Genomic DNA, 57,205 nt, shown 5'->3' on the forward strand with positions numbered 1-57,205 from the left:
CCCGGGGATCCGGGGTCCCGGGGATCCGGGGTCCCGGGGATCCGGGGTCCCGGGGATCCGGGGTCCCGGGGATCCGGGGTCCCGGGGATCCGGGGTCCCGGGGATCCGGGGATCCGGGGATCCGGGGATCCGGGGATCCGGGGTCCCGGGGATCCGGGGTCCCGGGGATCCGGGGATCCGGGGATCCGGGGATCCGGGGTCCCGGGGATCCGGGGATCCGGGGATCCGGGGATCCGGGGATCCGGGGATCCGGGGATCCGGGGATCCGGGGGGGTCCGCTGGACGCTCAGTCCAGCGGGGCCCACCACTCCAGTCGCGTCCCGCCCTCGGGGGGCGTGCCGAGGTCGAGGTCGCCGCCCAGTCCCCGGGCCCGTTCGGTCAGATTGCGCAGTCCGCTGCGGCGGCCCTTCGCGGGGATGCCGACGCCGTCGTCGGTGACGGCCAGGCGGACCTGGCCGGAGCCCGCCACGAGGGCCACGTCGGCGCGGCTCGCGCGGGCGTGGCGGGCGATGTTGGTGAGCGCCTCGGAGAGCACCGCCACCACATGGTCGGCGGTCTCCCGGGGGACGTCCGTGTCGACCAGGCCCTCCATCCGGACGCTGGGCGCGAAGCCCAGGACGGGCACGGCCTCGCCGACCACCCGTACCGCGCGGGCCCGCAGCCCGCCGCCCGTACCGCCCTCACGGGCGCGCAGCCCGAAGATGGTGGAGCGGATGATCTTGATGGTCTCGTCCAGGTCGTCCACCGCCCGCGCCACCCGCTCGGCCGCCTCCGGGTGCTCGATGAACCGGCCCGCGCTCTGGAGGGTCATCCCGGTGGCGAACAGCCGCTGGATCGCCAGGTCGTGCAGGTCGCGGGCGATCCGGTCGCGGTCCTTGAGCACCGCCACCTCCTCGGCGTCCCGGCGCCGTTCGGCCAGCTCCATCGCGACGGCGGCCTGCGCGGCGAAGCCCTGGAGGGGTTCGATCTCGGTGGTGGTGAAGACCGTACGGCCCGACTCGCGCAGCAGGAGCAGGACGCCCCGGACGCCGTCCTCGCCGGTGCCGACCGGGACCGCGACCGCCGGGCCGAGCCCCGCCGAGCGCAGCGACGCGGCGGCGATCCGGTCGTCGCTGGCGACGTCCGCGCTGGTCACCGGGGTGACCGTGGTGAACGCCGCGCCGATCAGACCCGTGTCGGAGGGCAGCACCAGTCCGCGTACGGTGTCCGCCTCGGGGCCGAGGGCGAGTTCCACGCCGAGCGCGTCGGTGTCCTCCATCGGCATCGCGACCACCGCGAGGGCGGCGCCCATGATGTCCCGGGCCCGCCCGGCGATCAGCCGCAGCACCTCGCCGCGCTCGGCGCCCGACATCAGGCTGTGGGTGATCTCGGCGGTGGCCCGCAGCCAGCGTTCGCGCAGCCGGGACTCCTCGTACAGCCGGGCGTTGTCGATGGCGACCCCGGCCGCGACGGCGAGGGTGGCGGTCACCGAGACGTCCTCGTCGTCGAACTGCGCGCCGCCCCGCTTCTCGGTCAGATACAGATTGCCGAACACCTGGTCGCGGACCCGGATGGGGACCCCGAGGAAGGTGTTCATCGGCGGGTGGTTGGGCGGGAAGCCGTACGACGCGGGGTGGGCGGAGAGCTTGTCAAGGCGCAGCGGCTCGGGGTTGCGGATCAGTTCGCCGAGGATGCCGTGGCCCTCGGGGTAGTGGCCGATCCGGGCGATCTCGTCCTCGCTGACGCCGACGGTGTGGAACGCGGACAGGCTGCGCCCGTCGGGGCCGATCACCCCGAGCGCCGCGTACTCGGCGTCCACCAGGGCGGCGGCGGCCTCGACGATGCTGCGCAGGGCCTGTTCCAGGTCGAGTTCGCGGCCGACCGAGAGGACCGCCTCCAGCAGGCTGTGCACCCGGTCCCGGGTGCCGCGGGCGGCGTCGATCCGGGCCTGGAGCTCCTCCAGCAGTTCGTCCAGCCGCAGCTGCGGCAGGCGTACCCGCGCTTCCCAGGGCTCGTCGGGGCTTGCCACCTGCGTCTCTCCTCCGGGGGGGCTGTGGGGATGTGTCGGTGCACGCCCACCGTACCCACGGGCCGGGCCGCGGGCCGCTCCTTGGGCCGGTCGGCCCTGGGGCGGGGAAGGTCAGCACCTCCCCGCGGGCCCGTCCCGGGTCCGACCCTGGAACCGCGCCGTGGCCGTGGACCGACCGGTGCGCGCAGCCGACCCGAGGAGCACGTCATGGCCCGAATGGTCAGAATGGTCCGATACACGGAGGACGTTCCCGGAGCCCACCAGGACCCGGCGGTGACCGCCGGGCCGCGTCGCCGGGTGGACATCCCGGCGGAGGAGGCGCTGCGGCTGCTGGGCGGGGTGTCGCTGGGCCGGATCGTGTTCACCCGGCACGCGCTGCCGACGATCCGCCCGGTCAACCATGTCCTGGACGGCGGTGACATCGTGCTGCGCACCCATGACGGGGCCGCCCTCACCTCGCACGCCCAGGGGGCCGACGTACCGGGGGTGGTCGTCGCCTACGAGGCCGACGCCCTCGACGCGGACACGCACCTCGGCTGGAGCGTGGTCGTCACCGGTTACGCCCGGCTGGTCACGGACCCCGCCGAGGTCGCCCGGTACCACGCCCTGATCCATCCGTGGGTGGACGAGGAGATGTCCCAGACGGTCCGTATCCACCCGGACCTGGTGACGGGGGTACGGCTGGTGGCGGGCCCGAAGCCGTAGGCGGGCGGGGGTCAGGTGCCCGACGGGACGAGGACGACCGGGCAGCGGGCGTGGTGCAGCAGCGTGTGGGCGACGGGGCCGGTCCGTCCGGCGCGGGTGGTGGCGACGGCCACGGCGGTGCCGCGGGTCGCGTCCACCAGCGCGTGAGCGGCGACGCGCGGTCGCGCGGTGTGGTGCAGCACCCGCAGCCGGGCGGTACGGCGCTCGGCCTCGCACAGCGCGTACACGGCGGCGTCGGCGTCGGTGTCCCGCTCCAGCGCGAGCAGCACGTCCCGGCGCCGGTCGCGCGGCGGCGCCCCGCGCACCACCATCAGCGGACCTCGCGCCCGGGCCACCAGCCGTGGGCCGACCGCGCCGCACACGAACCCGGCGAGCGTGCCCCGCCCGCGCGAGCCGATCACGGTGAGCGCGGCGGCGGCGCTCTCCCGGGCCAGCACCCCCACCGGGTCGCCCTCGGCGGCCCCGACCTCCAGGGCCACCCCGGGGCAGCGGGCCCGCAGCCGCGACACGGCGTGCGCGAGCACCGGCCCGGCCTCGTCCCGGTCCGCCACGGCGTACACCACCCGCAGGGCGCTCCCCCAGCGCACGGATTCCTCGGCGGCCCGGTCCAGCGCCCGCACGGAGCCGAGCGACCCGTCCACCCCGACCACGATCCGCCCCGCCATGGCGCGCCCCTTCCCCTCACCGGGCGGGAACCCGGCGCTCCGGGCCCCCCGCGCCCGATGCTCGCGCCGCCGGCCCCCTCCGGGGCACCCCCGGAAAGCCCCCTCCCGCCCACCCGACCGGCCCTTCGCACCGGGGCCGTCCGGCCCCTTCCTCTTCCTCTTCCTCAGACGCTGATCCGCCGCCCCGTGATGACCGCCGGGTCCACGCTGATCCACAGCCTCCGGTCGCCGCCCGCCCAGGGCTCGGTGTAGGCGCCCGCGTCGAGGCGGGTGATCTCGGCGGGGTCGGTCACCTCGCGGGCGTCGCCGCGCACCAGGACGCTCCAGCCGCGGCTGAAGGCGTCGTCGATCCGGTCGACCTCGAAGGCGACGCGGTGGCCTGCGGCGAGCGCGGGGGTGGTGCCGGGGGCGGTGCGGTAGACGACGGCGCCGTCTACGACGCTGTAGTTGACCGGGACGACCACCGGGCCGCCGTCGGTGGGCAGGGCGATCCGGCCGACGCCGTGGCTGCCGAGCAGGGTGCGGCTCTCGTCCTCGCCGAGGTCGCTGAAGTCCGCGCCCCGGACCGCCTCCTCCAGACCGGGGGGCAGGTCGGCGGTGCCGCCGGTGAGGTCGGGGACGGTGGTCTCCAGGGCGGCGGCGAGACCGAGCAGGGTGCCGCGGTCGGGGGCGGAGCCGGGGTGTTCCTCCAGGTAGCGGACGTAGCTCGGGGCCATTCCGGCGCGGTCGGCCACCTCGTCGCGGGTCAGGCCGAGGTCGGCGCGGCGGGCGGCGAGGCGGCGGCCCAGGTCGCCCAGAGGACGTTCGTTCCTCTCGGGTGCGGCCATGGTCGTCACGCTCCTTCAGACCGACGGGTCGTTTTTCGCCCTGTTTATGGGCGTACGTCCATAGTGACCGAGGACACCCCGAACCGCCTGGGCCCCTTCCGCCGGGTGCGGGTGGGTGGGCGTTGTTCGCGCAGTTCCCCGCGCCCCTGTGGGGTCGATGTCGGGTGCGGGTGAGTGGGCAGTGATCGCGCAGTTCCCCGCGCCCCCAGAAACCCACGGCCGAGTGCGGGCGCGTGGGGGGGTCGCGCAGTTCCCCGCGCCCCTGGGGAGGGTGGGGGTGTCTGTGCGATGCCTGGTGCGGGTGGGTGGTCGCTTTTTGCGCAGTTCCCCGCGCCCCTAAAAACCCGGGCCCGCCGTCTCCCCCAGGGGCGCGGGGAACTGCGCGAGAACCCACCACGACCCGCACCCGACATCGCCCCCCTAGGGGCGCGGGGAACTGCGCGAAAAGCGACCACGACCCGCACCCAGCAGCGGGTTTTCAGGGGCGCGGGGAACTGCGCGAGGAGCGACCACTCGCGCGCACCCGACGTCGCACGGACACCCCCACTTCCAGCCCCCAGGCACCCGCACCCGGCATCCCACAGACACCCCCCACCACCCCGCAGACACGACCACCGGTACCGCAAAGGGGACCATCCGGCCCTTCCGTGGACGCGCCCGGGTCGGTTTGATCGCTGTATGTCCAAGAACCCCAGGAGGCCCACACCCCCACCCCCGGTCCGTACCGTGGGAGGGACCACGATCGTCGCCCTCTACGGCGAGATCGACCTGGTCACCGCACCACCCCTCGCCGCCCGCCTCGACGCCCTGGCGTCCGCCCCGCACCCGGACCTGGTCCTCGACCTGCGACTGGTGTCGTTCATCGACTGCGCCGGACTGGCCGTCCTGTGCCGCGCGCGGAACACCGTGCGCGCCCGGCAGGGCAGGCTGCGGCTGATCGCCGGAGGCCGGGGCTTTCTGCGGGTGCTGCGCGCCGCCCAGCTCGGCGGGGTCTTCGAGATCCAGCCGGAGCTGCCCGGGGAGCTGACCCGCGCCCCCGTCACCGGGGCCGGGGTGCGCCGAACGGCGTGAGAACGTACCGTGACGTCCTGGTGTCGCCCCAGGACGGGACGGCACCCGGTGAGGTCAAGGGGAGCGGAGGCACCGTGGGCGGCGGGAAGAAGCAGCCGAAGAAGTCGAGGAAGGTGCCCCGCGCGGCATACGAAGCGGAGCTGCTGCGGCTCCAGACCGAGCTGGTCAAGCTCCAGGAGTGGGTCCGGGCCACCGGCGCACGCGTGGTCGTGGTCTTCGAGGGCCGGGACGCGGCCGGCAAGGGCGGCACCATCAAGCGGGTCGCCGAGCATCTCAACCCCCGGGTCGCCCGGATCGCCGCGCTGCCCAAGCCGACCGAGCGCGAGCGCACCCAGTGGTACTTCCAGCGGTACGTGGAGCATCTCCCGGCCGCCGGGGAGATCGTGCTGTTCGACCGGTCCTGGTACAACCGGGCCGGCGTCGAGCATGTGATGGGCTTCTGCACCAAGGAGGAGTACCAGCTCTTCCTGCGCCAGTGCCCGATCTTCGAGCGGATGCTGGTCGAGGACGGCATCCTGCTGCGCAAGTACTGGTTCTCGGTCAGCGACACCGAGCAGCAGGAGCGGTTCCGCAAGCGCCTTGAGGACCCCCTGCGGCGCTGGAAGCTCTCCCCCATGGACCTGGAGTCCCTCACCCGCTGGGAGGCGTACTCCCGGGCCAAGGACGAGATGCTGGTGCACACCGACATCACCGAGGCGCCCTGGTACGTGGTGGAGAGCGACGACAAGCGCCGGGCGCGGCTGAACATGATCGCCCATCTGCTGGACTCGGTGCCGTACCACGAGGTGCCGCCGCCGGTCCTGGAGCTGCCCGAGCGCCCGCCGTCCACCGGGTACGAGCGCCCGCCGCGCGATCTCCAGACCTACGTCCCCGACCACGCGGCGCGCCTCATGTGACCGCCCCCAGGCCGTCAGCCCCGCTCGGGGACCACGACCACCGGACAGGGCGCGTGGTGCAGCACCCGATGCGCCACCCGGCCCAGCTGGAGCCCGAAGCTCCTCGGCCGCCGCCGGGCGCCGACCACCACGAGATCGGCGTCCCGCGCGGCCTCCACCAGCACGGTGCGGGCCGCGCCCTCGACCGTCCGGCGCCGCACATCGAGCCGGGACACGTCCCCGGGCAGCTCCTTGAGCGCCGTCTCCACCGCCTCGTCCAGCTCCCGCGCCGCCCGCTCCGCGCGGTGCCGGGCTGACTCCCCGGCCAGCGCCGCCGGGCTCGGGCTGCCCTGCGCGGGCGCCCGCCAGGCCCGTACGGCGTCCAGGACCGCGCCGCGCCGCAGTGCCTCCGCGGCGGCGAAGCGCAGCGCCTCGGGGGACTCCGCGCCCGCGCCGACCACGATCCGCCCGTACGTCCGCTCCCCGGGCGCGTCCCGCACGACCAGCACCGGGCAGTGCGCGTGACCGGCCACGGTCAGGCTGACCGAGCCGAGCAGCGCCTCCGACAGCCCGCTGCGGCCCCGGCTGCCGGTGACCAGCAGCGCGGCGTCGCGGCTCGCGCGCACCAGCGCGTACTCGGGCTCCTCGGGCACGGTCTCCGTCACCACCCGCAGGTCGGGGTGGTCGTGCCGGGCCCGGTGCGCGGCGGACTCCACGATGTCCCGGGCCAGCACGTCATCCGCGGACGTACCGAGGCCGTCGGCGAGGGCGGAGCCCTCGTAGCGTTCCCAGAGCGAGGCGTAGACCACCCGCAGCTCCGTGCCCAGCAGGGCGGCCTCCTCGGCGGCCCGGTCCAGCGCGCGCAGCGCGGGCTCGGAGCCGTCCACACCGACCACCACGGGCAGTTCCATGCCGTTCACCGTCCTCATTCTCGTCACCGGCCTTCGGTCAGGTCGAACACGATCCGGGCCCGGACGTCACCATGCAGCACGTCCTCGATCGAGCGGTTGACCGAGTCGAGCGGGCGGGTCTCGCTGATCACCCGGGTCCGGCCGTCGGCGTGCAGCCGGAACACCTCGGCGAGGTCCTGCCGGGTGCCGACGATGGAGCCGATGACACTGGTGCCGTTGAGCACGGTGTCGAAGATCGGGACCTCGATCGTGCCGTGCGCGGGCAGCGCGACCATGACCAGTTTGCCGCCGCGCCGCAGCCCGGCGTTGACGGCGGCGAACGCCGACTCGTTCACCGCGAGGGCGATGGCCGCGTGGGCGCCGCCGTGCCGCTTCAGCACCTGGGCCACATCGTCCTTGCGGGCGTCGATCAGCAGGTCGGCGCCCAGTTCGGCGGCGAGTTCCAGCTTGTCGTCGGTGACGTCGATCGCGGCGACCCGGGCCCCGGCGATCTTCGCGTACTGCACGGCCAGATGCCCGAGCCCGCCGACCCCGGACACCGCGACCAGCTGCGTCGGCCGCACCCCGGCGACCTTCAGCGCCTTGTACGTGGTGACGCCCGCGCAGGTCAGCGGGGCGGCGTCGAGCGCGCTCACCCCGTCGGGCACGGGCTGGGCGAAGTCCGCCCAGGCGAGCATCTGCTCGGCGTAGCCGCCGTCGCAGCCGTAGCCGGTGTTGATCTGCCGCTCGCACAGGGTCTCCCAGCCGGAGAGGCAGTGCTCGCAGCGTCCGCAGGCCCAGCCGAGCCAGGGCACCGCGACCCGGTCGCCGACGGCCAGATGGGTGACGCCGTCGCCGAGTTCCTCGACCCGGCCGACGCCCTCGTGGCCGGGGACGAACGGCGGGCTGGGCTTGACCGGCCAGTCGCCGTGCGCGGCGTGGATGTCGGTGTGGCACAGCCCGGACGCCTCGACCCGGACCCGGACCTGTCCCGGGCCGGGCACCGGGTCCGGCCGGTCCTCGATCACCAGCGGCTCTCCGAACGCGCGTACGACCGCTGCTCTCATGGTGGTGCTCCTTGCGTGGTGGTTCGTCCGGCCGGGGGCCGGGGGTCAGTCGTGCGGGACCACGGCCACGGGGGCGGTGGAGTGGTGCAGGACGGTGTGGGTCACCGGGCCGATCCGGGTGCCGAGCGGACCGCGCCGGACCCGGCGGCCGACGACGACCAGGGACGCACGGTGCGAGGCGTCGACCAGATGGTCGCCCGGAGTGCCGTACAGGGCCTCCGCGACCACCTCCACCTGCGGATACCTCTCCCGCCAGGGGCTCAGCAGCCCGGCCAGCCCCTCGGCCGCCTCCTGGGCCAGGGAGCCGTGGAAGGCGGGGTCGAGGGCGACCGCGTACGCGGTGTAAGGGGCCGGGTTCCAGCCGTGCACCACCCGCAGGGCGGTGCCGCGCCGGGCGGCGGCGGAGAAGGCGAAGCCGATGGTCGCCGGGTCGGGGCTCGCGGTGTCCAGGCCGAGGACGACGGGCCGGTACGGGGTCGCCGCCGACGAGATGCCTGCCGGGTCGTCCTCGTGCTCGTCGGCGGCCTGCTGTCCGGCCCGGACCAGGACCACCGGGCGGCGGGCCCGCGCCACCACGGCATGGCCGACCGAGCCGACCATGAAGCCGCCGACGCCGCTCAGCCCCCGGGAGCCGAGGACCAGCAGGGCCGCGCCGTCGGCGGCGCCGGTGAGGGCCTCGGCGGGACGGCCGGAGAGCAGTTCGACGGTGATGTCCAGCCCGGGGTGGCGCAGCCGCAGGCCCTCGGCGGCCTCGCGGGGCACGCGCTCGCTCCAGTGCCGCTGGGTCTCGACGCCGAGCGGCGGGTTCTTCATGAACGGCTCGGGGATCGGCTCCCACACGTGCGTCAGCCGCAGCGGCACACCGAGCGCCAGCGCCTCCCGCGCCGCCCACTCGGCGGCGGCCCGGCTCTCCCGCGACCCGTCAAGCCCGACGACCACGGGACGGTCCGCGGGGGCGGGGGCGGGGATGGGGGCGGAGACGGGGTCGGGGGCGGATACGAACGCGGGGTCCGTGTCCGGGGCGGGCGCGACGGACGCGACGGGCGCGGCCGGGTCGGCGGGGCGGGACACGGGGTCCGCTTCCGGGTCCGTTTCCGGGTCCGCTTCCGGCGCCGCTCCCGGACCTACTCCTGGCTCCGCTCCCGGCGCCACGCGCGGCTCCGCTCCCGGCGCCACGCGCGGCTCTACTCCCGGCTCTACTCCCGGCTCTGCTCCCGGCACCGCTCCCGGCTCCGCTCTCGGGTCCACGGGATTCCACCTCCTGGGGTCTCGCTGTCTCCAGCGTGGGGTCTGCGGGGGCGGCCCGCGAGGGGCCGGGAGGTCCATGCCGGGGGCCGCCCGGCCCAGGGCCGAGGGGCCGGTCAGCGCAGCCAGGGCACGTCACGGACCACCGGGAGCCGGGCCCAGAGGGTGCCGAGGCCCAGCGTGGCGCCCGACGGGAACACCGCGAGGGCGATCAGGACGACGGCGTAGACCAGGTGGTAGTCGACGAACGGGTTGGCCGACATGCTCGCCGTGCCGTCGGAGAGATGCCGGGCGGGGGGCCACTCGGCGACCCACATCAGCGCCATCAGCACCGTGCCCGCCAGCGCGGCGAGCCGCAGCGCCACCCCGGCGACCAGGGCCACGCCGATGCCCAGCAGGCCCAGCAGGAACAGCCAGTCCGCCCAGGCGGCCCCGGCCCAGGCGTGGAACGCCGACTCCATCGGGCCGACGGCGACCCCGCCGAGGAACCCGGCGGTCGGGGAGCCGCCGTCCAGCCAGCCCCGGCCGGAGCCGGTGGCGTAGCCAAGACCGAAGGTCTTGTCGAGGAACGCCCACAGGAAGACGAAGCCGGTGGACAGGCGCAGCGCGGCGAGGACGTACCCCTCGGCGGAGCGCGGACGGTCCGGCGCGGTGGCCGGACGGAGGTCGGGACGGGGGCTGTGGTGCGGACGCTGGTGCACGGCCATGACGGTGTCCCTTCGGGAGGGCTGCGGGGTGGTCCCCGGCCCGACGCCCTCACTGTCGTGCGCCGCGCCGGGGGCCGCCGGATGCCGGACGGGCCCGGCACCGGAGCCGGACGGCCCGCCCCGACCCGGTCCGGACGGCCCCGCCGCCGGGCCGGCCGGCCCCTGTGCGACGGCCCCGGCGCGGCCCACGCTGAAGGCGCGTGACCTGGGGGAGGGCCCCTCCCCCGCCGACCTCCGGGAGGCACTCATGACCGCCACCACCGCCACGCCCAGCATCCTGCGCGCCCTCGGGACCGAGCACCGGCAGCGGCTCATGGGCGCCGCCCGTGAGGTGTCGTTCCCGCAGGGCACCCGGCTCTTCGAGGAGGGCGGACACGCCGACCGCTTCTGGCTGATCCGGACCGGCACCGTCGAACTCGATCTGCATGTGCCCGGCCGCCGGGCCGCCGTGATCGAGACCCTGCGCCACAACGAACTGGTCGGCTGGTCCTGGCTGTTCACCCCGCATGTGTGGCAGCTGGGCGCGGAGGCCACCACACCGGTACGGGCCTACGAGTTCGACGCCATCGCCGTCCGCGCGCTGTGCGACGAGGACCCCGCGCTGGGCCGGGCGGTGGCCCACTGGGTCGGGGACGTCCTGGCCCACCGGCTGCACGCGGCCCGCACCCGCCTGCTGGACCTGTACGGACCGTACGGCGCCGACCACCGCTCCTGACCCCGGGGACCCGGAAGGGGCCGAATGGGGCCGGTCGGCCCTGGTGCGTCCGGCCCCGGCGCGCGATCATCGGCAGTGAGCCGCGGGACCGCCCGTGGTGCGGTCGGGTCCTGAGGAGCCCGCAGCCCGCAGCCGACCGCGAGTGCCACACGAGGGGTCGTCATGTCCGACACACGCACCTTCACCGAGCAGGACCCGATCCGGGTCTTCCTGCTGGACGACCACGAGGTCGTACGGCGTGGTCTGACCGATCTGCTCGACGCCGAACCGGACATCTCGGTGGTCGGCGACGCCGACAGTGTGGCCCACGCCCTGGTCCGGGGCCCGGCGCTGCGCCCCCATGTGGCGGTCCTCGACGTACGGCTGCCGGACGGCGACGGCATCACCGTGTGCCGGGAGCTGCGCAGCCAGATGCCGGAGCTGGCGTGTCTGATGCTGACGTCGTTCGACGACGAGGACGCCCTGCTGGACGCGATCATGGCCGGTGCCTCCGGCTATGTGCTCAAGCAGATCAAGGGGTCGGACCTGGTCTCGGCGGTGCGGACGGTCGCCTCCGGGCAGTCGATGCTGGACCCGGCGACCACGGCCCGGCTGATGCGTTCGCTGCGCGCCGACCCGGCCGAGAGCCCGGCGCTCGCCCCGGAGCTGGCCGGGCTCTCGCCGCGCGAGCGGGACATCCTGGCGCTGATCGGCGACGGGCTGACCAACCGGGAGATCGGCAAGAAGCTGTATCTCTCCGAGAAGACCATCAAGAACCACATCTCCCGTCTCCTGGCCAAGCTGGGCGTCCAGCGCCGGGTGCAGGCGGCGGTCCTCGCGTCCCAGCTCGACCCCCCGGAGACGGGCGAGCGCCCGGCGCGCTGAGCGGGGCTAGGCCCTATCCGGCGGCGGGCGGGCCGAGGTGTGCGGGTAGTTCCTGGTGGCCGTTGCTGAGCATGGAGCCGAGGGGGCGCAGCTCGGCGGCGGGGACGGCGAGGCGGACGTCGGGGTAGCGGCCGAAGAGCCCGTCGAGCACCGCGGCGACCTCCATCCGGGCCAGCGGGGCGCCGAGGCAGAAGTGCACGCCGTGGCCGAAGGCCATGTGCTCCTTGTTGGGCCGGGTGACGTCGAAGGTGTCGGCGTCGGGGCCGTGCCAGTCGGGGTGGCGGTTGGCGGCTCCGTAGGCGGGCAGCACGGCCTCGCCGCGGCGGATGGTCCGGCCGTCGGGCAGCGGTATGTCGCGGACGGCGAAGCGCAGCGGCAGCAGGCGCAGGGCCGGGGTGAGCCGCAGGGTCTCCTCGACGACGTCGGGCCAGTCCGCGCCGCCGTCGCGGACCCGGTCCAGGGCGCCGGGCTGGCTGAGCAGGGCGACGATGGCCTCGTCGATGACGTTGACGGTGGTCTCGTAGCCCGCGCTGATCATCAGGATGAGGGTGTCGCGCAGCTCCAGGTCGGTGAAGCGGCTGCCGGTCTCCTCGTCGTGGGTCGAGATCAGCAGCGAGGTCATGTCCGGTCCGGGCGCGGCGCGCTTGGCGGCGACGATCCGGTCGGCGAGGGCGAAGAGCCGCTCGTTGTTGGCGGCGGACTGCTCCTGGGTGAGGGTGGTGTCGAAGATGCCGTCGACGACCTGGCGGAACAGCCGGCTCTCGTCGTCGGGGACGCCGAGGAGATGGCTGATCACGGCGATGGGCACCGGGTAGGCGAGCCGTTCGCGCAGATCGACGGGGCCGTCACCGGCGGTCCTGGCGAGGTCGTCGATCAGCTCGGTGACGATCCCGGTGACGACGGGGGCGAGGTCCGCTATCCGGCGGGCGCTGAACGCGGGCGCGATCATACGGCGCAGCCTGCGGTGGTCGCCGCCGTACGCGGTGAACATGTTCTTGACGGCTATCCACAGGGCGAGGGGCCAGGTGGCGACGGTCCGTTCGTAGTCCGGCATGTGCGCCCGGCCGTCCTTGGAGATGTCCGGGCTGGTGAGCAGTTGCTTGAGCAGGGCGGGGTCGGAGACCGACCAGGCCGTCACGCCGAGGATGTCGACGGGGGTGGCCGCGCCGCCGGTGCGCAGGGTGCGGTACTCGGTCTGCCAGTCGGTGCCGTGGGGGTCCAGGACGAGGGGAGGACGCTCGGACATGGGGGGCTCCTGGGTCGCTGGCCGGCCTGCGGGGGCCGGCGTGTCGGACGGACCGGAAACGACTGAGAAGGACTCTTCCCAAGGGCCCATCGGCGCAATGGCCGCCCGCGCCACGCACGCCCGTTCGGACCGAAACCGCACCCCTACGGGCGGCTCCCGCGCGGTCCGACCACGCGGCGGCCGTACGGCTCCCGCCCCGCCCGGGGCGCGCTTACCGACAGGTCAGGACGGGTGCCCGACGGGGTGTCCGCCGGTGCGCGCGGCGCTTTTGGCCGTCCGGCGCGGGTGCGGCGGGCGCGGGGCCGGGCGCCGGGGGACGGCGTGAAGCGGGCGCTCCGCACCGGGGCCCGCGCCGCGCGGTCGGTCCCCCGTGCGCCGGGGTGGGCCCGGATCAGCCGCCGAACGCGGCGGCGTGCTCACGCACCCAGTCGGCGAAGGCACGGGCCGGGCGGCCGGTGAGCCGCCGCACGGTGGGCAGGACGGTCCGCCCGGCCTCGGGCGGGTCGGTGCGCATGGCGAGGAAGAAGCCGATGTCGCTGTCCCCGAAGCCCTGGCCGCGCCAGCGGGCGACCATCTCGTCCTCGCTCAGCGCCACGAACCGGATGTCCCGGCCGAGCACTTCGGCGAGCACGGCGGTGCGTTCGGGCGCGGTCAGCGCCTCGGGCCCGGTCAGCCAGTACTCGGCGCCGTCATGGCTCTCCCGGTCGGTGAGCACGGCCGCGGCGACATCGGCGATGTCGGCCTCGTGCACCAGGGAGCTGGGCATCCCGGGGAAGCCGTCGCGGACCACGCCCTCGCTGCGGACCGACGGCGCCCACTCCAGGGTGTTGGACATGAACTCCACCGGCGCCAGCGCGGTGACCTCCAGCGGGCTCGCGGCGAGCGCCTCGTCGAGCGGGGTCTTCTCGGCGCCGCCCTTGAGCACGGTCACCCGGCGCACCCCGGCGGCGACGGCCGCGGCGACGATGCCGGGGGCGTTGTCGAGGGGGGCGTAGCCGTCGCCGAAGCTGATCAGATGGGCGGCGCCGACCCCGGCGAAGGCGGCGGGGAGGGTGGCGGTGACACCGAGGTTCCCGGCGGCCACCTCGACGCCCGGGGGCAGCTCGGCGGTCGCGGGGTCCCGGGTCAGGGCCCGTACCGGGTGCCCGGTGGCGAGCAGCCGGGCGACGAGATGGCGGCCCACGGTGCCGGTGGCGCCGGTGACGAGAACGGTCTTGGAGTGGGTCATGGAGTGGGTCATGGAGTGGCTCCTTGGTCGACTGCCCGCCACGCTAGAAACCCTTGCGGTCAGCTCCGGTCCGCGATCCCCCGAAGGCCCCACCTCACGCCCGCCCCCGCCACCGCGGGCCGTGCCGCCCGCCACGCCACGGGACCGTGTGCCGCCGGTCCGCCCCCACACCCCGCCTCGCGCCCACATCCCGCCGCCCCGTCACGGACCCCGCCACCTGCCGTGCCGCCTCACCGTCCTGCCGCTCCACCACCGCCCGCGGGCCGCGCCGCCAGCCACGCCACGCCACGGGACCGTGTGCCGCCGGTCCGCCCCCACACCCCGCCCCGCCCCCACATCCCGCCGCCCCGTCACGGACCCCGCCACCTGCCGTGCCGCCTCACCAGCGACCACGCGCCCCACCCCGTCACCCGCCCGCGCCCCCTCCGCCCGCCCCTCGCCGCCCCATCCCGCCCCACCGCCGTCCGCCCGCCGGGGCGGAGCGTGTGCCCCGGCGTGCGCCCCGGTCCGGGGCGGGGTTCCGCGCCCCTTCCCCGCCGCCCGCACTCCCATCTCACGCTATCGGGTGCGTTTAGTGTGCTTGTCGCATGTTCCTTGGACATGCCGGGCAAGCACCGGTCTGCCGAGACGGATCTCATACGCGGATCATCTCTGAAGGGGGAAACCATGCCTGTTCTGTGCCGCCCCGCGGTCGCCGTACCCGAGTACACGATCACCCATGAACAGACCCTGGGTCTGGCCCGTTCGCTGTACGCCGGGCACGAGCAACTACCGCTCGCGCTCCGGCTGATCGGCAACACCGGGGTGCGCAAGCGCCATATCGTGCAGCCGCTCGACCGTACGCTCCGGCACCCGGGATTAGAGGCACGCAACGCCACGTACGAGGCGGAGGCCAAGGCGCGGGTGCCGGACGTCGTGGAGCGGGCCCTGAAGAACGCCGGGCTCGGAGCGCGGGACATCGACGTCATCATCTATGTGTCGTGCACGGGCTTCATGATGCCGTCGCTGACCGCCTGGATGATCAACACGCTGGGGTTCCGGTACGACTGCCGGCAGATCCCCATCGCCCAGCTCGGCTGTGCGGCGGGCGGCGCGGCCATCAACCGGGCGCACGACTTCTGCATGGCCCACCCGGGCTCCAACGCCCTCATCGTGGCCTGCGAGTTCTGCTCGCTGTGCTACCAGCCGACCGATCTGACGGTGGGCAACATGCTCTCCAACGGCCTGTTCGGCGACGCGGTGGCCGCCGCCGTGGTGCGCGGCATGGGCGGCACCGGCATCGAGCTGGAGGCCAACGGCTCCTATCTGGTGCCGGACAGCGAGGACTGGATCGCCTACCGGGTGCGGCCCACCGGCTTCCACTTCATGCTGGACCGCCGGGTGCCCGGCACCATGGAGCAGCTCGCCCCGGCGCTGTCCTCGCTGGCCGCCCAGTACCGGCGGGACGCCAGCGCGCAGAGCTTCTATCTGATCCACGCGGGCGGGCCGCGCATCCTGGACGACCTCAGCCACTATCTCGGGGTGCCGTCGGAGATGTTCCGCTTCAGCCGGGCCACGCTCGCCGAGTACGGGAACATCGCGAGCGCGGTCGTCCTGGACGCGCTGCGCCGGCTGTTCGAGGAGGGCGGCTGCGCGCCGGGGGCGTCGGGGATGATCGCCGGGTTCGGGCCGGGCATCACCGCCGAGATCTCCCTCGGCCGATGGACCACCGACAGCCCGGAACCCGCGGCCGAGCAGGGCGCCGGTTCCGGCGTGCGGGCCGATCCGGCGGGCGCCGCCCCGGTACGGGTCCCCGCGCAGGCCCCGGCGCCCGCGACCGACACGGCGGCGGTCTCCACGGAGGGCCCCGTATGACGGCGGCCGATCCGGACCCGACCGTCCGCCGCCGTCCGCCGCGTACCCGGTGACCGCGGGCGCGTCCGCCGGGCCGCTGATCGTGCCGCCCGGCCGGGGGCGGACCGTGGCGGTCGCCGCCCAGCGGGTCACGTTCAAGGTGACCGGCGAGCACTCCCGCGTGGCGTCCACCTTCGAGGTCGTCGTCCCGCCCGGCTTCGATGTGGGCGCCCACACCCACACGCACAGCGAGGAGCTGTTCTACGTCATCGAGGGCGAGTTGGAGGTGCTCGCGTTCGAGCCGCTGGTGCGGACCCCGGACCACTGGCGGGAGTGGGAGTCCGCCGCCGGTGAGCGGGCCGTACGGGCGGGCCCCGGCACGCTGCTGTTCGTACCGCCGGGCTGTCCGCACGCGTTCGCCAACACCGGCCCGGACCCCGCCCGGGTGCTGTTCCAGGCGGCCCCGCCCCCGGCGCACGAGCGGTACTTCGAGGAACTCCTCGCCCTGCTGGACGGCGCGGGCGAGGACGGAGGAGAGATCGATCACGCGGCGATCGCCGCGCTGCGGCTGCGCTACGACGTCCAGCAGCTCACCCCGCTGCGCTACGCACCGCCCGCCGCCCCGGCACCCCGCTGAGCACGGCGGTCACGCTCCCGTGCCGTGTCCGCTCCCCCGGACACGGCACGGGTGGGACGTCATGTACGCGATGGCGCGGTAGCGGTTAGGGTGGCCGGTGCAGCTGGTTCGTCCCGTCCGCCAGGCGGGATGTCGTAAGAGGGAACCCGGTGGGAATCCGGGACTGCCCCGCAGCGGTGAGTGGGAACGACCGCCGTCATACGCACTGGGTCCGGGAGAACGGGCCTGGGAAGCGACGGCCAGTAGGTGTCCTGACGTCGTCAGGACGGGCCCGCGAGTCCGAAGACCTGCCACTGCCCGTGCGCGGACCTCCGTGCGCGGACATTCCGGTGACCTCGTGGGCGGGTCGGCGTACAGAGCCAGGCCAAGGACCGTGCCATGCCGCGCGCGGACCGGGACCGCCCGGCCTCGTCACCCTTCGCGTCCGCGTCCCGTCGCCGGGATCTCAGGGATTCATCTCGCGAAGGAGATCTCCGTGACCAGCAAGTCCGCAGCCGCGGCAGCACGGGCCACCGTGTACGGCTACCCCCGTCAGGGACAGCACCGGGAACTGAAGAAGGCGATCGAGGGCTACTGGAAGGGCCGCGTCACCGCCGACGCGCTGCGCGCCACCGCCGCCGAACTGCGCTCCGCCAACTGGCGCCGGCTCACCGAGGCGGGCATCGCCGAGGTCCCCACCGGTGACTTCTCGTACTACGACCATGTGCTGGACACGAGTGTGATGGTCGGCGCGATCCCCGCCCGGCACCGGGAGGCGGTGGCCGCCGACGCGCTGGACGGCTACTTCGCGATGGCGCGCGGCACGCAGGACGTGGCGCCGCTGGAGATGACGAAGTGGTTCGACACGAACTACCACTACCTGGTGCCCGAGCTGGGCCCGGACACCGTCTTCGCCGCCGACTCCGCCATGCAGGTCGCCGAACTGGCCGAGGCGCTGGCGCTGGGGCTGACCGCCCGTCCGGTGCTGGTCGGCCCGGTCACGTATCTGCTGCTGGCCAAGCCCGCGCCGGGCGTGGCCGCCGACTTCGATCCGCTGACCCTGCTGGACCGGCTGCTGCCGGTGTACGCGGAGGTGCTCGCCGATCTGCGGGCGGCCGGTGCCGAGTGGGTCCAGCTGGACGAGCCCGCCCTGGTCCAGGACCGCACCCCGGCCGAGCTGAACGCCGCCGCTCGCGCCTACCGTGACCTCGGTGCCCTCACCGACCGGCCGAAGCTGCTGGTGGCCTCGTACTTCGACCGGCTCGGGGACGCGCTGCCGGTGCTCGCGAAGGCGCCCGTGGAGGGGCTCGCGCTGGACTTCACGGAGTCCGCCGCCGCCAACCTGGACGCGCTCGCCGCGGTCGGCGGGCTGCCCGGCAAGCGGCTGGTGGCCGGTGTCGTCAACGGCCGCAACATCTGGGTCAACGACCTCAGCCGGTCCCTGTCCACCCTGGGCACCCTGCTGGGGCTCGCCGACCGGGTCGACGTGGCCGCGTCCTGCTCGCTGCTCCATGTGCCGCTGGACACCGCCCCGGAGCGGGACATCGAACCGCAGGTCAGGCGCTGGCTGGCGTTCGCCCGGCAGAAGACCGCGGAGATCGTCACGCTGGCCAAGGGGCTCGCCGGGGGCACCGACGCCATCGCCGCCCAACTGGCCGCCAACCGGGCCGACCTGGCGTCCCGCGCGGGCTCGCCGATCACCCGCGACCCGGCGGTGCGGGCCCGTGCCGCCGCCGTCACGGACGCCGACGCCCGCCGCTCCCAGCCGTACGCCGAGCGGACCGCGGCGCAGCGCGCCCACCTCGGGCTGCCGCTGCTGCCGACCACCACCATCGGCTCCTTCCCGCAGACCGACGCGCTGCGCACGGCCCGCGCCGATCTGCGGGCCGGGCGGATCGACACCGCCGGGTACGAGGACCGCATCAAGAGCGAGATCCGGGACGTGCTGACGTTCCAGGAGAAGGCCGGTCTCGATGTCCTGGTGCACGGCGAGCCCGAGCGCAACGACATGGTCCAGTACTTCGCCGAGCAGCTCACCGGCTATCTCGCCACCCAGCACGGCTGGGTCCAGTCGTACGGCACCCGGTACGTCCGGCCGCCGATCCTGGCCGGGGACATCTCCCGCCCGGAGCCGATGACCGTGCGCTGGACGACATACGCGCAGTCGCTCACCGACCGGCCGGTCAAGGGCATGTTGACCGGGCCGGTGACCATGCTGGCCTGGTCGTTCGTCCGGGACGACCAGCCGCTCGGGGACACCGCACGGCAGGTGGCGCTCGCCCTGCGCGACGAGGTGGCCGACCTGGAGGCGGCCGGTACCTCGGTCATCCAGGTGGACGAGCCCGCGCTGCGCGAGACGCTGCCGCTGCGCGCCGCCGACCACGCCGCCTATCTGGCGTGGGCGACGGAGGCGTTCCGGCTGTCCACCGCCGGGGTGCGGCCGGACACGCAGATCCATACGCACATGTGCTACGCCGAGTTCGGTGACATCGTGCGGGCGATCGACGACCTCGACGCCGATGTGATCAGCCTGGAGGCGGCCCGCTCGCACATGCAGGTGGCGCGTGAGCTGGCCGCGCACGGCTATCCGCGCGAGGCGGGACCGGGTGTCTACGACATCCACTCGCCGCGGGTGCCGAGCGCCGATGAGGCGGCCGAGCTGCTGCGCACCGGGCTGAAGGCGATCCCGGCGGAGCGGCTGTGGGTGAACCCGGACTGCGGTCTGAAGACCCGTGGCTGGCCGGAGACCCGGGCGTCGCTGGAGCACCTGGTGGCAGCGGCCCGCACGGTCCGCTCGGAACTGGCCTGATCCATGGGCGGGGCCGGGGAGTTCCGCTCCCCGGCCCGTCGGTCACAGGCCCACGTCCCGGGCGCGGATGTCGTCCAGGGACTCCCGGCGGACCAGCAGCCGGGCCCGGCCGTCGGTGACCGCGGCGACCGGCGGACGGCCGACCAGGTTGTAGCCGGACGCCATCGACAGGTGGTAGGCGCCCGCGACCGGCACCGCGAGCAGATCGCCCGGCCGGACGTCGTCCGGGAGTTCGGCGCCGGCGGCCAGCACGTCGCCCGCCTCGCAGTGCCGGCCGACCACGGTGACCGGGGCCGGGGGGCCGCCCGCGCGGCCGATCAGCCGGGGCGCGTACCGCACGCCGTACAGCGCCGGACGCGGGTTGTCGCTCATGCCGCCGTCGACGGCCACATAGGTGTGCGCGCCGGTGTGTTTGACGGCGAGGACCCGGTAGAGGGCGATCCCGGCGGGGCCCGCGACGGCCCGGCCCGGTTCGATGAGCAGCCGGGGCACCGGCAGCCCCGCCGCCGCGCACGCCCCGGTGAGTTCGGCGCGCACCCGGCGGGCCAGCGCGGTGAGGTCGAGGGCGGGTTCGCCGGGGCGGTAGGCGATGCCGTGGCCGCCGCCGAGGTCGAGTTCGGGCAGGATCACGCCGTGCTGCCGGTGCAGCCGGGCCATCAGCCCCACCAGTCTGCGCACGGCCGCGAGATACGGCTTGACGCTGGTGATCTGCGAGCCGAGATGGCAGTGCAGCCCGGTGAGTTCGAGTTGTGGCTGGTCCAGGATGCGGGCGATGGCGTGCTGGGCGTATCCGTCGGAGATGGACAGCCCGAACTTCTGGTCCTCGGTGCCGGTGCGGATCTTGTCGTGGCCGCCCGCCGAGATCCCGGGCACCACCCGGACCATGACCCGCTGATGTCCGCCGGGCCCCACGGCGGCGGCCAGCCGGGCGATCTCGGAGGGGCTGTCGATGACGATCCGTCCGACGCCGAGCCGCAGCGCGCTCGCCAGGTCGCGCGGTGACTTGGCGTTGCCGTGCAGCACGATCCGGTCGGCGGGGAAGCCGGTGGTGACGGCCAGTTCGAGTTCCCCGGCGGAGCAGACGTCGAGGCCGAGTCCCTCCTCGGCGACCCAGTGGGCCATGGCACGGCACAGGAACGCCTTGGCGGCGTACAGGATCTCGGCGTCCGGGAAGGCGTCTGTGTAGGTGCGGCAGCGGTCGCGGACCTCGGCCTCGTCCAGCACATAGACGGGGGTGCCGAAGCGGTCGGCGAGTTCGGTGAGGGCGACTCCGCCGACGGCGACCTCGCCGGGGCGGGGTTCGGTGGTGGACGCGGGCCACACGGAGCGGTCGGCGAGGGCGGGGGCCGCGGTGGTGTCGTGGAGGGTGGTCATGGTGCGGGCTCCTCAGTCGCGGTGGGCGCGGGCGCGGTGGGTCACGTCGGCCGGTCCGGGGGTGAGCGCGCGGACCAGGACGGCGGTGCGGGCGACCGGGGCGGCTGCCGGGGCGGAGAGCTGCGGGTCGACGGTGAGGGAGGTGACGCCCAGCGGGGCGACGAGGGCGCGCAGCGCGGGCGCGGCGAGCCGGATCCACGGCTGTCCGGCGCCGAGGGTGGCGGTCAGCCGCCGCGCGGAGGTGAAGGCGACGGCCGTGCGGTCGCCCAGCGGGGTGCGGAAGAGCCGGGTCGCGCACCCGGAGGGTCCCGGACGGACCGGTACGTACAGGGGTCCGTCCGGGAGGCGTTCGCCGGGTTCCGGATCGTCGCCGCACGGGATGTCTGCCATGGCTGCCTCCTGGAGGCCGGGCTCGGTCGGTCGGGTGTCACGTCCGGCGCCCCGGGATCGCGGGGAGGCGGTCCGGGGCGCCCACCGATGACGCTATGCCCGGCCGGGCGGGGGGCGGGGTGGCCCCTGACGGGACGCTGACGGTCGGGGGCTGGACGTATACGGGTTGCTGACGCGGGCCGCGCGGGCGTCAGGCGGGGGTGTGCAGGGCCGTGCTGAGGGTGTCCGTGATCTGGGCGCGGGCGGCGCGGGCTGCGGGGCTGCGGCGCAGGGCGTCGAACAGCACGAAGCCGTGCACGGTGCCGTGGTAGCGCGCCGAGACCACCGGCACCCCGGCGGCGCGCAGCAGCGCCGCGTACGCCTCGCCCTCGTCGCGCAGGACGTCCGCCTCGGCGGTCAGCACCAGCGCCGGGGGCAGTCCGGCGAGGTCGGCGGGGGCGGCGCGCAGCGGGGCGGCGGTGGGGTCGGCGCGCCGGGCGGGGTCGGGCACGTACTGGTCCCAGAAGGTGCGCATGGCGTCCCGGCCGAGGAAGTGGCCGTCGGCGAAGCGGTGCGCGGAGGGGGTGGCGAGGGCGGCGTCGGTGACCGGGCAGACCAGGACCTGGTGGACCGGCCGGGGGTCGCCGTGGCGGTGGGCGAGCAGGGTGAGCGCGGCGGCGAGATTGGCTCCGGCGGACACGCCGACGACGGCGACCCGGGCGCCGTCGAGGCCGTGCCGGGCGCCGTCGCGGGCCAGCCAGCGCAGCAGGGCGCGGCACTGCCGCAGGGCCACCGGGTGCCGGGCTGCGGGCGGCCGGTCGTAGTCGGGGACGAGGACGGCGGCGTCGGCGCCGAGCACCAGATCGCGCAGCAGGCCCCAGTGGGCGTCGGCGTCGGACAGCAGCCAGCCCAGGCCGTGCAGGAACAGCACGACGGGCAGGGGTCCGCCGCCGTCAGCGGGCCGCAGCAGCCGTACCCGCAGCGGGCCGGGGCCCGGCGCGGGCACGGTGAGCCAGGTCTCGCCGATGTCGGCGTCGTGCCCGCCGCGGTCCAGCAGCGGGGCCAGCGCGGCGCGGGCGGCGTCCGGGTCGGCGCCGGGCGGTACGGCGGGGCAGTGGTGGCGCTCGACGAAGCGCCGGGCCGCGGGCTCCAGCACCACGGGCGGTTCGGCGAGTCCGGGGATTCCGGGGATTCCGGGGAACGGGTCGGCGTGGGGCATGGCGGCTCCGTCACGGGGGCGGCCGGGGCCGCGAGGAGAGGGCCCCGCCGACCCTAGGGGCGGACGCCGGGGACGGTGTGTCGTCCGCGCACGGGCGATGACCCCCCGCGCACCGTCATCTGACGTACGGTCCGGCGGTCCCGGACGCCCACACTGGGCGGGTGCCGGGACGGAGGGCGGGGTGCGGGCGTGCGTCACATGGTCAGTACGGCGGGGATACCGGAGGCGAGCCGGGCGGCGGTGTGGCGGGGCGCGGTACGGCGCTGGCTGGCGCCGGTGGAGGTGTCACCGGTCCAGGGACGGTCGTTCGCGGGGCGGCTCGGGGTGGTCGAACTCGGCTATGTGCGGGTGCTGTCGATGGAGTCCGATCCAATGCGGCTGATCCGCACCGCCCCGCTGGTCGCGGCGGCGCCCGGCCACCGGCTGGCGCTGCTCGCCCAGGTGAGCGGGGCGAGCGCGGTACGCCAGGACGGGCGGGGCGCGCTGGTCGGGCCGGGCGAGCTGGCGCTGCTGGATCTGCGGCGGCCGTTCGTGGTGGAGCAGCGGCAACGGTCGGCGGTCCGGCTGGTCCGGCTGCCGCAGCAGGCGCTGGGCGCCTCCGACGGCTGGAGCGGACGGGTCACGGGGCGGGCGATCCCCGGTGCGGCTGGCGTCGCGGCGGTGCTGGCGCCGTTCGCCGGGGGGCTGGCGGCGGGCTCCGGCGGGGCGGGGCCCGCGGAGGTCGGGGAGCGGCTCGGGGGGACGGTCGCCGATCTGGTGGCGACGCTGATCGACGAGGTCGCGCGGGCCGAGGGCGGGCACGACGGCCGCACGGCCCGGGAGCACACGGTGGCGGCGGTACGGCGGTACATCGACGCCCATGTACGGGACGCCGACCTCGACCCGGGGCGGATCGCGCGGGCGCACGGGATCTCGGTGCGCTATCTGCACCGGGTGTTCGAGGACGAGGACACCACCGTGCGGCGGCTGATCCAGCGGCGGCGGGTGGAGGAGTGCGCGCGGGAACTGGCCCGGCGGGGCCGGGCGGTGGCGACGGTCTCGGCGGTGGCCCAGAGCTGGGGCTTCCGCAGCCCCACGCATTTCAGCCGGGCGTTCAAGGGGGTGTATGGGCAGTCGCCACGGGAGTGGGTGCGGGCGGGGGGTGGGGGGTGAGGTGATGTGCGGTGGGGGGTGAGGGGGGCGGCTGGCCGGGGGCGGGCGCGGGCGCCCGGCCAGGAGAGGGAAGGGGCGGGCGCACGGCCGCCGACCGGAGCGGGCGTCCCGCTGTCGGCCTGAGCAGGCGTCCCACTGGCGACCGGGGCAGGCGTCCCACTGTCGGCCGGAGCAGGCGTCCCGCTGTCGGCCGGGGCGGGCCTTCCGTCACTGGGTCAGGCGGCGTCCCGTCACCGGCCGGAACGGGCGTCCCCCTGTCAGCCGGAACGGGCGTCCCGCTGTCGGCCGGGGCGGGCCTTCCGTCACTGGGTCAGGCGGCGTCCCGTCACCGGCCGGAACGGGCGTCCCCCTGTCAGCCGGAACAGGCGTCCCGCCGTCGGCCGGGGCGAGCCTTCCGTCACCGGGTCAGGCGGCGTCCCGTCACCGGCCGAGACAGGCGTTCCGCCACTGGGCCAGGCGGGCGCCCTGTCGCCGGGCAGGACCGGCGACCCGTCCTCCGATGAGACAGGCGTCCGCCACCGGGTCAGGTGGGCGCCGGGCCGCCGCGTACACCCGGCCGCGAGAGCGCGACGGGGCGGTCCGGGCACGGCACGCGCCCGTTCCGGGGGCCGTATCTCTGCGCCCCGGGGCCAGGGTTCTGCACCGAGGGGCCAGACCGGCTCCGTCGGCGCCAGGAGGATGGAGGGCGGTGTTCGCGAGGGGTCCGCACGGTGCCTCAGGTGGTGGGCGGGGGGCGGGAGAGCGATGGGCAAGGGCGTCGAACTGATGGGACGGCGGCCGGAGACCGCGCTGCTGGAGCAGGTGCTCACGGACGCGGCGGCCGGAGCCGGAGGAGGCTCGGCGACGCTGCTGCGGGGCGAGCCGGGCATCGGCAAGAGCGCGCTGCTGGAGTGGACCGCCGGACAGGCCCGGGAGCGCGGGTTCTCGGTGCTGCGCGCGGTCGGCTCGCAGGCCGAACAGGGCGTCCCCTTCGGGGCGTTGCACCAGGTGCTGGCTCCGCTGCGGGCCCACGCCGACGCCCTCCCGGCGCGGCAGCGGGCGGCGCTGGGGCTGTCGTCGGAGCCCCCGGCGGCGGACGCTGCGGCGGGCGGGCTGCTGGTCGGCGGGGCGGCGCTGGCGCTGCTGGCCGGGGCGACCCGGGTCCGGCCGCTGCTGGTGCTGGTGGACGATGTGCAGTGGGTCGACCCGTCCAGCGCGGCCGTGTTCACCTTTCTGCACCGGCGGATCGGTGAACTGCCGCTGGCGATGGTGAGCGCGGGCCGCCCGGAGGGCACCAGCCCGGACCGCCGGACCGTGCCGGTCGGGGCGCTGGCACGGGCGGACGCGGCCCGGTTGCTGCGCCGCCGCCATCCGGGGCTGGACGCGCGGGCCGCGGAGCGGGTGCTGCGGGAGGCGGCGGGCAATCCGCTGGCCCTGGTCGAACTCCCGAACCGGCTGGACCCGGGCCAGGCGGCGGGCACGGATCCCCTCCCGGAGGACGGGCTGCCGCTGGGCGCCCCGCTGGAACACCTCTTCACCCGCCGCCTCGACGCCCTGCCCCCGGCGGCACACCGCCTCCTCCTGCTGGCCGCCCTGGGCGGCGACGCGGCGTCCTGGCACGTGGGCCGGTGGCTACGCGGCACACCGGAGGAGGGCGACGGTGACGCTGACGCGGGCCCGGACGGGGGCGGCGCGACGGACCCCGGCGACCATCCGGACCGGGGCGACACGACCGACCCCGACGGCCGTCCCGACCGACCCGACACCACCCGCCCTGGCGACCCGCTGAGCGACGGCGACCACCCGCACCACGGCGAGCATCCGGGCCACGGCAGCCGTCCGGGCCGGCCCGAGACGACGCACCACGGCGGCCCCCCGGACCGAGGCGGCGCGACACACGACGGCCACCACGTGGACGACTACGACCACCCGCACCACAGCGGCACCACCCACCACGACGACCACCCGCACCACACCGACCACCTGGACGACGACCACCACTCCCACCACAGTGACACCACCGGCCACCACGACGACCCCCACCACACCAACACCACCAACCCCACCCCCCACCCCCTCCCGCCCGGCCAGGGCCACCGCGTCGACGCCGTGCTCGATGCCATAGAGGCGGCCGGAGTCGCCCGGCTGGACTCCTCCGGGCGGCTGGTGTTCCGGCATCCGCTGGTGCGGAGCGCGGTCGTCGAACGTGCCGGAGCCACGGAGCGGCGCGCCGCGCACCGGGAACTGGCCGCCGCGCTCCCGGAGTCCGACCCACGGCGCCCGGCGCACGAGGCCGCCGCCGCCGACGGACCCGACGAATCCCTCGCGGCCCGCGTCCAGTCGGCCGCCGACCGGCTGGCCCGGCGCGGCGGCGACGCCGAGGCCGCGCTGCTGCTGCACCGCGCCGCCGCCCTGAGCACCGACCCCGACGCCCGCGCCCGGCGGCTCGCCCGCGCCGCGGTGGCGGCGGCCCGGGGCGGGCGGCTGCCCCGGGCCGCCGGGATGGTCGACGAGCTGCGCCGCACCCCGCTCCCGGCGGACGCCGTCCCGCTGTTCGCCTACGCCACGGTGTACGTCGACCAGAGCCACCACGTGGACTTCGAGTCGTCGTTCACCCTGCTGCCCGCCGCGCTGGACGCGCTGACCCGGGACGACCCCCCGCACCCGCTCGCCGAGCAGGTCTACTTCAAGCTGCTGCTGGCCACCGCGTACACCGGCGACCCGCGGGGCGTACGGGCGCTGGAGCGGTACGCCGGGCGGATGTCGGCGACGGCCCGGCTGTGCCACCGGGCGTGGGCCGACCCGGCGCGCACCGCCCACGGTGTCGCGGCCGAGTTGTCCGAGCTGGCCGCCCGGACCGGCGAGGACGAGCACGGCGGCGCGGCCTGGCTGCTGCTGTGGGCGGCGATGGCGGTGGACCGCGCGGACGCGGTGCCCTGGCGGCGGTTCGGCGGCCAGCACACCTACGCCACCCAGGGCACTCTCGCCAAGGCCCGCTGCCACCAGGACTTTCTGCGCGGGCGCTGGGACCAGGCGGAGGTGTGCCCGCGCGAGGCACGGGCCGCCGAGGCGCTCGGCTACCACTGCAACGCGCTGCTGTTCCGCCTCTACCACGCCCACTACCTGGCCGGACGCGGCGACGAGGACGGGCTGCGCGCGGTGGAGCGGGCGGTGCGGCCGGTGGCGGAGCGGGCCCGGATGACGTTCGTGACGGACCGGCTGACCCATCTGCGGGCGCTCGCGGCGCTGGCCCACGGACGGGACGAGGAGGCGTACGACGGGCTGGCCGGGCTCACTCCGCCGGGGGTGCTGCCGACCGGGCTCGCCTGGTTCCATCTGCCGTTCTTCGACTTCGTGGTGGCCGCCACCCGCACCGGGCGGCACGCCGAGGCGCACGCACATCTCGCCGCCGCCCGCGCGGTCCGGATGGCGGACCTCTCCCCGCACCACGCGTTCCTGCTGGCCGCCGCGACCGCCGTGGCCACCGTGGACGCCCCCGACGACGCCCTGTTCCGGGCGGCGTACGCGGTGCCCGGCGCCGGGCAGTGGGTGTTCGGGACGGCCCGGCTCGGGCTCGCGCACGGCGCCTGGCTGCGCCGCGGACAGCGGGCCGGGGCGGCGCTGGACGTGCTGGGCCAGGCGCACCGGGCGTTCCAGGCGCTGCGCGCCACGCCCTGGGCGCACCGGGCGGAGGCCGAACTGCGGGCCGCGGGACGCCCCGTGACGGCCCGCACGGCGGTCGGTACGGCGGCCCGGGAGCCGCTGACCGCGCAGGAGCTGCGGATCGCCCGGCTCGCCGCGGACGGGCTGACCAACAAGGACATCGGCGACCGGCTGCGGGTCTCCCCGCGCACGGTCGCCGACCATCTCTACAAGGCGTTCCCCAAGCTGGGCATCACGTCCCGGGCGGCGCTCACCCGCGCGCTCGGCGCGAGCGGGTCCGCCGGGTCCGCCGGGGGCGACGAGCGGGAGCCCCGCGTCACGCGGTGAACCGGCGGACGAACGTCAGCGCGGTCTCCGCGACCTCCCGCCATCCGCTGTCGATGGTGAGCGCGTGGCCCCGCCCGGCCATCTCGGTGATCTCGGTGACGGCGTGCTCGTTGCGGGCCTGCTTCTTGTAGGAGGCGTGGGCGATGGCCCACGGGACGGTGTGGTCCTTCTCCCCGGACAGGATGAGCAGCGGACCGCGTCCGGCGGCCAGGGTGTCGACCTTGACCTCCGTCCAGGGGTTGAAGTTGGCGACGGCGGCCTGGAACAGCGGTTCGCCGGGCGCGGGGACGGCGAACTTCTCGTACAGCTCCCATGCCTCCGCCTCGCTCACCGCGTTGGCGAAGGAGTAGCGGAACTGGTCGTACGTCAGCGGGACCGCGCGGTGGAAGTTGGCCGGGTTGCCGAGCACGGGGCGGGCCGCGCGCAGGGACGACACCGGCAGCGGCAGCACCCCGCGGAACGGCGCCGGGTCGATGGCGACGGAGGCGGCGGACAGTCCGCGTCCGGCGAGCATCTGGGTGATCAGCCCGCCGAAGGAGTGGCCGACGACGACGGGCTTGCGTTCCAGGCGTTCGATGAGTCCGGCGAAGTGGTCGGCGACCTGGCCGACGCTCTTCCCGGCGAACACCTCCGGGTGGGCGTGCGCCTCGGCGACCGTCTCGGGGTCGTCGGGCCAGCCCGGGGTGAGCGGGGCGTATCCGGCCTCCTCGAAGACCGCCGCCCAGCGGTCCCAGCTGCTGGGCAGCAGCCACAGGCCGTGCACGAAGACGACGGGGGTGCGGTCACCGGCGTTGATCCGGTCGATCTGCCGGAGGTCGTGGACGGCGGGGCCGTCGGACGCGGGCTCCGGGGATGCCGGGGATGCCGGGGATTGTGGGGACTCTGGGGATGAGGACACGAGGGGTTCCTTCGGGAGTGCGGATGTTCGGGAGTTCGGGAGTTCGGGAGTTCGGGAGTGCAGGGGTCGGCGGGTCGGGGAGTCGGGCGTCCGGACATGCCGCACGTGCCGGACGTGCCGGACGTGCCGCCGATCGGGAGTGCGGGCGGGGGCGCCCGGCGTGCTCAGTCCGCCGTCACCGACCGTGCCGCCGCCTTGATGAGGGCGGTGACCTCGTGGGGGCGGCCGTACATCGCGAGATGCGACGCGGCGGTCTCGACCGTGCGGGAGCGGGCGCGCCGCGCCTGGAACCGCTGGAGCTCGGGCGGGATGCCCCGGTCGCGGGTGGCGACGAGGGTCCACGACGGGATCGTCCGCCAGGCCGCCGCGCTCGCCCGGTCCGCGAACGCGCTCGCCGACAGGGGCCGCTGGACGGCGGCGAGCAGCCGGGTGGTGGCGCGCGGGACGTCGGCGGCGAAGACGTCGTGGAAGCGGTCGGCGGCGAGGTAGAGATCGGCGCCCGGGGTGCCGTCGGGCCCGGTGGTGGGTTCGGGGCGCAGCGCGGGCGTCAGCTCCGAGCCAGGGAAGCGGCCCGCGAGTTCGCCGAGCACCTCGCCCTGGTCGGGCATGAACGCGGCGATGTAGACCAGCGCCCGGACGTTCGCCGCCCCGGCCGCGGCCTCGGTGACCACGGCACCGCCGTACGAGTGCCCGGCGAGCACCACCGGTCCCGGGATCGCGGCGAGCACACCGCGGACCTGGGCGGCGTCGGTGGCGAGCCCGCGCAGCGGGTTGGCCACCACGCGCAGCGGATACCCGGCGTCCTGGAGCCGTTCGACGACCGGCGTCCAGCTCCCGCCGTCGGCGAACGCCCCGTGCACCAGCACGATCGTGGGCCGCCGCCGGTCGGTGCCGCCGCCCCGGGCGGCGCCGTCGGCGGCCCGCGCGGGGCCGGTGCCGAGCCCGGCCGCCGCGGCGAGGGCGGCGCCCGCCGCCACGACCGTCCGCCGTCCGACCGCGCCGACCGCCCCGCCGTCGCTGTCCGTGCGTGCCGCGTCCCCGCGGTCGGCTTCTCCCGGTCCGCTCATGGCCGGTACCCCTTCCCTCGTCGCTGTGTGTCGATGTGTGCCGGTGTGTACGGTCACGGCCCGCTCCGGCTGTGTGCCGTGACCGTAGGACCGGCCCGCCGTGCCCGGATCTCCCCGCGCGCACCTCCCTGTGCCAGGCGCGCACCACCGCCGCTCACCCGCTCTGGTCCGCCGCTCTGATCCGGCTCCACTCCCCCGGCGACACCCCGTACGCCGCGCGGAAGCTGCGGCTGAAGTGGGCGGCGTTGGTGAAGCCCCAGCGGCGGGCGACGGCGGCGAAGGAGACGGTGGTGTCGGCGCGGGCGAGTTCCCGGCGGCACTCCTCCAGCCTCCGGCGGCGTATCCAGCGGCTGAGAGTGGTGCCCTGGGCGCTGAACGCCTTGTGCAGATACCGCACGGACACCCGGTGGTGGGCGGCGATCGACTCCGGGCCGAGCGCGGGGTCCTGGAGGTGGTCGTTGACGTACTGGCGGATACGGCGGGCCATGTCCGCGCGCTCGCCCGGCGCGGACGCGGGGGCGGCGCCCCGTTCGGCGGCCAGCAGGGCGAGGAGGTCGGCGACGCCCCCGGCCAGCGCCCGGCCGACCTGCGGCGGACAGTCCCCGGCGGCTGCGGCGACCCCGGCCAGCAGCGGCGGGAGCAGCCCCGCGACGCCGGTGCCGGTGCCGTGCGCGCCCTGGACGGCGGCGAGTTCGGTGTCCGTCGCGCCGATCACCGCGTACGGGACGAGGAGGAGGTCGAGCCGGAAGTCGTGGGGCTGGCGCAGGGTCCAGGGCCGGGCCGCGGCCAGCACGACCACGTCACCGGGCGCGAGGACGGACCGCCGGCCGCCGTGGGTGAGGACCGCGCCGCCGGCCGGCTGGACGGCGACGCACAGGGCGGGGGCGGGCGGCGGCTCCGGGGGCCGGACGAGCGTGCCCGCGCGGCCCTCCCGGGCGAACACCCGCACGGGTCCGCACCACCGGCCCTCGTCGGAGCGGCGGGCGAGCGGTGGGGAAGCAAGGGGAGCGGTCGGCGTCCTCATGACTCCACCCTGCGGGGCCCGCCGCGCCCTCCGTTAAGTCGTTTGACGGGTCGGTCCGGCCCGGCGGCTCAGCCGTCCCGGCCGCGTTCGGTGAGCGCGCGGGCGACCGCGGCCCGGGAGGTGACGCCCAGCTTGGGATAGATCCGGTAGAGGTGGCTGGAGACCGTGCGGGGGGAGATCTGGAGCCGGACGCCGATGTCCCGGTTGGTGAGGCCGTCGGCGACGAGTTCCGCGATCCGCAGCTCCTGCGGGGAGAGTCCGGCGACCGCGGTGCCGGGCTCGCCCCCGGGGTCGTCGCAGACCCGCAGTTCCTGCGCGGCGCGGGCCGTCCAGGGCCCGGCGTCCAGCGCCGCGAACGTGTCGTGGGCGGCCCGCAGCCGGGCGCGGGCCTCGGCACGGCGGCCCCGGCGGCGCAGCCGGATGCCGTGGTGCAGCCGGACCCGGGCCAGTTCGAAGGGCCAGTCGGCGGCCCGGTCCGCCGTGTAGACCGCCGTCCAGGAGGTGTCGAGGTCGTCGCCCGCGAGGGCCTCGGCGGCGAGCAGGACGAAGGCGTGGTGCGGTGAGATCAGCTGGGCCCCGGCGGTCCGCGCGGCGGCGGTGTGGCGCCGTGCCTCGGTGGTCCGCCCGGTGAGCACGGCCGCTTCGACGAGGTCGAGCAGGGTCAGATGGAACGGGGCGACGCCGGGCGGCAGGGTGCCGGGCGGGGTGACGGCGGCGGCGTGCGCGTAGGCCGTCTCGGGGTCGCCCGAGGCCAGGGCGCACATCGCCTGGAAGCCGCGCAGCCGCAGCACGACCATGCCCAGGCCGCGCGCCTCGGCCCAGGGCAGCAGGTCGGCGACGAGCGCGTCCACGGCCTCCTTCTCGCCGCGCGCGGCGCGCACATAGCCCTCCTGGCAGCGGTGGACGTACTCGGTGAAGCGGTAGCCGCGGGCGCGGGCGAGCGCGGTACCGGCCCGCGCGTGGGCGACGCCGCGGTCCCAGTGACCGCGCAGATAGTCGTCGTAGGCGGTGGCGGCGGAGACGAAGGAGCGGGTCGGGTAGGAGTGGCGGCGCGCGAGCCGCTCCCACAGAGCGGCGTGGTCGCCGACGGCGTCCAGTCCGGCCGCGCACCACAGCAGCAGCCACGCCTGGACGTCGTCGCTCTCGTCGGTGAACTCCCGTACGGCCGCCGCCAGTCGCGCGGCGCCCGCGTGCGCCCGCCGGGCGGGGTCGTGCCATACGTCGTGCGCGAGCCGGACGAGGGCGGGGGCGGCGGCCAGCCGGGGGGCGACGGTGGCCCACACATCGGGCTCGGTGCTGTGTCCGGCGGCGAGGAGCAGCAGCAGATGGGCGCGCGGGACGAGCGGGCCGGGGCCGGTGTCGAGGACGCCGGGGAGCAGGGTGAGGGCGGGTCCGATGTCGCCGTCGGCCTGGAGCCGGACCAGGGCCCGGGTGAGATGCAGGACGGGCAGATCGGCGGCGGGCACCTCGTGCGGGTCGGTGCGGTCCAGCAGCCGGTCGGCGAGTTCGATCCGGCCACCGCGTACGGCGGCGCTCGCGGCGGCGGTGAGACGGCGGCCCCGGGCGGCGGGGTCCTCGCTCAGCCGGGCCGCCTGGACGAGGAGCCCGGCGGCCTCGGCGTCCCCGGCCCGGGTCAGCGCGCGCAGCGCGGCCCGCTCCAGCGCCTCGGCGGTCGGTTCGTCGGCGACGGCGGTGGCGGCGGCCCGGTGGGTGACCTGGGCCAGCCCGTCGGGGGGCAGGACGGCGGCCCAGGCGGCGTGGGCGCGGCGGCGCTCGGCCCCGGAGGCGGCGGCGACCAGCGCGGACCGGACGAGGGGATGGCGGAACCGGACCAGGGAGGCGGGTACGCCGGGCCCATCGGGCTGGACCAGTCCGGCGTGTGCGGCGATCCGGAGGTCCTGGTGGGCGCCGGTTGCGCCGGACGCCGTGGCGGCACGGGCGACGGCGTCGGCGGTCGGGCCGTCCGGTCCGGCGAGGGCGCTGAGCAGCAGGGTGAACCGGGTCCGGGCGGGCAGGACGGCCAGCCGGGCGGTGAAGACGGCCGTGAGGCGTTCACCGAGCGGGAGGTGGTCGGGCAGCGGGGCCCGTCCGGCGCGTTCGGACGCGGTGAGCTGGGCGGGGAGTTCCACCAGGGCGAGGGGGTTCCCGGCGGCCTCCTGGAGCACCCGGTCGCGGGCCGCGTCGGCGAGGTCGGGGTGGCGGGCGCGCAGCAGGGCGCGGGCGCCGGGGTCGTCCAGCGGGGTCAGGTCGAGGATGTCGGCGCCGGTGGGGTCGAGCCGGGCGGCGCCGGGGTCCTGGCGCAGCGCGGCGACAAGGACCACCGGGAGAGCGGGGAGCCGCCGTTGCACGGCCCGGAGGACGTCGGCGCTGGCGTCGTCGGTCCAGTGCAGATCGTCGACGAGCAGGGCGACGGGCCGGGTCCGGGCGGCGTCGGCGAGGAGTTCGGCGGTGGCGGCGGCGAGGCAGTACGGGGCGCCGGGGTCGCCGGGGTCGCCACCGAGGGCCCGGTCGAGGGCGGCGCGGGCGGCGGCGGGCAGCGCGCCGGTGTCCCGGGGCAGCGCCCACAGCAGTTGGTGCAGCACCCCGAACGGCAGCTCCCGCTCGCCCCGCGACCCGGCGGCCCGCAGCACCTTCACACCGTGCGTGGCGGCGTAGCGCGCGGCCTGCTCCAGCAGGACGGTCTTGCCGGTCCCGGCGTCCCCGCGCAGCCACAGGGCCCGCCCGTGCCGTCCGGCGTCCCCGAGGGCGTCCCGTACGACCGCCCACAGGGGGCCCCGTCCGAGTGCCGCGGGCTCCATCGGCCCGGCCCCTCCCCGCGTCACCCCACCCGTCCTCCCCGGGGCGCCCCCGCGCCCCGCACCTCCGGTACGACGCCCCCACCCTCCCGGCGGGCCGGGGGCGGGACATCCGCACGATGACTGTGAAGTGACTGTGCTGTGCCCGCCCCCACGCCGTCCAGAGGGGCGTCCGCCTCCCCCGTCCCCACGCCGTCCAGAGGGGCCGCCGCTTGCCCCGTCCCCCGCCCGACCCCTCTCGTACACTTGCCCTTTCCGGCATACGCACTGGTCAGGGGGCAGAGGTGGAGGGCGGGGCGCTGTTCGGGCGGGACGCTGAACTCGGCGCGCTGGACGCCTTCGTGGCCGGGCTGCGGACGGCCGGCGCGGCGGCGGTGGTGCGCGGGACGCCCGGGATCGGGAAGTCCGCGCTGCTGGAGCGGACCGTACGGTCGGCGCGGGAGGCCGGGTACACGGTGCTGACCGCGTCCGGGGTGGAGGCGGAGACCCATCTGCCGTACGCCGGGCTGCACCAGCTCACCCGCACGCTGCTGGACGGGGTGAAGGGGCTCCCGGCGGCCCAGGCGGGCGCGCTGCTCGGGGCGTTCGGCATGGCGGACCTGGGGGCGGGAGCGGCGGCGGGGGCGGGGGCGGGGGCGGACCCGGCGGCCGGGGCGGGGGCGGACCCGGGGCCGGACCCGGCGGCGGGGGCCGGGGCGGCGGGAGAGCCGCCCCAGTTCTTCATGATCGCGCTGGCCACGCTGAGTCTGCTCGGGGACGCCGCCGAACAGGCGCCGGTGCTGCTGGTGGTGGACGACGCCCAGTGGCTGGACGCGCCGACGCTGGACGTCCTGGCGTTCGTGGCGCGGCGACTCGGCGCGGAGCCGCTGGGGCTGCTGGCCGGGGTGCGGGAGGGACACCCGACGCCGCTGGACGCGCTGACGCTGCCGGAGATCCGGCCGGGCGCGCTGTCCCGGGCGGCGGCGGAGGCGCTGCTGGACGCGGTGGAGCCGCGGCTCGACCCGGCGCTGCGGCACCGGGTGCTGGACGCCGCCGCGGGCAATCCGCTGGCCCTGATCGAGCTGCCGGCCGCGCTGCGCCGCCCCGGTGCCGCCGCCGGGGCGCTCACCTCGGCGGCGATCCCGCTGACCACCCGGCTGCGCCGGGCCTTCGCCTCCCGGCTGGCCGAGCTGCCGTCCGCGACCCGGGCCGCGCTGCTGGTGGCGGCGCTGGCGGACGAGGGCCGGGAGGCCGAGATCCTGGCGGCGGGCGAGGCGCTGACGGGGGCCGGGCTGGGGCCGCGGGCGCTGGACGCGGCGGTGGCGAGCGGGCTGGTGACCCTCGCTCAGGGCCTGGTCGGCTTCAGTCATCCGCTGGTCCGCTCGGCCGTGCTGGAGTCGGTGGCGCCCGCCGACCGGCTCGCCGCGCACCGGGCGCTGGCGGGGGTGCTGGAGGGGCAGCCGGACCGGCAGGTCTGGCACCGGGCGGCGGCGGGCGGGCGGCCCGACGAGTCGGTGGCGCGGGCGCTGGACGCGGCGGCGGACCGGGCGAGCGCGCGGGGCGCCCCGGCGGTGGCGCTGGCCGCGCGGGAGCGGGCGGTGGCGCTGACCCCGGACCCGCCCCGGCTGGGCACCCGCCTGCTGGCGGCGGCCGAACTCACCCTGGAGCTGGGCGACACGGAACGGGCGCGGGCGCTGCTGCACCGGGCCGCCGCACTCGGCCCGGACGCGCCCGAGCGGGCCCGGCTGGTGCTACTGCGCGAGGGCCTGGAGTCGGACGTGGCGTCCGGTGTGCCGCGCCTGGAGCTGCTGCTCGCGACGGCGCGGGAGGCCGGGGACCCGGAGCTGGCGCTGCGGCTGCTGCGGGCGGCGGCCCGGCGCTGCTGGTGGGCGGACCCGGGCCGGGAGCTGCGGGAGCGGGTGGTCGCGGCGGCGGAGCGGCTGCCGGTGCCCGCACTCCACCCGGACCTGGTGTACGTGCTGGCGGGCGCGGCCCCGCTGGAGCGCGGTGCCACGGTGATCGAACGGCTGGAACGGCTGGAGGGCAGCGCGGTCCCCGACGTGGTGGCGGCGGCGACGCTGGGCACGGCGGCCACCCTGGCGGGCGCCTACGACCACGCGGCGGGCTTTCTGCGGCACGCGGCGGCCGGGTTGCGCGCGCAGGGGCGGCTGGGGCTGCTGGCGCAGGTGCTGGTGTCGCTGTCGTTCACGGCGGCGCACGTGGTGGACCGGGAGTCGGGGCTGCCGGGGGTGGCGGAGGCGCTGCGGCTGGCCGAGGACACGGGGCAGCGGCGCTGGCTGAGCGGGGCGCTGATCGCGCGGGCGCAGTTCGCGGCGGTGCTCGGCGACGAGCCGGGCGCGCTGGACGCGCTGGACGCCGCCGAGCGGCACGGGCTGTCCGTGGCGACGGCGTCCAATCTGGCGTTCATCCAGATCGCCCGGGGCATGACGGCGCTGGCGGGCGGGCGGCACGCGGAGGCGTTCGGCTGTGTCTGGCGGGTGTTCGACCCGACGGACCCGGCGCACCACCCGTTTCTGCGGACCCGGGCGATCGGGGTGCTGGCGGAGGCGGCGGTGAGCGAGGAGCACCGGGCCGCGGCCCGGACCGCGCTGGCCGCGCTGGAGGTCTCCGCGGGGGCGAGCCCGGCCCGGATGGTCCGCGCGGATCTGGCGTTCGCCCGCGCGCTGCTGGCCGACGACGACCGCGCGGAGGACCGGTTCCGGGAGGCGTTCGCGCTGGATCTGTCCCAGGAGCCGTTCACCCGGGCCCGGTTGCTGCTGGCCCAGGGGGCGTGGCTGCGCCGCAGGCGGCGGGTGATGGAGTCACGGGTGCCGCTGCGGATCGCCCGGGAGTCGTTCGCCGCGCTGGGCGCCGAGCCGTGGCACGACCGGGCCTGCCAGGAGCTGCGGTCGGCGGGCGAGGGCAGCGACCGGCGCAGCCCGGCCGACTGGGAGCGGCTCACCCCGCAGGAGTTGCAGATCGCCCAGCTCGCCGCGTCGGGCCTGTCCAACCGGGAGATAGGCCAGCAGCTGTACGTGTCCCCACGCACGGTCGGCGCCCACCTCTACCGCATCTACCCGAAGCTACGGATCACGTCCCGTGCACAACTGGCGGACCGACTGGGGACGGGACGAGCCCCCTACCTCACGCCACCGGGTCCGGGACAGGCGCCCGACCTCACACCACCGAGTCCGGGACGGGCGCCCGACCTCACACCACCAGGTCCGGGACAGGGGGACGGTCCCACGCCGGGTACGGGAGAGCGGCCCGCGCCGGGCACGGGACCCGAGTCCACGCCGGGTACGGGACAGGGGCCCGCCCAGGGTCCGGCGCCGACCCCGGAGCCGGACGTCTGACGCCCGCGACACCCGCCCGCCCGGGACACGAACCCCACATCCGACACCCGCACGCCCCCGCCCACCCGAGACACGAACCGCACATCCGACACCCCCACGCCCCCGCCCACCCAGAACACCGACCGGACGCCGCACCCCCAGACACACCCGCCCGCCCCCCCACACACACACGAACCCGGCGTCCGACACCCGAAGGCGCTTGCCCGTCCCGCACGGCGGCGGTAGACACGGAACACCCGCCGGGTGAACACGAGGTGAGAGGAGGCGGGGGAATGCTGTTGCTGGATCTTCACACCGTGGCCCCGAAGGAGCGCGCGGACGCGTTCCATCACGCGCTGACCGACGACTCGGTGCCGAACGACGTCGTCCACGAGAACCCGTCGGCGGACATGCACGCCCGGATGCAGCTGTGGCGGGTCGGCGGGCTCTCGCTGTTCGCGGTGCGGTCCTCGGGGTTCGAGGTGCACCGCACGGACCGGCATGTGCGCGGGCACCGGGCCCGTCCGGTGGTGTCGGTCTCCCTCCAGACGGAGGGCGTCCACCACAGCGAGGTCGACGGCCGCCGGACGCTGCTCGGCCCGGACGACATCACCGTCTTCCACGAGCTGGTGCCGCGGGTCTACGGCTGGCACGGCGACGGGGCGTCACGGTCCCTGCTGATCGACGCGGACCGGCTGGGACTGCCGGTACGGACCGTGGTCACCGCCGCCGCCCGGCTGCGCGCCAGCCCGCTGTACGACCTGACCCTCGCCCATCTGCGCGCGCTGACCCGGGACGCGGCCCGCCTCGAGCACGATCCGGGCGCCCCGGCGGTCGCGAACGCCACCACCGAACTGGTCCGCGCCCTGCTGCTCTCGGCCGCCCAGGACAGCACCGCCCCGGCGGTGCGCTCGGCCGTCCGGGACACCCTGCTGACCCGGGTGCTGGCCTACGCCCGGCGCCATCTGGGCGAACACGATCTGACCCCGGAGCGGATCGCGGCGGCGCACGCGGTGTCGGTGCGGCAGCTGTATCTGGTGCTGGGCGAGGCGGGCGTCAGCCTGGAGCAGTGGCTGATCGCGGAGCGGCTGGAGGCGGCCCGCCGGATGCTCGCGGACCGGCGGTACGACACGCTGACGGTGGCCGCGGTCGCCGCCCGCTGCGGCTTCGCCGGACCCAGCCACTTCAGCCGCCGTTTCCGTTCCGCTTACGGGCTCTCCCCCCGGGAGTGGCGCGCCGTCACCCGCTAGCCCCCGCCCCACCGTGCTACCCCGCACTCCCCGGCTGACCTGCCGCGACCCCACTATGAACCCCCTCTATAGCCGCTATGTATAGTCCCGGCATGGCTTGCGTGACCACGAAGATGCACAGACCGGGCAGAAGGTTCCGGATGGCGGTGACCAGTACCGCCGCGTTCGCTCTGGCGCTGACCCTGCCGGGCTGCGCGAAGGTAGACACCACGGCACCGAGCGGGGTCAGGGCCGACGCGACGGCCGCCGCCCCGGAGCGGTTCGGCACGGTGGACTGCCGTACCGCCAAGTGTGTCGCCCTGACCTTCGACGCCGGGCCGAGTGAGCACTCCGCGCGGCTGCTGGACATCCTGCGCGACAAGCAGGTCCCGGCGACCTTCTTCCTGCTCGGCAAGCGGCATATCGACACCTATCCGGACCTGGTGCGGCGGATGGCCGACGAGGGCCACGAGGTCGCCAGCCACACCTGGACCCACCGCGTCCTGACCCGGCTGGAACCGGACGAGATACGCGAGGAACTGACCCGCACCAACGACGCCATCGAACGGCTCACCGGCCGCGCCCCGACCCTGATGCGCCCGCCACAGGGCCGCACGAACGAGACCGTGCACCGGATCTGCGCGGAGCTGGGCCTGTCGGAGGTGCTGTGGTCGGTCACCGCGAAGGACTACCAGACCACCGACTCCGCCCTCATCCAGCGACGGGTCCTCGACCGGACCGAGCGGGACGGCATCATCCTGCTGCACGACCTCTACGACGGCACCGTCCCCGCCGTGCCGGGCATCATCGACGCCCTGAAGGAGCGCGGCTACGTCTTTGTGACGGTCCCCCAGCTACTGGCCCCGGGCGAGGCGGTCCCCGGAAAGGTCTACCGGTAGAGCGACCCGCGTAGGCACCCGCCCCGACGGCTCCGCCCGGCTCCCTAGGATGCGACCGTGATCACGTTCCAGCTCGAACGCACGGCACCGCTCCCGATGGCCGAGGCATGGCACCGGCTCACCGACTGGCCCCGCCATGGCGCCGCCGTCCCGCTCACCCGGGTGTCGGTGCGCACCGCGCCGCCCACCGGGCGGGGCACGGTCGTCGTGGCCCGTACCGGCGTCGGCCCGGTCGGCTTCGACGACCCGATGGAGATCACCCTCTGGCAGCCGCCCGGCGAGGACTCCCCCGGCCGCTGCCGCCTCGACAAGCGCGGCCGGGTGGTGCGCGGCTGGGCCGAGATCGAGGTCCGTCCCGGTCCCGGCGGCCGGACCCGGGTCCTGTGGCGTGAGCAGCTCGGTTTCCGCTTCCTGCCGCGCCTCGCCGACCCCTTGGTCGAGCGCACGGCCGTCGTGGTGTTCGGCCGGGAGGTGAACCGGCTGCTGCGGCAGGGCTGACGGGACCGGAGCGCGCCGCCGGTCAGACCACCGAGCCGGTCCGGGCGGGCGTCGGCGGGTCGTGGTGGATCGGGGTGTGCGCGCCGGTCAGGGCGGCCCCGCTGCCGCCCCGCCGTACCGCGACGATCTCCGCCGCGATGGACAGCGCCGTCTCCTCGGGGGTGCGGGCGCCGAGGTCGAGGCCGATCGGGGAGCGCAGCCGGGCGAGTTCCCGGTCGGTGACGCCGTTCGCGCGCAGCCGGGCCACGCGGTCGAGGTGGGTGCGGCGGGAGCCCATGGCGCCGACGTAGGCGACGGGCAGCCGCAGCGCGCGGGTGAGGAGTGGGACGTCGAACTTGGCGTCATGGGTGAGGACGCACAGCACGGTCCGGGCGTCGACCCGGGTGGACTCCAGATAGCGGTGCGGCCAGTCCACGACGATCTCGTCGGCGTCGGGGAAGCGGTCCCGGGTGGCGAAGACCGGGCGGGCGTCGCACACCGTGACCCGGTGGCCCAGGAACTTCCCGGTCCGCACCAGGGCCGCCGCGAAGTCGATCGCCCCGAAGACGATCATCCGGGGCGGCTCCACCGCCGACTCCACGAACAGGGTGAGTCCACCGGGGCAGTGCGAGCCGTCCTCCGAGAGCCGCACGCTGCCGGTGCGGCCGGTCTCCAGCAGCGCGCGGGCCTCGGCGGCGGCCGTACGGTCCAGGCCGTCACCGGCGCCGAATCCGCCGTCGTACCCGCCGTCGTACCCGCCGTCGGGGCGGACCAGCAGGGACCGGCCGCGCAGTGCGGGCGGGCCGGAGACGATCCGGGCGAGCGCCACCGCCTGCCCGGCCGCAGCGGCGGCGAGCGCGGCGGCCAGCACCGGCCGGGCGGGGTCCGCCGCCCGGACCGGCACGACCAGGACGTCGATCACGCCGCCGCAGGTCAGCCCCACGGCGAAGGCGTCCTGGTCGCTGTAGCCGAAGCGCTCCAGGACCGGCTCCCCGTCCTGGAGCGCCTGTCGGCACAGGTCGTAGACCGCGCCCTCCACACAGCCGCCGGAGACCGAGCCGACCGCCGTGCCGTCGCCGTCCACGGCGAGCGCGGCGCCGGGGCGGCGCGGGGCGCTGCCGCTGACGGCCACCACGGTGGCGACGGCGAAGTCACGGCCCTGCCCGACCCACCGGACGAGTTCCTCGGCGATGTCCAGCATGTCGTTCGGTCTCCTTCGACGGACGGGCGCGGGTCAGCGGACGCCGAGCCAGCTCTCGATCGGGCTGAGGGCGAAGAACACCACGAAGACCACCGTCAGCGCCCCCATGAAGACACCGATCTCCCGGACCTTCCCCTGAGCGATCTTGATGGCCGTGTACGAGACGACACCGGCCGCCACGCCCGCGGTGATCGAGTAGGTGAACGGCATGACCACGACGGTCAGGAAGACCGGGACGGCGGTGGCCCGGTCGGACCAGTCGATGTGCCGGGCGGTCGTCATCATCATGGCGCCGATCACCACCAGCGCGGCGGCGGCGACCTCGCCGGGGACGATCGCGGTGAGCGGGGTGAAGAAGAGACAGGCCGCGAAGAACAGCCCGGTGACGACCGAGGAGAGCCCGGTGCGGGCGCCCTCGCCGACGCCGGTCGCGGACTCCACGAACACGGTCTGCCCGGACGCGCCGGACACCCCGCCGACCACACCGCCCGCGCCGTCGATGAACAGCGCCTTCGACAGACCCGGCATCCGGCCGTCCCGGTCGGCGAGGCCCGCCTCGGTGCCGACGCCGATGATCGTGGCCATCGCGTCGAAGAACCCGGCCAGCACCAGGGTGAACACGATCATGCCGACGGTCATCGCGCCGACCTCGCCCCAGCCGCCGAACTCGACCTGCCCGAACAGCGAGAAGTCCGGCATGGACACCGCGCTGCCGTGCAGGGCGGGCGCTCCGTTCGCCCACTGCTCCGGGTCGACGACGCCGACGGCGTCGAGCAGGACGGCGAGCAGGGTGCCGCCGATGATGCCGATCAGGATCGCGCCGGGCACGGCACGGGCCTGGAGCATGAAGACGGCGAGCAGGGTCACCGCGAACAGCAGCACCGGCCAGCCCGCGAGTTCCCCGTCCGGTCCGAGGACCACCGGAGTCGACTCGCCGCGGTGCACGAACCCGGCCTTGTAGAAGCCGATCAGGGCGATGAACAGTCCGATGCCCATGGTGATGGCGTGCTTCAGGGCCAGCGGGATGGCGTTCATGATCATTTCGCGGAGGCCGGTGACCACCAGCAGCATGATGACCACGCCGTACATCACACACATCGCCATCGCCTGGCCCCAGGTCATCTGGGGGGCGACCTGGGAGGCGAGGACGCCGGAGACGGAGAGCCCGGCGGCCAGCGCGAGCGGCACCTTGCCGACGAAGCCCATGAGGAGGGTGGTGAGGGCGGCGGCGAACGCGGTGGCGGTGATCAGGCCGCGCTGTCCGAGGGTGGCGCCCGCCGCGTCCTCGCCGGACAGGATCAGCGGGTTGAGGAGCAGGATGTACGCCATCGCCATGAAGGTGGTGACGCCGCCGCGGACCTCGCGGGCGAGGGTGGAGCCGCGGTCGGATATGTGGAAGTACCGGTCGAGCCAGGATCGGCCGGCGGGGACGCGTGTTCCGGCGCCCGCGTCCTCGGCGGTTCCGGGCGCTGTCGACTGCTGGGTCATGTGGGCTGACTCCCAAGGTTCACAGGGGCACCCGCGGTCGCCTGCGGCGGCTTGCGGGATTTGGGAAGTGCCCGACCCGGGGGACGGCCCGAGACGAACGGGTGGTGCGGCGGATGGAGCGGGGCGCCGGTCGCCGTGAGCGGACGGCGGCCGGCACCGGTGTGCGGTTGTGCGGGATGCGCGGTGTTACTCCGGGCCCGTGAGGTGCTCCGGGCGTACGGGGGTCCGGTTCAGCTCGCGTCCGGTGGCCGCGCGGATCGCCGCGAGGACCGCCGGGGTGGAGGACAGCGTGGGGGCCTCGCCGATGCCGCGCAGCCCGTAGGGGGCGTGGTCGTCGGCGAGTTCGAGGACGTCGACCGGGATGGTGGGGGTGTCGAGGATGGTCGGGATCAGATAGTCCGTGAACGACGGGTTCCTGACCTTGGCGGTCTTCGGGTCGACCACGATCTCCTCCATCACCGCCACGCCCAGCCCTTGGGTGGTGCCGCCCTGGATCTGGCCGACCACGGAGAGCGGGTTGAGGGCCTTGCCGACGTCCTGGGCGCAGGCCAGTTCGACCACCTTCACCAGCCCGAGTTCGGTGTCGACCTCGACGACCGCGCGATGGGCGGCGAAGGAGTACTGGACATGGCCATTGCCCTGGCCGGTGCGCAGATCGAAGGGTTCGGTGGGGCGGTGCCGCCACTCCTCCTCGACCTCCACCGCGTCGGCCCCGAGGACGTCCACCAGATCAGCCAGGACCTCCCCGGCGTCGGTGACGACCTTGCCGCCTTCCAGCAGGAGTTCGGCGGTGGCCCAGGCGGGATGGTAGGAGCCGAAGCGGCGGCGGCCGAGGGCGAGGACCTTCTCCCGGACCAGTTCGCAGGCGTTCTTGACGGCGCCCCCGGTGACGTACGTCTGCCGGGAGGCGGACGTGGAGCCCGCGCTGCCGACCCGGGTGTCGGCGGGCTGGATGGTGACCTGGGCGACGCCCAGTTCGGTGCGGGCGATCTGGGCGTGCACGGTGACCCCGCCCTGCCCGACCTCCGCCATGGCGGTGTGCACGGTGGCGACCGGCTCACCGGCGATCACCTCCATGCGGACCCGGGCCGTGGAGTAGTCGTCGAAGCCCTCGGAGAAGCCGACGTTCTTGATGCCGACCGCGTAGCCGACGCCCCGGACGACGCCCTCGCCGTGGGTGGTGTTGGACAGCCCGCCGGGCAGCTGCCGTACGTCGGGGCCCTCGCTGGACTCCCACTGGCGTTCCGGTGGCAGCGGCATGGCCTTGACGCGGCGCAGGAGTTCGGCGACCGGCGCCGGGGAGTCGACGCGCTGGCCGGTGGGCAGCAGCGAGCCCTGCTCCATGGCGTTGCGGCGGCGAAGCTCCACCGGGTCCATGCCGAGCTGCGCGGCGAGCTTGTCCATCTGGGCCTCGTAGGCGAAGCACGCCTGGACCGCGCCGAAGCCGCGCATGGCGCCGCAGGGCGGGTTGTTGGTGTAGAGGGCGATGGCCTCGATGTCCACGTCGTCGACCACGTACGGGCCGATGCCCAGGGAGGAGGCGTTGCCGACGACGGCCGGGGAGGCGGAGGCGTAGGCGCCGCCGTCGAGGACGATCCGGCACTTCACATGGGTGAGCCTGCCGTCGGCGGTGGCGCCGTGCTCGTAGGTCAGCTTGGCGGGGTGGCGGTGGACATGGCCGAAGAACGACTCGAAGCGGTTGTAGACGATCTTCACGGGTTTGCCGGTGCGCAGGGCGAGGAGACAGGCGTGGATCTGCATGGACAGGTCCTCGCGGCCACCGAAGGCGCCGCCGACACCGGCCAGGGTCATCCGGACCTTGTCCTCGGGCAGCCCCAGCACGGGGGCGATCTGGCGCAGATCGGAGTGCAGCCACTGGGTGGCGACGTACAGGTCGACGCCACCGTCCTCGGCGGGCACCGCGAGCCCGGACTCGGGTCCCAGGAACGCCTGGTCCTGCATCCCGAAGTGGTACTCGCCGCGGACGACGACTTCCGCCCGCCCGGCCGCCGCGGCGGCGTCGCCGCGCACGATGGGCTGCCGGTGGACGATGTTGGGGTGCGGGACGTGGCCGATGTGGTGGTCGTCACGGTGCTCGTGGACCAGGATCGCGCCGGGGGCGGTGGCGGACGCCTCGTCGGTGATGACGGGGAGTTCGCGGTAGTCGACCTTGATCTTGGCGGCGGCCCGGCGGGCGGTCTCCGGGTGGTCGGCGGCGACGATCGCGACGGGTTCGCCGTGGTGGCGGACCTTGCCGTGGGCGAGGACGGGGGTGTCCTGGATCTCCAGCCCGTAGTTCTTCACATCCGTGGGCAGGTCGTCGTAGGTGAGGACGGCGTACACGCCCGGCATGGCCAGGGCCTCGGCGGTGTCGATGGCGAGGATCTCGGCGTGGGCGGTGGTGGAGCGCAGGATCTGGCCCCAGAGCATGTCCTCGTGCCACATGTCGGAGGAGTAGGCGAACTCGCCGGTGACCTTGAGGACGCCGTCGGGGCGCGGGGTGGACTCGCCGATACCGCCGGCGGTCCGGGCCGGGGAGCCCTGGGTGACCTGGGTGGGCGTGCCGCTGGGCACGTCGGCGGGCGTGTTCATGGGGGCATTCGGCGTGTTCATGGGCGCGTTCGGGGGCGTGTCGATGGGCGCGTTCGCGGGCGTGTGGGGCATCAGGGCGCCTCCGTCTGCCGGGCCGCCGCGAGCCGGACGGCGTCCATGATCTTCTCGTAGCCGGTGCAGCGGCAGAGGTTGCCGGAGAGCGCCTCGCGGATGTCGGCGTCGCTGGGGGTGGGGTGGTGCTCCAGCAGCTCGTCGGCGGCGACCAGCAGCCCGGGGGTGCAGAAGCCGCACTGGACGGCCCCAGCGTCGATGAACGCCTGCTGCACCGGGGAGAGTTCGGCGCCCTCGCCGGTCTGCGAGTCGGTGCCGCCCGCCCGCCAGCCCCGCGCCTCGTCCAGCGAGGTGCCGCGGGCGTCGCCCCGGGCGCGCAGCCGGGCGTGGTCGGCGAGCCCCTCGACGGTGACCACGTCCCGGCCCTCGGCCTGTCCGGCGGCGACCAGGCAGGAGCAGACCGGCACGCCGTCCAGGCGGACCGTGCAGGAGCCGCACTCGCCCTGCTCGCAGGCGTTCTTGGAGCCGGGCAGCCCGAGCCGCTCACGCAGCACGTACAGCAGGGACTCGCCCTCCCAGACGTCGTCGGCCTCCTGGGGGCGTCCGTTGACGGTGAAGTTGACGCGCATCTACGCAGCTCCCTCGGTGGTGCGGCGGGCGCCGCGGTACGACTCCCAGGTCCAGGTCAGGGTGCGGCGGGCCATCACCGAGACCGCGTGCCGGCGGTAGCTCGCGGTGCCGCGGACGTCGTCGATGGGGTTGCAGGCGGCGGCGCACAGCGCGGCGAACTCCTTGGCGACGGACGGGGGGACGACCTTCCCGTTGTCCCAGAGGCCGCCCTCCTCCAGCGCGGCGTTCAGGAAGTCCTCGGCGGTCGTCGCTCGGATCGGGGTGGGCGCGGCGGACCCGATGCCGGTGCGGACGGTACGGGTCGCGGGGTGCAGGGCGAGCCCGAAGGCGCACACCGCGATCACCATGGCGTTGCGGGTGCCGACCTTGGAGTACTGCTGCGGCCCGTCGGCCTTCCTCACGTGCACGGCCCGGATCAGTTCGTCGGGCGCGAGGGCGTTGCGCTTGACGCCGGTGTAGAAGTCGTCGATGGGGATGAGCCGGGTGCCGCGCACCGAGGCGGCCTCGACCTCGGCTCCGGCGGCGAGCAGCGCCGGGTGGGCGTCACCGGCCGGGGAGGCGGTGCCGAGGTTGCCGCCGACACCGCCGCGGTTGCGGATCTGCGGTGAGGCGACGGTGTGCGAGGCGAGGGCGAGACCGGGCAGTTCGGTCCGCAGTCCCGCCATGATCCGGCTGTAGGGCACGGAGGCCCCGAGCCGCACGCTCTCCTCCCCGGTCTCCCACTCGTAGAGATCTCCGATCCGGGTGAGGTCCATCAGGTACTCGGGCCGCCGGTGGTCGAAGTTGATCTCGACCATCACATCGGTGCCGCCCGCGATCGGTACAGCGGTGGGGTGCTCGGCCTTCGCGGCGAGCGCCTCCTCCCAGCTGGCGGGGCGAAGGAAGTCCATGACCGGCTCTCTTCTTCGTCTCGGTCGTACGGGGCCGTACGAAATGAGCCAGATCGGGGACGGCGGGCCGGCTCGTTCAGGTGCTGTGCACGCGGAGTGGGCCAAGTACACAGCGCCGTGCTCCGCCGGGGTCAGTCACCGAAACCATGAAGGAGTTGGCTGGCCAGCGCGGTCATCTTGTAGATTCGTATGAATGGAGGCCATCGGTAACCCCTTCGTTCCCCGCTGGTGACACGGGGCTCGACCGCACACCACGACCCTTTCCGACGACCCTTTCGACTCTTTCAATTCTTCCGACTCTTTCGACTCTTTCGACTCTTTCGACTCTTTCGACTCTTTCGATGACCCTACTTTTCGAGACAGGAAACGGCGGCGACGACATGCGGCTGCGCGCACTGCTGGACACGGACGCGCTGGGCCTCAGGCTGCTCGGCGGCGAGGAGGAGCTGGACCGGGCGGTGCGCGGGGTGATGACCACCGATCTGCGCGACCCCAGCCGCTATCTCAGCGGCGGCGAACTGGTCCTCACGGGGCTCGCCTGGCGCCGCGACCCGGCCGACTCCGAGCCGTTCGTCCGGCTGCTGGTGCAGGCCGGGGTGGCCGCGCTCGCCGCCGGGGAGGCGGAGCTGGGCGATGTCCCGGACGATCTGGCGGTGGCCTGCGCCCGGCACCGGCTGCCGCTGTTCGCGGTCCATGAGTCGGTGGCCTTCGCGACGATCACCGAGCATGTCGTACGGCAGGTGTCCGGCGAGCGGGCCGGGGATCTCGCGGCGGTGGTGGACCGGCACCGGCGGATGATGACGTCCGGCCCGGCGGGCGGCGGCCCCGACGTGGTGCTGGACCTGCTGGGCACCGACCTGGACCTGCGGGCCTGGGTGCTGTCCCCGGCGGGGCGGCTGATCGCGGGCCCCAAGGAGGCCGGTCCGGCCCTGACGCCCGAGGTGTGCGCCCGGCTCGCGGCCGAACAGCTTGCCGCCGCCCGCACCGGCCGCCGCGGCCCGCACCGCGCCCAGGCCGGTACGGCGACGTACTCCCTGTTCCCCATCCGCGGCAGCGGGCGTTCCGGACCGGCCGCGCGGGACGTCCGGGAGACCGTGCTGTCGGACTGGCTGCTGGCGGTCGAGGCGGACGCCGGGGACTGGCCCGAGGAGCGGCTCGACCTGGTGCACGGCGTGACCCAGCTGATCGCGGTCGAACGCGACCGCCGCGACGCGGCCCGTACCGTACGGCGGCGGCTGGCGCAGGAGGTGCTGGAACTGGTGCAGTCGGGCGCCGCCCCGGCGGAGATCGCCGCCCGGCTGCGGGTCGCGGCGCCGGTGCTGCTGCCGGGACTGGGCACCGCCCCGCACTGGCAGGTGGTCGTCGCCCGGGTCGAGTGGGACGGCGGGGACCCGGAGACCGGTCCGGCCGCCCAGTCGCTGCTGGAGGAGATCCTCGTCGACCCGCTGGCCACCGGGCCCGAGCCGTCCGACCGGATCGCCGTCGCCCACACCGGCGACGAGGCCGTCGCCCTGGTCCCGCTCCCGGCGGTCTCCACCGAGCACGACGGCTCGGAGTCCGGCATCCTCGCGGAGACACTGCTCGCGACGGTCCGCGAGCCGCTCACCGCCGGCCTTGACGAGGACGGCCGGGTCACCCTCGGCGTCAGCGCCGCCGTGCACTCGGCGGAGGGGCTGCGCGGGGCGCTGGAGGAGGCCCGGCACGCCCGCCGGGTGGCCGCCGCCAGAACGGGCCGGGTGTGCGCGGCCGGCCACCAGGAGCTGGCGTCGCACGTCCTGCTGCTCCCGTTCGTCCCGGACGACGTCCGCCGCGCCTTCACCGCCCGGCTGCTCGACCCGCTGCGCGACTACGACCGCCGCCATCGCGCCGAACTGATCCCGACGCTGGAGGCGTTCCTCGCCTGCGACGGCTCCTGGACCCGCTGCGCCGCCCGCCTCCACCTGCATGTCAACACCCTCCGCTACCGGGTGGGCCGCATCGAACAACTGACGTCGAGGGACCTCTCCCGCCTGGAGGACAAGCTGGACTTCTTCCTGGCCCTGCGGATGAGCTGAGGGGGGTGGCGTGGGGTGGCGCCGACTGCGGGAGGCCGTGGGGCGGGGATCGGGGCCGGGGTCGCCCCCCTGCGGTCCGGCCCGACGACCTGACGGCCACACTTCGGCCGGGCAGTTGGGCCGGAGCACATCAGGTAGGCGCTGCTGTCGGTCCAGGACCGGCGTTCGGGCCCGACGGTCAGGCCCGGCCCTGACGGCGCCGGGGTCCGGCATCCCCGATCAGCCATCCCCGCCCCACCGCCACGACACCGACACCGCCCGGCCCCGTCCCCGCCCCCCGCCACGACCGACAGCTCACTCCCCCGCTCGCGCACCCGGCGACGGCCGCATTCCAGGATTCCGGCATTCCGGCATTCCGGCTGATCTTCCCCTGGTCGACGGCCCGTCGGGACGGGCTCCGGGGCCAACCCCGGGTGTACGCGGCTGAAACCCCCGGCGGCCGGAAGTCCCACGACTTTGTGAAATCCTTCACCCGCCCCCTTGGCCCGACGGTGTCACAGGTGCTGGAATGCGCCCACCACCAAAGCTCGACGGCGCGCTCGGGGAGGGCAATGTGGCGCATACCGCCATGTCTGGTTCCGGAACGACCGCAGACGACGACCCGCTTCAGACGGCGGTGTGGCGCTTGCGCTCACGGGCCTGCTGGACGGACGCCGCAGAACTGCTCCGGCCGGATACCCCGGCCGCGGCGCTCCAGCGGGCGTCTCTGCTGGTCGAACGGTGTCTGTACACCGAACAGGGCTGGCCGGACGCGGAGGACGCGCTGCGCACCGCCGAGGCGCTCGCCCTGACCGACGAGGAGCGCGGCGCCGCCGCTTGTGAACGCGGGTACTTGGCCTACGCCTCCACGCTCCTCGCGGTCCGCGACCGGGCCGACGAGGCACGCGCGGCGCTCGGCAGGGCCGCGGCACTGATCCCGCCGGACGCGGCGGGACGGGCACTGCTGGACTTCCGGCGCGGGCTGATCGCGGAGAACCTGGCACGCTCGCCGCAGGCCGCGCGGGCGGCGTACCGGCGGGCCCACGCGGGCGCGACCGCGCGCTCCGACGCGCTGCTGCTGTCGTTCACCTGGCGCCATCTGGCCGGACTCGCGCTGCGGGACGGCGAGTTGGCGGAGGCGCGGCACGGGTTCGCGGAGTCCCTGCGGATCAGGGAGGAGCTGGGCTACCTGGTGGGGACGGCCCCCGCGCTGGCCTCGCTGGCGGACACCGAGGTGGACCCCGAGGCGACCCGGCTGCGGGAGGAGGCCCGGCGGCTGTTCCGGCTGCTGGGAGGTGTGCCGACCTGGCTGGCGAGCCGGTTGAACCCCCCACCGGCGGCGACGGCCTAACGGCGCACCGGCGAGAGGCATGAGCCCCCCCACCCCGCCTAAATCACCCTGAAATGCTCAGTGATGAGTAAATTCACCGAGTCCAGGTCCCCGGCGATCAACGCGTCCAGCAGGGAGGCGTGGTGGGACGCGTCGGCCATGAGGTCGGTGCGGGCCCTCGGGAGGTGGGGGCCGGGGCGGGGGGCCTGGGTGCGGCGGTGGAGGTCCTCCGCTATGTGGACGAGCTGTTCGTTGCCCGCGAGGGCCAGCATCGCGCCGTGGAAGGCGCGGTCCGCCTCCGCGTAGGAGGCGGGGCAGCCGGTGGCCGCCGCGCGGATCGTCGCCTCGGCGGCCGGGCGCAGGTCGGCCCAGGCGTCGGCGGGCACGGTACGGGCCAGCCGCATCAGCACCGGAACCTCGATCAGGGCCCGGATCTCGGCGAGTTCGGCCAGTTCGCGGGCGTCCCGCTGGACCACCCGGAAGCCCCGGTTGGGGACGACCTCGACGGCGCCCTCCTGGGCGAGCCGCTGCATGGCCTCGCGCACGGGCGTCGCGGAGACACCGAACCGGTCGCCGAGCGCCGGGGCCGAGTACACCTCGCCGGGGCGCAGCTCACCGGCCAGCAGGGCGGTGCGCAGGGCGTCCAGGATCTGGCCGCGTACGGAGGAGCGCTGCACCACCACGCGCGGGGCGGGCGGTTCGCTGTGCGTGTGCTCGCCGCGGGCGGCTGCGGGGGAAGTGCCGGGGGCGGACTCCCGCTCCCGTACGGTGTCGTCCTCGACCCGTGTCTGCTGCGGCACCCGGACTCCCGGTGCCCCCAGTGCCCCCAGTGCCCCCGGTGCGGCGGGGGGCCGCGGCGGCGTTCCGGCCCCGGCGGTGCCCTGCACACCCTGCTTCACGGGTCCTCCTCCGGGCTTGTCAGTGCTTGGGGTCATTACGGCGGGTTGTTACTCGTCCGTCAAGCACCTTAGGCCCAGAACCGGGCAGTTCAAATTTCGAACAGGGAAGGTAAGGTAAGGCTTACCTGTAGTCGTTCGCGAATCGGTGGTCAGGCATGTCCCTCCCCTCGTCGCCCGTCGCGGAGTCCTTCGCCCGCCTCGCCGAGGTCTACCCATGGCTCACGATCACGGAGCTGACCGGCGCCGACCCCACCCCCGAGGACGGCGGCTGGGTCACCGCCGCCGCGCTCGCCGACGGCGGCACCGCCCTGGACACCTTCCTGGCCTGGGACGACGCCCAGATCCGGCGTGACTACGGCGAGCCCGGCCGCCCGGACGTCGTCGCCAGCTTCGGGCTGCACCGGTACGCCTGGACCGCCTGCCTCCTGATCACCGTCCCCTGGTTCACCCACCGCCGGGTCCCCCGCTTCCCCGTGACGCATGTCTCCTACGACCGCGACCGCGACCGGATGGCCGTCCGCCCCTCCGACTTCGCCTGTCTGCCCGGCGACCCGGCCGCCGCGCTGCCCGGCGCCCGGGTGGTCGCCGACGAGGAGGCGCTGCGCGGCGCGGTGCGCGAGGCGGTGGCCGAACACCTTGAACCGGTGTTCGGATCGTTCGGACCCCGGATGCGCCGCCGCGGCCGGGCCCTGTGGGGCATGGCGACCGACGAGGTCGTCGAGGGCCTCTCCTACATCGCGGACCTGCTCGGCGAGAAGGAGCGCGCCACCCGCGAACTGGAACTGCTGCTGCCCGGCACCTTCAAGCCGTACGCGGGCTCCGCCGCCTTCCGGACACTCACCGGTCCCGGCGGTGAGCCGCTGCCCACCCGGGACCGGGTGACCTGCTGTATGCACTACACCTTGCGCCCCGACGATCTGTGCGCCACCTGCCCGCGCGCCTGCGACGCCGAACGTGTCGTCAAACTGATGGCCCAGGCCGCCGGTTGAGCCGTCCCGCGCACCACCCCTGGTGCGCGGGGGGTGCGCGGGCGCGCTAAGATCCTGCGCGGACGGGACCCCTGTATGGTTTCGGGATTTTCACAGGATCCCCACCCGTCTCGGGAAGTTCCCCTGGAACCACCCGTACGGGTAGTCTTATTCGAACTCAACTCCCGCCCCTCAAGCGGCAGTTCGAGCAGAACGCCGCCCTGGGCAATCCTCTTGCATTCCTTGGCGGCCTCTTGCCCCGAAACCCCCTGAGGGCCGCCGGGATTGGGTCACTATGGCGGGCGTTACGCCCTACCCCAATGCGAGGGACCCCCAGAATGAGACTGACCGACATATCGCTGAACTGGCTGCTACCCGGCGCCGTACTGCTCCTGGGCATGCTGGCGGCGATTGCGGTGCTGGCGCGTGGCAAGCGCGTCACGGGGAAGGACGCGCGCACGGAGGACTCGTGGGAGCGTTCCGAGGAGCGCCGCAGGCGCAAGGAGACCCTGTACAGCAGCGTCTCCTACGTCCTGCTCTTCTGCTGTGCCGCGGTCGCCGCCGCGCTCTCCTTCAAGGGTCTGGTCGGCTTCGGCGAGCAGAACCTCGGCCTGACCGGGGGCTGGCAGTACCTGGTCCCGTTCGGTCTGGACGGGGCGGCCATGTTCTGCTCGGTACTCGCGGTGCGGGAGGCCAGCCACGGTGACGCGGCCCTCGGCTCCCGGATACTCGTGTGGACCTTCGCCCTCGCCGCCGCCTGGTTCAACTGGGTGCACGCCCCCCGGGGCGCGATGCACGCCGGTGCCCCGCACTTCTTCGCCGGCATGTCCCTGTCGGCCGCGGTGCTGTTCGACCGCGCGCTGAAGCAGACCCGCCGGGCCGCCCTGCGCGAGCAGGGTCTCGTCCCGCGTCCGCTGCCGCAGATCCGGATCGTGCGCTGGCTGCGTGCCCCGCTCGAAACGTACAGGGCGTGGTCGCTGATGCTGTTGGAGAACGTGCGCAGCCTGGACGAGGCGGTCGACGAGGTCCGCGAGGACAAGAAGCTGAAGGAGCAGGATCGCCTGCGCCGCCGCGACGCCGAGCGCCTGGAGCGGGCCCGGCTGAAGGCGATCAGCCGGGGACACCGGGGCATGGTGGGCCGCGGCCACGGACGCCAGGTGGAACTGCCCTCGGGGGAGCAGGGCGGCTCGGACCGAGTCTCCGCGGAGCCTGCCATAGCGACCGCGGAACAACTGCCCGTACGCCAGCGTCCCTCCCTCCAGCCGGTCCGTACCGGGCCTGACCCGCTCCGCGGCGGCTCCGACCCGGTCACCGTCGATCTGACCGCGGAGGACGACACCATGGCCCTGCCGCGGCTGGACTCCCTGGAGCGCAAGCTCAAGGACCTGGAGCAGCAGTTCGGCTAGGAGCACGACACGACGTCCGGTCGGCGGGACACGGACGGCATTCACGGGGCGGGGCGCGACCGGAGACGGGTCGCGCCCCGCCCCGTTTCCGCGCCCGGTCACCGCGTCGGCCGTCCTACGCCGCCTCCGCGCCCAGTTCGAACCAGACCGACTTGCCCACCCCGTGCGCACGGACGCCCCAGGCGTCCGCCAGGGACTCCACCAGGGCCAGTCCCCGGCCATGGGTCGCCTCGTGGGCCACGGCGGGCCGGGGCCGGGGCCGCTGCGCCACGAAGTCCCGTACCTCCACCCGTACTCCGTGCGGGCCCACCTCGGCGGTCAGCACCGCGTCCCGGTCGGTGTGCACCAGTGCGTTGGTGACCAGTTCACTGGTCAGCAGCTCCGCTATCTGCGACTGTTCGTCGGGCCCTTCCCAGGTGCGCAACAGCTCGCGCACCGCCCGTCGGGCCTCGGGCACCGCCCGTAGATCCGCCCGTCCCAGCCGGCGCCGCAGTCTCGGCCGCCGCTGTCCTTCCGCCGTCGTCCCCGTCCCGCCCGACTGCGCCGCTTTGGACCCGGCGACCGTGGGACAGCCCCCGTGTACTTGCCTCTTCATGACCCCCGCCCGCGTGCCGATCTCGGTTCCCCTCCTGTCGAACACGTTCACGGAGAACCTTGCCCAATGGGTCACCGGGCACTCATGGCCCGTCGCCCAGCCCGGGGTGTTCGGCCATCCTCGCGGGGGCGGACCGCTGCCCGGAGTCGGGCGGGACAGCCGGAGTTCGGCGTCCGGACCGCAGGAGTTCAGCCGCGCGGCCGGTTCGAAACCGTGCATCAGGGCGTGCGGGTGCACAAGCGGGCGTGAGGCGTTTCGGACAGCCGGATTCCTGGGGTCTCGTGGCACACCGTCACATGCACGTGAATCTGGCTTGAATCATTCGGGTGCGGACGGGGGTGGGCAAGGCGGGCGGGGGCGGGGGCGGACATGGCGACGGGGTCGTCCCGCCGCCCCCGTGGCGGCAGGACGACCCCGTGCTCGCGCTCCGTCCCCCCGACGGGCGCGTGCGGAGAGCCCGTACCGCACCTGAAGGGGTACGGGCCCGCGGGTCGCTCGGTACGGCTCGCCGTCTACAGCGCGCTCAGTACCGCTCGCTCAGTACATCTCGCTCAGCTCAGCTCGCTCAGTACAGCTTGTTCACGGCTGTGACCGTCGTCTTCTTGAACGCCTTCACCGGGGCGTCGGTGAAGTCGCCCATCTGGGACCAGTCCACGACGGTGACCGTGCGGCCGTCCCGGCCCACCGACATCAGCCGGATGTCCGTCGCCCCCCAGGACGCCTCGGTGTGCAGCCCGTGCACCCGGGCGCCCTCCTCCACGGCGAGCGAGCCATAGCCGCGGTAGGACGCCTCGATCTCCGGGTCGGCCGCCTCGATACGCCGGGCGCAGCCGCGGATCTCCTTGTTCATCCGGTCGGCCAGCGCCTTGGCCTTGGCGGCGGTGCCGGTGACGATGGTGAGCTGACGGGCGCTGGCGTCCACGTCGGTACGGAACGGGCGGTAGCGGGAGTCGTAGCCCGGGAACACCTCGTCCAGGCAGAGCCGCAGCTCGTCCGGGACACCGCCGGTGACCTTCCCGGCGGTCCAGGCGGAGAACGGGTGCGGCGGCAGCTGGGACGCCGACAGGAAGGCCGGAGCGCGCGAGGCGGCCCCGGCGGGAGCGGCGAGGACCGTGGCGGCGGTGGCCGCGGCGACGGTGAGCGCGGTGAGCGCGGTGGCCAGACGGACCTGGGTACGGACGTGCATGGAATTACTCCCCGTTGATGAAGTCGCGTGACGACGCGAGAGATACGCGTGGATGAGGCGCCGGACGAGGCCGAACGACGTCGGACACGGTCGGACGAGGTCGCCCGCGGCCGGCTGGTCGGGCCGGCCACACCCCCCGCATGGGGTGTCCCCCGGGCGACACCAAGAGCATCGGCGCTCCGGGCGGGCGGCTGCAACAATCTGCCGGGATGGAACCATCCCAGCCCCTCTGACGTGCAGGTACATAGGGTGCCTGGGATGCCTCGCGGGGACGCCGTGTCCCCGTCCTCCAGGTCCGCCCGCGCACAGGAACCAGGGAGAACGGTGTCGGCACAGCACGACGACGATGTCGAGCGGTTCGCGGCGCAGCTCCGCGGGCTGAAGGAGCGGACCGACCGCAGCTATGGCGCACTCGCCCGCCGCCTCGGGATGAACACCTCGACCTTGCACCGGTACTGCGCCGGGGACGCGGTGCCCGTGGAGTTCGCCCCGGTGGAGCGGTTCGCCGCGCTGTGCGGGGCGTCGGCGCAGGAGCGGCACGAGTTGCACCGGGTGTGGCTGCTGGCGGTGGCGGCCCGGCAGCGGGCACGGACGGCGGACGCGGCGACGGCGGTGAGTCCGCTCGCCCCTCCCGGGGAACCCGGCACGGACGCCGGACCGGAGGGGGCTGCTCCGGTCGCCCCGGCCGACGAGCACGGCCCGGACGCCGGACCGGAGGAGGCGATTCCGGTCGCCCCGGCCGAAGACCACAGTCCGGACGCCGGACCGGAGGAACTAATTCCGGTCACCCCGGCCGATGAGCGCGCCCAGGACCCCGTACCCGACGGCACCGCCCCGCCCGCAGCGCCCGGCACGGACGTCACCTGGTACCGCCGCCGTCGTACGGTCGTCGCCGCCGCTGTGGCCGCCGCGCTGCTGGCGACGCTCGGTTCGCTGTCCGCGCTGCCCTCGGGCGACCGGCCCGCGGCGGCCGGGGCGCGCGGCGGCAGTCCCTCACCCGGTACGTCGGAGGTCACGCCCTCCCCCGGCGCTTCGAGCGCCTCCCCCTCGCCCTCCGCCTCCGGCTCCTCCCCGGCGCCCTCGCGCGAACCGGAGGCCAAGGGCGGTACGCCCGGGTCGCCGCTGCCGAGCGGGCGGACCAGCGCGCCCGGCGGCGCCCCCGACCCCAGCGCCCCCGCCGCGCTCCCCCTCACCTGGACCTCCGACTCGCACGCCTGGGCGCTGGGCTGCGGTCATGACTATGTGATCGACCGGCCGCCCGCCCAGGTGCCGCCGCCTCCGGCCGCGCAGGACGCCCGCGCCTGGGCGGCGGCGCAGGGCGCGGTGCACGGCCGGGACACCAATGTGCGGATCACCGTGCAGGGGAAGTCGACGACGGCGGTGGTGCTGGAGGCGCTGCGGGTCCGGGTGGTGGGCCGCGCGGCGCCCGTGCCCGGCACCTCGTACGCCATGGACCAGGGGTGCGGCGGGTCGATCTCCCCGCGCTACTTCGATGTGGACCTCGACAAGGACCGGCCCATCGCCCGCTCGGTGCCGGGCAGTGACGAGGGCACGGTCATCCCGGCCGTGAAGCTGCCGTACCGGGTCTCCAGCACCGACCCGGAGGTGCTGGAGGTGACGGCCCGGACCACGGGGTGCGCCTGCGACTGGTATCTGGAGCTGGACTGGTCCTCGCAGGGCCGCACCGGCACGGTCCGGATCGACGACGGGGGGCGTCCCTTCCGCACCAGCGCGATCGGGGGTCTCGACCGGTATCAGTACGACACCATCGACCGCCGCTGGATTCCCTATCCGTCGTAGGCAGGGCCGCCGTCAGGGGCGGGGCACATTGCGCAGGTTGGAGCGGGCCATCTGGAGCATCCGGCCGACCCCGCCGTCCAGCACGATCTTCGACGCGGAGAGGGCGAAGCCGGTGACCATCTCGGCGCTGATCTTCGGCGGGATGGACAGCGCGTTGGGGTCGGTGACGACATCGACCAGCGCCGGGCCCTTGTGCTTGAAGGCGCTCTTCAGGGCGCCCGCGAGGTCCTTGGGCTTCTCGACCCGCACCCCGTAGGCACCGCAGGCGCGGGCGACGGCGGCGAAGTCGGGGTTCTTGTTGGTGGTGCCGTAGGAGGGGAGCCCGGCGACCAGCATCTCCAGTTCGACCATGCCCAGCGAGGAGTTGTTGAAGAGGACGACCTTCACCGGCAGGTCGTACTGGACCAGGGTGAGGAAGTCGCCCATCAGCATGGAGAAGCCGCCGTCCCCGGACATCGACACGACCTGCCGGTTCCGGTCGGTGAACTGGGCGCCGATGGCCATGGGCAGCGCGTTGGCCATCGAGCCGTGCGAGAAGGAACCGATGATCCGGCGGCGGCCGTTGGGCGAGATGTACCGGGCCGCCCACACGTTGCACATGCCCGTGTCGACGGTGAACACCGCGTCGTCGTCGGCCATCTCGTCCAGTACCGAGGCCACGTACTCCGGGTGGATCGGGACATGCTTGTCGACCTTGCGGGTGTACGCCTTGACGACCCCCTCCAGGGCGTCCGCGTGCTTCTTCAGCATCTTGTCGAGGAAGCGGCGGTTGCTCTTGGCCTTCACCCGGGGGGTGAGACAGCGCAGGGTCTCCTTCACATCGCCCCACACCGCCAGGTCCAGCTTGGAGCGGCGGCCCAGCCGCTCGGGGCGGACGTCCACCTGCGCGATCGTCACATCGTCCGGCAGGAAGGCGTTGTACGGAAAGTCCGTGCCCAGCAGGATCAGCAGATCGCACTCATGGGTCGCCTCGTAGGCGGCGCCGTAGCCGAGCAGTCCGCTCATGCCGACGTCGTAC

The 57,205-nt window shown here is 75.0% G+C and carries 44 protein-coding genes and 1 riboswitch (1 of these 45 cut by a window edge); of the genes, 19 read left to right on the forward strand and 25 right to left on the reverse strand.

What is annotated here, in order from left to right:
* Positions 1-286: 286 nt before the first annotated feature.
* Positions 287-2,008, reverse strand: a complete 1,722-nt coding sequence (locus tag AB0D49_RS00005) for a GAF domain-containing sensor histidine kinase (RefSeq protein ID WP_362748074.1) — start codon at positions 2,006-2,008, stop codon at positions 287-289.
* A 225-nt stretch (positions 2,009-2,233) separates the two neighbouring features.
* On the opposite strand from AB0D49_RS00005, the gene AB0D49_RS00010 reads away from it, so the two are divergent.
* A complete protein-coding gene (locus tag AB0D49_RS00010) occupies positions 2,234-2,713 on the forward strand; it encodes a pyridoxamine 5'-phosphate oxidase family protein (RefSeq protein WP_362749255.1) in 480 nt (159 codons plus the stop codon).
* A gap of 11 nt (positions 2,714-2,724) precedes the next feature.
* On the opposite strand, the gene AB0D49_RS00015 is transcribed toward AB0D49_RS00010, so the two are convergent.
* Both AB0D49_RS00015 and AB0D49_RS00020 read right to left on the reverse strand, forming a co-directional pair.
* Positions 2,725-3,378, reverse strand: coding sequence for a universal stress protein (locus AB0D49_RS00015; protein WP_362748077.1), 654 nt, complete (start codon positions 3,376-3,378; stop codon positions 2,725-2,727).
* A 164-nt stretch (positions 3,379-3,542) separates the two neighbouring features.
* A complete protein-coding gene (locus AB0D49_RS00020; protein WP_362748080.1) occupies positions 3,543-4,205 on the reverse strand; it encodes a pyridoxamine 5'-phosphate oxidase family protein in 663 nt (220 codons plus the stop codon).
* A 678-nt stretch (positions 4,206-4,883) separates the two neighbouring features.
* Here AB0D49_RS00020 and AB0D49_RS00025 point away from each other — a divergent pair.
* Both AB0D49_RS00025 and ppk2 read left to right on the forward strand, forming a co-directional pair.
* Positions 4,884-5,276 (forward strand): STAS domain-containing protein, encoded by a 393-nt coding sequence (locus AB0D49_RS00025; RefSeq protein ID WP_362748083.1) that lies wholly within the window; start codon positions 4,884-4,886, stop codon positions 5,274-5,276.
* A 74-nt stretch (positions 5,277-5,350) separates the two neighbouring features.
* Positions 5,351-6,172, forward strand: a complete 822-nt coding sequence (gene ppk2, locus AB0D49_RS00030; RefSeq protein WP_362749258.1) for a polyphosphate kinase 2 — start codon at positions 5,351-5,353, stop codon at positions 6,170-6,172.
* Between the two features lie 14 nt (positions 6,173-6,186).
* On the opposite strand, the gene AB0D49_RS00035 is transcribed toward ppk2, so the two are convergent.
* The 4 genes from AB0D49_RS00035 to AB0D49_RS00050 all read right to left on the reverse strand — a co-directional run bounded on the left by AB0D49_RS00035 (position 6,187) and on the right by AB0D49_RS00050 (position 10,060).
* Positions 6,187-7,062, reverse strand: coding sequence for a universal stress protein (locus tag AB0D49_RS00035; RefSeq protein ID WP_362748086.1), 876 nt, complete (start codon positions 7,060-7,062; stop codon positions 6,187-6,189).
* 23 nt (positions 7,063-7,085) lie between these two features.
* A complete protein-coding gene (gene adhP, locus AB0D49_RS00040) occupies positions 7,086-8,108 on the reverse strand; it encodes an alcohol dehydrogenase AdhP (RefSeq protein WP_362748088.1) in 1,023 nt (340 codons plus the stop codon).
* Between the two features lie 45 nt (positions 8,109-8,153).
* Positions 8,154-9,077 (reverse strand): universal stress protein, encoded by a 924-nt coding sequence (locus AB0D49_RS00045; RefSeq protein ID WP_362749261.1) that lies wholly within the window; start codon positions 9,075-9,077, stop codon positions 8,154-8,156.
* A 392-nt stretch (positions 9,078-9,469) separates the two neighbouring features.
* Entirely contained in the window at positions 9,470-10,060 is a 591-nt protein-coding gene (locus tag AB0D49_RS00050) for a hypothetical protein (protein WP_362748091.1), read from the reverse strand.
* Between the two features lie 247 nt (positions 10,061-10,307).
* Here AB0D49_RS00050 and AB0D49_RS00055 point away from each other — a divergent pair, with 247 nt between their 5' ends.
* Entirely contained in the window at positions 10,308-10,775 is a 468-nt protein-coding gene (locus AB0D49_RS00055; protein WP_362748094.1) for a cyclic nucleotide-binding domain-containing protein, read from the forward strand.
* A gap of 162 nt (positions 10,776-10,937) precedes the next feature.
* The gene (locus AB0D49_RS00060; protein ID WP_362748096.1) at positions 10,938-11,639 is read left to right on the forward strand and encodes a response regulator transcription factor; all 702 of its coding nucleotides are present in this window, start codon (positions 10,938-10,940) and stop codon (positions 11,637-11,639) included.
* 13 nt (positions 11,640-11,652) lie between these two features.
* On the opposite strand, the gene AB0D49_RS00065 is transcribed toward AB0D49_RS00060, so the two are convergent.
* Together AB0D49_RS00065 and AB0D49_RS00070 are read right to left on the reverse strand one after the other, a co-directional pair.
* Complete coding sequence (locus tag AB0D49_RS00065) at positions 11,653-12,885, reverse strand: cytochrome P450 (RefSeq protein WP_362748099.1); 1,233 nt, start codon at positions 12,883-12,885, stop codon at positions 11,653-11,655.
* Positions 12,886-13,276: 391 nt separating this feature from the next.
* Positions 13,277-14,125: an NAD(P)H-binding protein gene (locus AB0D49_RS00070; RefSeq protein ID WP_362748102.1), complete on the reverse strand. Its 849-nt coding sequence runs from the start codon at positions 14,123-14,125 to the stop codon at positions 13,277-13,279.
* Positions 14,126-14,779: 654 nt separating this feature from the next.
* On the opposite strand from AB0D49_RS00070, the gene AB0D49_RS00075 reads away from it, so the two are divergent.
* The 3 genes from AB0D49_RS00075 to metE all read left to right on the forward strand — a co-directional run bounded on the left by AB0D49_RS00075 (position 14,780) and on the right by metE (position 19,371).
* Complete coding sequence (locus tag AB0D49_RS00075) at positions 14,780-15,967, forward strand: type III polyketide synthase (protein WP_362748104.1); 1,188 nt, start codon at positions 14,780-14,782, stop codon at positions 15,965-15,967.
* A 49-nt stretch (positions 15,968-16,016) separates the two neighbouring features.
* A complete protein-coding gene (locus tag AB0D49_RS00080) occupies positions 16,017-16,583 on the forward strand; it encodes a cupin domain-containing protein (protein ID WP_362748107.1) in 567 nt (188 codons plus the stop codon).
* A 104-nt stretch (positions 16,584-16,687) separates the two neighbouring features.
* A riboswitch (cobalamin riboswitch) is annotated at positions 16,688-16,876 on the forward strand.
* Between the two features lie 182 nt (positions 16,877-17,058).
* On the forward strand, positions 17,059-19,371 hold the full coding sequence (gene metE, locus AB0D49_RS00085) for a 5-methyltetrahydropteroyltriglutamate--homocysteine S-methyltransferase (protein WP_362748110.1): 2,313 nt from the start codon (positions 17,059-17,061) through the stop codon (positions 19,369-19,371).
* Between the two features lie 42 nt (positions 19,372-19,413).
* Here metE and lysA read toward each other — a convergent pair whose 3' ends face one another.
* The 3 genes from lysA to AB0D49_RS00100 all read right to left on the reverse strand — a co-directional run bounded on the left by lysA (position 19,414) and on the right by AB0D49_RS00100 (position 22,333).
* Positions 19,414-20,745, reverse strand: a complete 1,332-nt coding sequence (gene lysA / locus AB0D49_RS00090) for a diaminopimelate decarboxylase (RefSeq protein ID WP_362748113.1) — start codon at positions 20,743-20,745, stop codon at positions 19,414-19,416.
* A gap of 12 nt (positions 20,746-20,757) precedes the next feature.
* Positions 20,758-21,135: an SAV_915 family protein gene (locus AB0D49_RS00095; protein WP_362748116.1), complete on the reverse strand. Its 378-nt coding sequence runs from the start codon at positions 21,133-21,135 to the stop codon at positions 20,758-20,760.
* Between the two features lie 190 nt (positions 21,136-21,325).
* Complete coding sequence (locus tag AB0D49_RS00100) at positions 21,326-22,333, reverse strand: alpha/beta hydrolase (RefSeq protein WP_362748119.1); 1,008 nt, start codon at positions 22,331-22,333, stop codon at positions 21,326-21,328.
* 198 nt (positions 22,334-22,531) lie between these two features.
* Here AB0D49_RS00100 and AB0D49_RS00105 point away from each other — a divergent pair, with 198 nt between their 5' ends.
* Both AB0D49_RS00105 and AB0D49_RS00110 read left to right on the forward strand, forming a co-directional pair.
* Entirely contained in the window at positions 22,532-23,485 is a 954-nt protein-coding gene (locus AB0D49_RS00105) for a helix-turn-helix domain-containing protein (protein ID WP_362749264.1), read from the forward strand.
* Between the two features lie 744 nt (positions 23,486-24,229).
* The gene (locus tag AB0D49_RS00110; protein ID WP_362748122.1) at positions 24,230-27,454 is read left to right on the forward strand and encodes an AAA family ATPase; all 3,225 of its coding nucleotides are present in this window, start codon (positions 24,230-24,232) and stop codon (positions 27,452-27,454) included.
* On the opposite strand, the gene AB0D49_RS00115 is transcribed toward AB0D49_RS00110, so the two are convergent.
* The 4 genes from AB0D49_RS00115 to AB0D49_RS00130 all read right to left on the reverse strand — a co-directional run bounded on the left by AB0D49_RS00115 (position 27,444) and on the right by AB0D49_RS00130 (position 33,241).
* A complete protein-coding gene (locus AB0D49_RS00115) occupies positions 27,444-28,259 on the reverse strand; it encodes an alpha/beta hydrolase (protein ID WP_362749267.1) in 816 nt (271 codons plus the stop codon). The genes AB0D49_RS00110 and AB0D49_RS00115 overlap by 11 nt on opposite strands.
* Before the next feature lie 257 nt (positions 28,260-28,516).
* Positions 28,517-29,419, reverse strand: a complete 903-nt coding sequence (locus AB0D49_RS00120; RefSeq protein ID WP_362748125.1) for an alpha/beta hydrolase — start codon at positions 29,417-29,419, stop codon at positions 28,517-28,519.
* Positions 29,420-29,573: 154 nt separating this feature from the next.
* The gene (locus AB0D49_RS00125) at positions 29,574-30,443 is read right to left on the reverse strand and encodes a helix-turn-helix domain-containing protein (protein ID WP_362748128.1); all 870 of its coding nucleotides are present in this window, start codon (positions 30,441-30,443) and stop codon (positions 29,574-29,576) included.
* A gap of 68 nt (positions 30,444-30,511) precedes the next feature.
* Positions 30,512-33,241 (reverse strand): AAA family ATPase, encoded by a 2,730-nt coding sequence (locus tag AB0D49_RS00130; RefSeq protein ID WP_362748131.1) that lies wholly within the window; start codon positions 33,239-33,241, stop codon positions 30,512-30,514.
* A 281-nt stretch (positions 33,242-33,522) separates the two neighbouring features.
* Between AB0D49_RS00130 and AB0D49_RS00135 the strand changes: the two genes are divergently transcribed.
* From AB0D49_RS00135 to AB0D49_RS00150, 4 genes are all read left to right on the forward strand, one after another.
* Positions 33,523-36,573, forward strand: coding sequence for an AAA family ATPase (locus tag AB0D49_RS00135; RefSeq protein WP_362748134.1), 3,051 nt, complete (start codon positions 33,523-33,525; stop codon positions 36,571-36,573).
* A 272-nt stretch (positions 36,574-36,845) separates the two neighbouring features.
* Positions 36,846-37,802 (forward strand): helix-turn-helix domain-containing protein, encoded by a 957-nt coding sequence (locus tag AB0D49_RS00140; protein ID WP_362748136.1) that lies wholly within the window; start codon positions 36,846-36,848, stop codon positions 37,800-37,802.
* A 140-nt stretch (positions 37,803-37,942) separates the two neighbouring features.
* Entirely contained in the window at positions 37,943-38,680 is a 738-nt protein-coding gene (locus AB0D49_RS00145; RefSeq protein WP_362748139.1) for a polysaccharide deacetylase family protein, read from the forward strand.
* A 57-nt stretch (positions 38,681-38,737) separates the two neighbouring features.
* Positions 38,738-39,178 carry an SRPBCC family protein gene (locus AB0D49_RS00150; RefSeq protein WP_362748142.1) on the forward strand — a complete coding sequence of 147 codons (441 nt, stop codon included), beginning with the start codon at positions 38,738-38,740 and terminating at the stop codon, positions 39,176-39,178.
* Positions 39,179-39,200: 22 nt separating this feature from the next.
* Here the strand turns inward: AB0D49_RS00150 and AB0D49_RS00155 are convergent, their stop codons facing one another.
* The 5 genes from AB0D49_RS00155 to AB0D49_RS00175 all read right to left on the reverse strand — a co-directional run bounded on the left by AB0D49_RS00155 (position 39,201) and on the right by AB0D49_RS00175 (position 45,970).
* Positions 39,201-40,358 (reverse strand): XdhC/CoxI family protein, encoded by a 1,158-nt coding sequence (locus tag AB0D49_RS00155; RefSeq protein ID WP_362748145.1) that lies wholly within the window; start codon positions 40,356-40,358, stop codon positions 39,201-39,203.
* 33 nt (positions 40,359-40,391) lie between these two features.
* Positions 40,392-41,846: an NCS2 family permease gene (locus AB0D49_RS00160; protein WP_362748148.1), complete on the reverse strand. Its 1,455-nt coding sequence runs from the start codon at positions 41,844-41,846 to the stop codon at positions 40,392-40,394.
* Between the two features lie 186 nt (positions 41,847-42,032).
* Positions 42,033-44,438 (reverse strand): molybdopterin cofactor-binding domain-containing protein, encoded by a 2,406-nt coding sequence (locus AB0D49_RS00165; protein ID WP_362749270.1) that lies wholly within the window; start codon positions 44,436-44,438, stop codon positions 42,033-42,035.
* 71 nt (positions 44,439-44,509) lie between these two features.
* Entirely contained in the window at positions 44,510-45,079 is a 570-nt protein-coding gene (locus tag AB0D49_RS00170; RefSeq protein WP_362748151.1) for a (2Fe-2S)-binding protein, read from the reverse strand.
* Positions 45,080-45,970 (reverse strand): FAD binding domain-containing protein, encoded by an 891-nt coding sequence (locus tag AB0D49_RS00175; protein ID WP_362748154.1) that lies wholly within the window; start codon positions 45,968-45,970, stop codon positions 45,080-45,082.
* A 380-nt stretch (positions 45,971-46,350) separates the two neighbouring features.
* Here AB0D49_RS00175 and AB0D49_RS00180 point away from each other — a divergent pair, with 380 nt between their 5' ends.
* Both AB0D49_RS00180 and AB0D49_RS00185 read left to right on the forward strand, forming a co-directional pair.
* Complete coding sequence (locus AB0D49_RS00180; RefSeq protein WP_362749273.1) at positions 46,351-48,024, forward strand: PucR family transcriptional regulator ligand-binding domain-containing protein; 1,674 nt, start codon at positions 46,351-46,353, stop codon at positions 48,022-48,024.
* Positions 48,025-48,577: 553 nt separating this feature from the next.
* Complete coding sequence (locus tag AB0D49_RS00185) at positions 48,578-49,354, forward strand: hypothetical protein (RefSeq protein ID WP_362749276.1); 777 nt, start codon at positions 48,578-48,580, stop codon at positions 49,352-49,354.
* 38 nt (positions 49,355-49,392) lie between these two features.
* Here the strand turns inward: AB0D49_RS00185 and AB0D49_RS00190 are convergent, their stop codons facing one another.
* Positions 49,393-50,232: a GntR family transcriptional regulator gene (locus AB0D49_RS00190; protein WP_362748157.1), complete on the reverse strand. Its 840-nt coding sequence runs from the start codon at positions 50,230-50,232 to the stop codon at positions 49,393-49,395.
* A 155-nt stretch (positions 50,233-50,387) separates the two neighbouring features.
* Here AB0D49_RS00190 and AB0D49_RS00195 point away from each other — a divergent pair, with 155 nt between their 5' ends.
* Together AB0D49_RS00195 and AB0D49_RS00200 are read left to right on the forward strand one after the other, a co-directional pair.
* A complete protein-coding gene (locus AB0D49_RS00195) occupies positions 50,388-51,221 on the forward strand; it encodes a (2Fe-2S)-binding protein (RefSeq protein ID WP_362748160.1) in 834 nt (277 codons plus the stop codon).
* A 317-nt stretch (positions 51,222-51,538) separates the two neighbouring features.
* Complete coding sequence (locus tag AB0D49_RS00200; RefSeq protein ID WP_362748163.1) at positions 51,539-52,606, forward strand: DUF2637 domain-containing protein; 1,068 nt, start codon at positions 51,539-51,541, stop codon at positions 52,604-52,606.
* Positions 52,607-52,721: 115 nt separating this feature from the next.
* On the opposite strand, the gene AB0D49_RS00205 is transcribed toward AB0D49_RS00200, so the two are convergent.
* Both AB0D49_RS00205 and AB0D49_RS00210 read right to left on the reverse strand, forming a co-directional pair.
* Positions 52,722-53,201 (reverse strand): ATP-binding protein, encoded by a 480-nt coding sequence (locus tag AB0D49_RS00205; RefSeq protein WP_362748166.1) that lies wholly within the window; start codon positions 53,199-53,201, stop codon positions 52,722-52,724.
* 565 nt (positions 53,202-53,766) lie between these two features.
* The gene (locus AB0D49_RS00210) at positions 53,767-54,387 is read right to left on the reverse strand and encodes a hypothetical protein (RefSeq protein ID WP_362748169.1); all 621 of its coding nucleotides are present in this window, start codon (positions 54,385-54,387) and stop codon (positions 53,767-53,769) included.
* A gap of 324 nt (positions 54,388-54,711) precedes the next feature.
* Between AB0D49_RS00210 and AB0D49_RS00215 the strand changes: the two genes are divergently transcribed.
* Complete coding sequence (locus tag AB0D49_RS00215) at positions 54,712-56,187, forward strand: helix-turn-helix domain-containing protein (protein ID WP_362748172.1); 1,476 nt, start codon at positions 54,712-54,714, stop codon at positions 56,185-56,187.
* A 12-nt stretch (positions 56,188-56,199) separates the two neighbouring features.
* Here the strand turns inward: AB0D49_RS00215 and AB0D49_RS00220 are convergent, their stop codons facing one another.
* A protein-coding gene (locus tag AB0D49_RS00220; protein ID WP_362748174.1) for a pyruvate dehydrogenase crosses the window boundary here: on the reverse strand, positions 56,200-57,205 show its 3' portion. Its footprint extends 737 nt past the window's final position; the window shows 1,006 of its 1,743 coding nt (coding positions 738-1,743); its start codon lies beyond the right edge, outside the window; the stop codon is at positions 56,200-56,202.

The sequence above is a fragment of the Streptomyces sp. NPDC048290 genome, from assembly GCF_040652095.1.
Taxonomy (GTDB): Bacteria; Actinomycetota; Actinomycetes; order Streptomycetales; family Streptomycetaceae; genus Streptomyces.

What these genes read in the sequence shown, in the direction of transcription:
- AB0D49_RS00010 (WP_362749255.1), top strand. Translation starts at nt 2,234, where the DNA reads ATGGTCCGATACACGGAGGACGTTCCCGGAGCCCACCAGGACCCGGCG.
- AB0D49_RS00015 (WP_362748077.1), bottom strand. Translation starts at nt 3,378, where the DNA reads ATGGCGGGGCGGATCGTGGTCGGGGTGGACGGGTCGCTCGGCTCCGTG.
- AB0D49_RS00020 (WP_362748080.1), bottom strand. Translation starts at nt 4,205, where the DNA reads ATGGCCGCACCCGAGAGGAACGAACGTCCTCTGGGCGACCTGGGCCGC.
- AB0D49_RS00025 (WP_362748083.1), top strand. Translation starts at nt 4,884, where the DNA reads ATGTCCAAGAACCCCAGGAGGCCCACACCCCCACCCCCGGTCCGTACC.
- AB0D49_RS00035 (WP_362748086.1), bottom strand. Translation starts at nt 7,062, where the DNA reads ATGGAACTGCCCGTGGTGGTCGGTGTGGACGGCTCCGAGCCCGCGCTG.
- adhP (WP_362748088.1), bottom strand. Translation starts at nt 8,108, where the DNA reads ATGAGAGCAGCGGTCGTACGCGCGTTCGGAGAGCCGCTGGTGATCGAG.
- AB0D49_RS00050 (WP_362748091.1), bottom strand. Translation starts at nt 10,060, where the DNA reads ATGGCCGTGCACCAGCGTCCGCACCACAGCCCCCGTCCCGACCTCCGT.
- AB0D49_RS00055 (WP_362748094.1), top strand. Translation starts at nt 10,308, where the DNA reads ATGACCGCCACCACCGCCACGCCCAGCATCCTGCGCGCCCTCGGGACC.
- AB0D49_RS00060 (WP_362748096.1), top strand. Translation starts at nt 10,938, where the DNA reads ATGTCCGACACACGCACCTTCACCGAGCAGGACCCGATCCGGGTCTTC.
- AB0D49_RS00065 (WP_362748099.1), bottom strand. Translation starts at nt 12,885, where the DNA reads ATGTCCGAGCGTCCTCCCCTCGTCCTGGACCCCCACGGCACCGACTGG.
- AB0D49_RS00070 (WP_362748102.1), bottom strand. Translation starts at nt 14,125, where the DNA reads ATGACCCACTCCATGACCCACTCCAAGACCGTTCTCGTCACCGGCGCC.
- AB0D49_RS00075 (WP_362748104.1), top strand. Translation starts at nt 14,780, where the DNA reads ATGCCTGTTCTGTGCCGCCCCGCGGTCGCCGTACCCGAGTACACGATC.
- lysA (WP_362748113.1), bottom strand. Translation starts at nt 20,745, where the DNA reads ATGACCACCCTCCACGACACCACCGCGGCCCCCGCCCTCGCCGACCGC.
- AB0D49_RS00095 (WP_362748116.1), bottom strand. Translation starts at nt 21,135, where the DNA reads ATGGCAGACATCCCGTGCGGCGACGATCCGGAACCCGGCGAACGCCTC.
- AB0D49_RS00100 (WP_362748119.1), bottom strand. Translation starts at nt 22,333, where the DNA reads ATGCCCCACGCCGACCCGTTCCCCGGAATCCCCGGAATCCCCGGACTC.
- AB0D49_RS00105 (WP_362749264.1), top strand. Translation starts at nt 22,532, where the DNA reads ATGGTCAGTACGGCGGGGATACCGGAGGCGAGCCGGGCGGCGGTGTGG.
- AB0D49_RS00110 (WP_362748122.1), top strand. Translation starts at nt 24,230, where the DNA reads ATGGGCAAGGGCGTCGAACTGATGGGACGGCGGCCGGAGACCGCGCTG.
- AB0D49_RS00120 (WP_362748125.1), bottom strand. Translation starts at nt 29,419, where the DNA reads ATGAGCGGACCGGGAGAAGCCGACCGCGGGGACGCGGCACGCACGGAC.
- AB0D49_RS00125 (WP_362748128.1), bottom strand. Translation starts at nt 30,443, where the DNA reads ATGAGGACGCCGACCGCTCCCCTTGCTTCCCCACCGCTCGCCCGCCGC.
- AB0D49_RS00130 (WP_362748131.1), bottom strand. Translation starts at nt 33,241, where the DNA reads ATGGAGCCCGCGGCACTCGGACGGGGCCCCCTGTGGGCGGTCGTACGG.
- AB0D49_RS00140 (WP_362748136.1), top strand. Translation starts at nt 36,846, where the DNA reads ATGCTGTTGCTGGATCTTCACACCGTGGCCCCGAAGGAGCGCGCGGAC.
- AB0D49_RS00145 (WP_362748139.1), top strand. Translation starts at nt 37,943, where the DNA reads ATGGCGGTGACCAGTACCGCCGCGTTCGCTCTGGCGCTGACCCTGCCG.
- AB0D49_RS00155 (WP_362748145.1), bottom strand. Translation starts at nt 40,358, where the DNA reads ATGCTGGACATCGCCGAGGAACTCGTCCGGTGGGTCGGGCAGGGCCGT.
- AB0D49_RS00160 (WP_362748148.1), bottom strand. Translation starts at nt 41,846, where the DNA reads ATGACCCAGCAGTCGACAGCGCCCGGAACCGCCGAGGACGCGGGCGCC.
- AB0D49_RS00165 (WP_362749270.1), bottom strand. Translation starts at nt 44,438, where the DNA reads ATGAACACGCCCGCCGACGTGCCCAGCGGCACGCCCACCCAGGTCACC.
- AB0D49_RS00170 (WP_362748151.1), bottom strand. Translation starts at nt 45,079, where the DNA reads ATGCGCGTCAACTTCACCGTCAACGGACGCCCCCAGGAGGCCGACGAC.
- AB0D49_RS00175 (WP_362748154.1), bottom strand. Translation starts at nt 45,970, where the DNA reads ATGGACTTCCTTCGCCCCGCCAGCTGGGAGGAGGCGCTCGCCGCGAAG.
- AB0D49_RS00180 (WP_362749273.1), top strand. Translation starts at nt 46,351, where the DNA reads ATGCGGCTGCGCGCACTGCTGGACACGGACGCGCTGGGCCTCAGGCTG.
- AB0D49_RS00195 (WP_362748160.1), top strand. Translation starts at nt 50,388, where the DNA reads ATGTCCCTCCCCTCGTCGCCCGTCGCGGAGTCCTTCGCCCGCCTCGCC.
- AB0D49_RS00200 (WP_362748163.1), top strand. Translation starts at nt 51,539, where the DNA reads ATGAGACTGACCGACATATCGCTGAACTGGCTGCTACCCGGCGCCGTA.
- AB0D49_RS00205 (WP_362748166.1), bottom strand. Translation starts at nt 53,201, where the DNA reads ATGAAGAGGCAAGTACACGGGGGCTGTCCCACGGTCGCCGGGTCCAAA.
- AB0D49_RS00210 (WP_362748169.1), bottom strand. Translation starts at nt 54,387, where the DNA reads ATGCACGTCCGTACCCAGGTCCGTCTGGCCACCGCGCTCACCGCGCTC.